Consider the following 56,492-nt stretch of genomic DNA (forward strand, 5'->3'; position numbering starts at 1 on the left):
GTAAGCATCCGCTGAACCCCATACCTATTTTTTAATTTTGGTCGGGTTGCCACCGGTGTGGCAGTAATTCTTCAATTTGGGTCACTTTGTGTGTCGGTAGCCTTTTCAGCACATCACTTAAATAGGCATACGGATCCAAGCCATTGAGCTTTGCTGACTGGATTAAAGTCATGATATTGGCAGCTCGTTGGCCACTGCGCAGCGAGCCAGCAAACAGCCAGTTCTTGCGTCCTAAGGCCCAAGGTCGCATCTGATTCTCTACCCAATTATTGCAAATCGGTAGATTGCCATCATCCAGATAGCGGCTTAAAGCTGGCCAACGCTTCAGCGTGTAATTGATGGCCTTGGCGGTGGGAGAACTCGATGGCACCGTCAGTTGATGTTGGTTGAGCCATTCATACAGTTGTTGCATCACCGGTTGACTATGCTGTTGTCGGTATTCGCGGCGCTGTTCTGCTGTACCATCGGTCTTTTTTCTGAGTTCTGCTTCTATGGCATACAGTTTCTGAATCAGCACTAATGCCTGTTCAGCGACCTGACTTTTTTTGGTCACATGCAGTTCATGGAATTTACGACGCGCATGCGCCATACAGCCCACCTCAACGACCTGGCCTGATTTAAAGCGTGCTTTATAACCACTGTAATCATCACAAACCAGATGACCCTGCCAGTTTTTCAGGAACGCTTCAGCATGCTGACCTGAACGACTATCCTGAAAGTCATAGATCACGGCTTGAACCGGATTGTACTGTGTGGTGGCATAGGCCCAGACATAACCTTTCTTCGGTTTTTTCTCATCATCACCCATCCGCATGATGGTGACTGGTGTTTCATCTGCATGCAGCACCCGCTGTTGCAGCACCACCTGTTTTAAGGCATTGGCCAGAGGTTCCAGTTCTACACCGCAGCGACCTATCCAGTCAGATAAAGTGGATCTGGACAGATCAATGCCAGCCCGCTGATAGATCAGGCGCTGACGGTACAGCGGTAAATGATCGGCATACTTCGATACCAGCACATGGCTGAGCAGTTCAGGACTGGCAATACCTTTATCAATCACATAGGCGGGCATCGCTTGCTGAGTCAGGGTATCACACTGATCACAGACCCATTTGCCACGGACATGCTGTTCCTTGTAGAACTGTGCCGGTCTGAAATGCAGTTTTTCACTGATATCTTCGCCGATACGACGTAACTGGCAGCCACAACTGCATTGGGTTGATGCAGGTTCATGCTCAATACGGATGGTGTGTAGATGATCTGGCAGCAGTCGACGTTTAGGTTTGTTGACTGTGGCTTTCTGTGTCGCTGCATCGGTTTTATCTGCATTTAATCGTTCTAATTCCAGATCAACGGCTGCGATATCTTCTTCGACCGCTTCGTCCCATAGATGGATTTGTTTTGCGGTGAGATGTTCGTTTTTACTGCCGAATTTATGCTTTTTAAACAGCGCCAGTTCATGCTCGTATTTTTGATTGAGAATAGAAAGATGCTGAACTTTGGCATCCAATTGCTGGTTTGATTTTTCTAATTCTTGATTTGATTGTGCCAGAGACTGATGCTGCATTGCCAACTGCTGGGTAAATTCCAGCAGTTGTTCATGGGTCAGTTGGCTTAAGTCAGGCAGCGTATTCATGATCGCAGTATGCCTGAGGTCATGACGCAGAGGAAATAGAACGTTTGGAGAATAGCAGAATAACCGAGCTTGGTTTAGAGCATTGTGACCACTTGCTGTCGTCCAATGCGCTGCCAGGGCAAACCCTGGATTAATGCCTGTAACTGTTCCGGGTTGAGGGCCACGGTTTCACCTTGGTGAACTTGAGCCCAGTGGAATTTTCCCTGTTCCAGCCGCCTGGCACACAGCCAGATGCCCAGTCCATCATGTACCAGCACTTTCATACGATGGCCACGTTTATTACAGAACAGGTAAGCACAATGCGGTTTAATGTAGCCAAAGGCTCTCACCACCTGAGCCATGACAGTATCCATCCCTGCTCGCATATCCAGAGGTTGGGTAGAAAGCCAGATTTCATCAATGCGGATCATGTTGCCAGTGCCTTGAGTAATTCTGCTAAAGCAGATATTTCTGATACTTGCCATTTCAAGCCAATTTCTGCTTTTGAGTGGGGTAAAGTAATTTGAACCTTTAACATGTCAGTAGGAGTAGGATCTAATGGTGCAGAGCAAGATAAGGCAATAAATGCAGGTTTATTCGGTAGTGGTGAGCGATCACTCCCTGGCTTAGCATCAATTAAGCGAATCCATTTGGATACAAGATTTGTATTCAATCCATGTTGCAAAGCGACCGAAGCAATTGAAACGTCCGGTGCTTTACAAGCCTGAACGATCTGCTGTTTAAATTCAGCACTGTATGTTCTTCGTTTTTTCGCAAGAGATGCGATGGATGTCTGGTGATTTGTAGTCATAAATTTTAGTCCCCACTTGTTTTTAAGTGGGGACTAAATTAAGGCTTATAGGATGAATTCATAAGGTGTGTTCAGCGGACGCTTACGATTTAGACAATACTAAGAGTATTGTTTTGAGTTAAAAAATCCCGCTTTAAAGCAGGATTCTTTTCAATTTTTAACAGAAGGTTTAAATAATTGCCAAAGACTTAACAGCGTAAGTACGGCAAAAAAGAGTAAAGACCACACAGGCAAAGATTGTCCCAAGAAAGTCCAATCAATCGTGGCACACTCACCTGAACCAGATAACACTTGCTGTAACACGCTTTTTAGCGGCAGTGCCTCAACCAAGTAATCTAGACCTGGGCCACAGCTAGGCACTTGATCTGGTGGTAAATTTTGCAACCACACATGCCGCGCAGCAACGCCTAACGACCATACAATACCAACGCTGGCCAAGAAGCTATAGATACGTTTGGTCAGCGTACTTCGCGGATTATGCAAAAAGCCCAACAATGAAAAAAAGCCCAAGGCAATTAAACCCACACGCTGAAAAACACAGAGCGGGCATGGGTTTAAACCTTGAACATGCTCAAGATATAGCGCAAAACTCATGCCAATCACACTGGCTAAAAACAATATGCCACTGAACATGCGGTAACTATAGCGCATGGGTTATTCCTCTTATCGGTAAGCGGCTAAATAGTCGCTAAAACTAGTACTGTTGTCTTGTTCAAGTTGCTGCTGTTGTTGTAATGATTGGGTTGCCAAAGTGGTAAAATAACGTTGTGTGTCGTCACTCATTGGATATTGGCTAAATAACTCTTCATGATCTTGTAGTAGTGAATAGCCTAACTGCCACATACCGCCTGCATCACGGGTATCCCCTACAATCATGGCGGATAAGGTGTCATTCACTTCATCAATACGTTGTTGCATCACTGCCATCGCATCAGTGTAAACCGCATTATTATAGGTTTTATCCAAGAGTTGACTAATAGGCTGCATGGCATCTAAATACTCTTGAGCCCATTCTTCAATCAATACCGCTTGTCCATTGACCATAATCACCGCATTTTCCGCCCGACCACGATTAACCACTTCAGCTTGGTTTTTCTCAATCACTGCCAATTCAGCATCAAATAATTCTGGGCTGTCTTGTAATAAACAATAGGTAGCTAAAGTTTCTAAGAAACCTGCGGTATTTTCATCAATCCCAATGGGGCTATACGGGTTGATGTCTACAGCACGTAGTTCAACATAACCAATACCACGATTGGCGAGCGCTTGGGATGGTGTTTCACCAGCTTCTGGTACCTGTTTAGGACGCACTAAGCTGTAGTATTCATTTTCAATTTGTAAAACATGATCATTAATTTGTAATGGTTCAGCTGCTTGATCATCTAAACCTAAACGCGTAAACGCCGGATAAGGGGTTTTCACTGCTTTTTGTAAACCGGTGAGATAATCTTTTAAATTGTTATATTGAATACCGAGTTGTTTTTGTGCGGAATTTTGATAGCCAAAGTTCCCCATACGTAAGGCCGTTGAATAAGGTACGTATAAAGTACCACGGGTTAACGGCAACATATGATGATCACGGCCTTGCATAAAGCATGGATTCACCGTTGGACTGGCACCCAATAGAAACATCACCAATGGGGTTAAACGAATAAAATTACGAATCAAGCCCAAGTAACGATGGCTACGATAATCTTGTAAGCTTAAATTTTTTAATTCTTCATCTGTTTCTTGTTGCTGCAACGCAGTAAATACAGTATCGGGGAAAGATAAGTTGTAATGCACGCCAGCAATGGTTTGCATACGACGACCATAACGTACCCCTAAACCACGGCGATACAGGGTTTTAAAGCGACCAATATTTGATGACCCGTATTGCGCCAAACGAATCGTCTCTTCATCTGACTCTAACATACATGGCATCGACATCGGCCACATATGCTCACCTTCAGGTAAACCGCGATAAGCGACCGCGTGAATATCCATTAAGTAAGTTAAAGCTTTTTGAATGCTAGTTTGTGGTGGAGTAATAAATTCCAGTAATGCTTCTGAATAGTCAGTTGTAATATGCGGATGAGTCAGGGCTGAACCTAAGGCTTTAGGGTGATCGGTCTGGGCAATAAAGCCATCCGCTTGCATACGTAGGCATTCACGTTCGATGCCACGCAACATACCTTTAAATAAAGAAGCCTCTACCCAAGTCGGAAGTGTAGCTTGAGAGGTCGATTCGGGTTGACTCATTCTTATCTCGCTTATTAGAAAGAAACTACCAAAATAAAATTTTCAGTTTACGCATTATAACCTGAATTCAGGCGCCAACCTTATGCCCTGTTTCAAGCAAAAGCAAACTGTTGTTTTATTTTCGGCAAATTTTTATCACAAACTTACTCTACAAGACATGACTATTTTGTGATTAATATAACTTAATCCATGCTAAGCCTAGGTCAATTAAATGAAATACCAAGATATTTTAGATTTTTGGTTTGCTCACGACACCGAGCCATTTTGGTTTGCCAAGCGCATTGATTTTGACCAAAAGCTGACAAATCTTTTTCAAAATACCCTACAACACGCGAAGCAAAATGAGCTTTTTTCATGGCGCAATAGCGCCCAAGGTCGCCTCGCAGAAGTCATTGTGTTGGACCAATTTTCACGTAATATCTATCGAAATACAGCTGCTGCATTTGCCCAAGATGGACAAGCATTGGCTTTGGCACAAGAGGCGATTCAACAAGGACTCGATCAGCAATTAGATCCCAAACAACGCTGCTTTTTATATCTACCCTTTATGCATAGTGAATCTAAGCTGATTCATGAACAGGCTTTGACATTGTTTAGCGCACTTGGTGATGCCAACAGTTTAAATTATGAATTACAACATAAACAGATCATTGACCATTTTGGCCGTTATCCACACCGTAATGCCATTTTAGGTCGTCCTTCAACGCCTGAAGAACTCAAATTTTTACAACAGCCCAATAGCGGCTTCTAAGTTATTTCCCTAAGCCTTCAATCTAGGAGCTTGGTATGTTACGTCAACTCAGTTTTGCCAGTGTCTTAGTTGCCAGTCTGGTATTTACAGGCTGTGCCACAACACCGCCTAAACCACTCACATTTGATCAACTCGGTCAATTTAGTGCGTATCCATTAAATAAGCAGAGCTATCGCATTAGCTTTCAGGCGCGCAGCAATATCAGCTATGGCACTGCGGAAGAAATTGCTTTACTTAAAGCCGCTCAAACCACTGTGCAACAAGGTTTTCGCTATTTTAAGGTCTTAGATGACCCGAGCAACCGTAGTCAACAAGCACCGCGCCAAGCAGTGGTCTATTCAAGCCCTATGTATTCATATTACCCATACGGCTTTTATAATCGTCATCCTTACTATTGGCGCGATCCATTTTTTGATCAACCTCGCATCGTGAATATAGAGCCAGCTCAAGTGTCCTATACGATTGAATGTTATAAGGATCAATCCAACAAACCAAATGATGCTTTTGATGCCACATTAATCTTACAATCATTAGCAGCAAAATATGGATTAAGCCCGAGTGGTCAGGTTTTAACTCCAGTAGCCACATCTTAATTTGGGATTGTATATGAGTAAACCAACGCCTGTTTCACCGAGTCTAGAACGCAGTAAACGCCTTGCTACCATTGCTTTAGTGGTTGCAGTGCTGATTTGGATTAGCTTGATGATTGTGGCTAAATTATTGCCCGACTATGTTTGGCTCATTCATATTTTAATGCTATCGGCAGAAGCAGGTGTGGTCGGTGGTTTAGCCGATTGGTATGCCATTACCGTGCTATTTCGTAATCCATTTGGGCGCTTACCCATTCCAAATTTTTTACGTGATCACACCGAAATTATTCCCCGTAACAAAGCCCGTATTGCCCAATCTATGGGGCGTTTTGTCCAAGAAAACTTTTTATCTCCACAAGTGGTCGAAAAAAGCTTGGCCAATAGTGACTTAAGTTTAGCTGCGGGTCGATGGTTGGCAAAACCAGAAAATAGTCGCCAAGTGACTCAAGTGATTCAGCAAACCCTGCCTAAAGTTTTTGATTTTGTTGGACAACAACAAATTGCCGGTTTCATTCAAAACAACAGTGTGCAATGGGTTAAAAACACCCAAGTGAATACCTTAGCCAGCGAAATGCTACATGCTGTATTAGATAACGATTTCCATCAAGACGTGTTACAACGCGGTTTAGACTTGGTTCATCATTGGATGCTGACTCATCCTGATGACACGCGTGAAATGATGCGTAAATTGTTTAAAGAATTAGGCGTGTCTAAGTTTGCCAAAGGTGCAAGTTTAATTGGTATTGATGTTAAACAGCGCAGTATTGACTCAATGGTGGAGCGTTTAGAAGCAATGCTGGCTGATCCTGATCATCCTTGGCGCTTAAAAATTGAAGAGAGCGCACGGCGTTATATGCAGGATTTAAGCGACCCTGCATCAAAAGCCAGTTTAAGTCTGAATCATGCCAAGGATGCCTTATTAGATAGTCCACAAGTGCTTAATTTTATGAGCGGCGCGGTGGTGATTTTATTTGATGCCATTAAGAATGATTTGCAGCAAGAAAATTCTGGTATCGCCGAAAACTTACGTCTTGCCATTATTCAAGTGGGAGAAAATATTGCCGAGAACAGCCAAGTGCGCCAGCTTTTAAATACCCGTATTGCCACCATGGCAGTAACTTTGTCGGATCAATACAGCGAAAAAGTGATTCGCTTTATTAGCGAGCGGATTCACGAATGGGATTCGCGCGAGATGATCGACAAGATCGAAAATGAAGTCGGTGGTGATTTACATATGATTCGGGTCAATGGCGTGGTAGTGGGTGCATTTATTGGTTTAGCGCTAGGGATTATTCGTGCCATTGTAGAATATGCAATTTAAGCAAAACCCTGCAACAATGCCTTAAAGCTATGCTATTTTTATCTGCAATTTCCTTCTAATAAGAGCGCGCCATGCTAGAGCTTTACTCTAAATTAGCCAACCAAGGGGTGACTATTTTTAGCACCATGAGTCAATTGGCCCAGCAACTTGGCGCGCTGAATTTATCCCAAGGTTTTCCAGACTTTGCCCCGCCACAACCATTATTAGAAAGCTTAAGCCGTGCCACCTTACAGGGTAGCAACCAATATGCACCGGGTGATGGTTTACTCAGCCTACGAGAACAAGTGGCACAGCTGTTTTTGCAACGTGATCAGATTAAAATTGATCCTGTTACAGAAATCACCATCACCCCAGGGGCAACCATTGGCATTTTTACTGCCATTCAAGCGTTGGTCCATGCGGGCGATGAAGTGATCATATTTGACCCAAGCTACGACAGCTATGCACCTAGCGTGCAATTGGTTGGGGCAAAAGCGGTACATCTTGCGTTACAACAAGCTGATTTTTCTGTTGATTGGAATCAAGTTAAAGCTGCCATTAATTCCAAAACTCGTATGATCATTGTCAATACGCCACATAATCCCACTGGTCATATTTGGTCTAAGCAAGATTGGCGCCAGCTGATTGAGTTAGTCCAAAACACTAATATTGTGGTGTTGTCTGATGAAGTTTATGAACATCTGATTTATGACGGCAAGCGGCATTACTCTGCACTGTCTTTCCCAGAACTACGTGAACGTAGCATTGTGGTTGGTTCTTTTGGTAAGACCTTTCATGTCACAGGTTGGAAAACTGGCTATTGTGTCGCAGCACCGCAGCTGATGCAGCTGTTCCGTCAAGTGTATCAATTTGCCAATTTTTGTGGAGTGACCCCAGTACAAACTGCACTAGCCGAGTTTATGTTGCAGCATCCTGAACATATTCAAAACTTAAGCAGGTTCTATCAGCAAAAACGCGATTTATTTAATGCAGGTTTACAAGCGTCACGTTTTAAATTTACCCCATCTGAAGGTACTTATTTCCAAAATTTAGATTATTCAGCAATTCGTGCTGATTTAGATGATGTAGCAATGTGTCAGTGGTTAGCACATGAACATGGCATTGTGGCCATTCCAATTTCGGTGTTTTATCAAACTGCGCCGCAAGATTTACGTTTAATTCGTTTTTGTTTTGCTAAACAAGATCAAACCTTAGTACGTGCTGCTGAGATTTTAACTCGCTGTTAATGCAAAACTTCTACATACTTTCTCTATCAATCTTGATTAAGCTTGGCATAGATAACTCTGTATAAACACAACAACAGGATGACGTATGCCACAGCAACACACTTTGATGGGCGAACGTAAATTATGGAAGACCTTTTTAATTTTTTTATTGCCGCTAATTGCCACTAATATTTTACAAAACTTATCAGGTACCATTAATACCATCTTTGTTGGACAAATGATGGGGGTGGATGCGATTGCGGCAGTTGCGGTGTTCTTCCCTATTTTATTTTGCTTAATGGCCTTTGTGATTGGTTTGTCGGCGGGTGCCACGGTGCTAGTTGGGCAAGCTTGGGGCGCACAAAACGTCGAAAAAGTACGTTGTGTGGTCGGCTCTACCCTGTTTATGACTTTAATTGGCGGCAGTGTCATTGCGGCCTTAGGGGTAATTTTTGCTGAACAAATTTTATTGTTATTAGGTACAGATCCCAATGTGATGCATCTGTCTTTACCTTATGTACAGTGGATGCTGGCAGGTAGTCCCTTATTATTTGTTTATATTATTTACACCTCTATTTTACGTGGTGTGGGCGATAGCATCACCCCCCTCATTGCCTTAAGCCTCACTAGTGCTATGGGTTTAGTGATTACGCCTGTTTTAATTGCCGGTTATTTTGGTTTTCCAAAGCTTGGCATTATTGCCCCAGCTATTGCCACGATTGTCGGTTATATCGCGGTATTGGGCTTTTTAGCCGTGTATTTAAATAAACGTAATCATCCCTTAAAACCTGATCGCGCGATGCTGAGTCATATTCGCCATCAACCCAATTTAAGTAAAATTATTTTACGTTTGGGGATTCCAACTGGCATTCAAATGGTCACTACATCTGTGGCAGGTTTAGTGATTGTGGGTCTGGTCAATCGTTATGGTTCTGATGCCACTGCAGCTTATGGTGCAGTCAATCAAGTCCTCAATTACATTCAATTTCCAGCACTTTCGATTGCCATTGCTGCTTCTATTTTTGCCGCGCAAGCCATTGGCGCGGGTAAATCTGAGTTACTCAATAAAGTCACACGTACCGCTTTAGTTATGAATTTGGTGATTACAGGTATTTTAGTGAGCTTGGGTTATCTGGGCTCTAAATATTTAATGGCACTATTTATTACTGACCCGCATGTGGTGGAACTGGGTCAGCAGCTGTTATTTATTGTGTTGTGGTCGATTTTATTCTTTGGGGCTAGCGCAATTTTTGCCTCTATTATGCGTGCGAGTGGCACTGTGACGGTCCCAATGATCATTAACATTGTGGCAATTTTGTTGATTGAAGTGCCGTGTGCTTATCTATTTAGTGCATGGTGGGGCTTACAAGGTATTTGGTATGCCTATGCATTGGCTTTTTTTAGCTTATGCATCATGCAAGGGTTGTACTATCAATTTGTATGGAAGAAAAAGACGGTAGAAGCCTTAATTTAACTGCTTATCCTAAAATATGCATAAAGATTGAATTTAATTGTATTTTTCAGATGGCTGATTCCTTGCTATAAATTTTAGCCATTAAAAACAGCAAAAATTTGGATCAGGGCATGGCACAACGACAGATTAAATTAGGTGCATTTATTCCACTGACATCACAACATGCAGCAGGTTGGCGCTTACCCAATGCCCGCCCTGAGCAACATTTAAGTATTGACTATGCCATTGAATTAGCAAAAACTGCTGAGCGCGGTTTGTTTGATGCCTACTTTCTTGCCGATGGTTTATCGGTAAATTGGAGCCATGCTGCCTCAAAAGATCCGAAAAGTTTAGGCTTAAGCGATAAAGCCGTAGGGTTTGAACCCATCACGCTGTTTGCTGCTATTTCAGCAGTCACTCAACATATTGGTTTTATTGCTACTGCATCAACAACTTATGAAGAACCCTACTTATTAGCACGTAAATTTGCCTCTCTTGACCACATTAGTAAAGGTCGTGCGGCATGGAATGTGGTCACCACAGTCGCCAGTGATGCAGCACGTAATTTTGGTACAGTGCATCCGGATGCCAAATTGCGTTATCAACGTGCCGATGAGTTTATTCAAGTCACACAAAAACTGTGGGATTCTTGGCAAGATGATGCTTTTATTTACGACAAGCACAGTGGTCGTTTCTTTGAAGCCAGCAAACAGCATGAACCACTGCATCATGGTGAATTTTTCCATGTTGAAGGCGCGCTGAATGTACCACGCCCACCGCAAGGCTACCCAGTGATTGTGCAAGCGGGACAATCTGAAGATGGCCGTGAATTGGCTGCTAAATATGCAGAAGTCATTTTTACTGCACAGCAAGATTTACAAGATGCTCAAGCCTTTTATCGTGATGTAAAGCGCCGCTTAACCAAGTATGGTCGTCAAGCTGAAGATTTAAAAATTATGCCAGGTGTTTCCGTTTTTGTTGCCAAAACGGAACAAGAAGCCCAAGAAAAGTATGCGCTGCTTAATCGCTTAATTCATCCACAAGTGGGCTTAGGACTACTTTCAGGCTTAGCGGGTAGTACTGATTTAAGCCAATATGATTTAGATGCACCTTTCCCTGATCTTGATCCAAGTTTAATCAGCAGCAGTCGTCAACAGATGATGGTTGATATTGCGCGTAAGCATAAATTTAGTATTCGTCAACTTTATGAGCATATTGCTGCTGCACGTGGCCACTGGACTTTAATTGGTACAGCTGAGCAAGTAGTTGACCAACTGCAACACTGGTTTGAGAATGAAGCTGCTGATGGCTTTAACGTCTTACCTCCGAGCACACCTGAAGGTTTAGATGATTTTGTCAATTTTATTGTGCCTGAATTACAACGCCGTGGCTTATTCCGAACCCAATATGAAGGTACCACTTTACGTGATAACTTGGGTTTAGCACGACCTGAAAATCAATATGTCAAAGCCAAAGCAGCACAGGCTTCATAAAAAAAGCCCGCAACCGCGGGCGGTTTTATTTGAATTTATCGCGTAATTGACTGCCAATTTGCATTAGGCGTTGATAAGCACTGGGCAGTAAGCGCTGTATCAAATCTAAAGCTTTAGCATCATTACCAATTAAGACACGGCGTTTATTCTGAAGTACTGCCTCTAAAATCTTTTCTGCTGCTTTTTCAGGTGGATAACGTAAAAAGTCATTAAAAGAACGGCTGGCGTCATCTACATGTATACCCAATGTGGCCAGGCTTGCATTCATGCGTGCTGCATTGGCAATATTGGTTTTAATTCCACCAGGATGGACACATAAGGCACTGACACCACAATCTTGTAAATCCAATTCTTGGCGTAAAGCTTCGGTAAAACCACGTACCGCAAATTTACTCGCGTTGTAGCCTGCTTGGGTGGGCTGCGCGGTTAAACCAAATACACTCGACAGATTAATCACATGTCCATCATGCGTTTTTTTAATTAATGGTAAAAAACTTTTGGTGCCATACACTACTCCCCAAAAATTAATCCCCATAATCCATTCGAGTTCTTCGTAGCTGGCACCTTCAATCGTTGAACCGAGTGCCACACCAGCATTATTAAAAATCAGGTTCACTTTGCCATGCTGCTTTTCTACCTGATCTGCCCAAGCTGCCACTTCACTTTGTTGTGAAACATCTACCTGCGCTAGAGTAACTTTGACTTTGGCTTCAATCTGCTGACGTGTTGCCTCTAAAGCTGATAAATGAATATCGCTTAAGGCCAAATGACAGCCTTGCTTGGCCAATAGAATGGCCAGTTGCTGACCGATCCCAGAACCCGCTCCTGTAATGGCTGCTACTTTATTATGAAATGTTTTCATGTAATGTGCCGTAAATAAGTCTCATCTTATAAGAAATCGCATTTTTCTTACAATTGCTTACTGCAGCTTGTAAACTTCAATGACACACTCCATTTACTTCTAGTCACACAGTTCACTATGCCAAGCAGTCAATTTAAAGGCTTATCTCTTCTTGAACGTAAAGCCTTACGTCGCCAAAAACTGATTCAAGCCGGCATTGATTGTTATGGTCAATCTGGTTTTTTTGCAGTCACAGTCAAAGATATTTGCGTGGCCGCTGGCCTGAGCGAACGTTATTTTTATGAGTCTTTTAAAAAAAGTGATGCTTTGTTTCAAGCCATCTTTGTGCAACTCATTTCTGAATTGCAAAACAATGTGATCCAAGCCATTGAGCAAGAAGTTGAAGCGGAAAAAATGCTACGTGCCGGGTTACTGGCCTTTTTATCTTGTTTAAAACAACGTCCTACTATGGCACGTATTATTTATATTGATGCCATGTTGGTACAAGAGCTCCATCAACAAGCCAATATCCGCCAAACCATGCAACGTTTTGAAACTATCGTGCAACGCTTGTTACGTGTATTACAGCCAGATTACAATTTTAATGAACAAGAATTCTCATGGATTGCCACGGGGATTAACGGTTACGTTACCCATATTGCTATTCGTTGGGTAATGACTGATTTTAAAGCAACTTTAGATGATGTACTTAGCAGCTGCGAACTGGGCTTTCGACAATTTAGCCGTCCGATGCAGACCCTTTAGGGCGCGTAAAATAACTCTATTGTATTCAAAAAGCGTCAAAAAACTGTCACATTTTTTTACTAAAAACATGGCAGCCTATCTTTTTGCAATGATACTGTCATAATTAGTCTTTGTAATAAGCCTGTCATAAACCGTGATTAAAAAATAGGATATTGCGCTGTGAAAGATGACTACATTTTAATTGTCGACGATGAATTGCCGATTCGCGAAATGCTCCACACGGCTTTAGATATGGCAGGCTTCCAGTGCTTACAAGCAGAAGATGCCAAACAAGCTCATCAAATGATTGTCGATCAACGTCCCGCGCTCATCCTATTAGATTGGATGATGCCAGGTGGTGTCAGCGGTGTAGACCTATGTCGTCGTTTAAAACGTGATGAAAGCTTGGCAGAAATTCCTGTCATTATGCTCACCGCACGTGGTGAAGAAGATCATAAAGTGCAAGGTTTAGATGCTGGCGCTGATGACTATATGACCAAACCTTTTTCTACCCGAGAATTGGTATCACGCATTAAAGCCGTACTACGCCGTGCCAATGCCTTAAGCGGTGAAAAGCCAATTGATGCCAATGGTTTAGTCCTTGATCCGGTGAGCCAACGTGTGAGCTTTGGTGACGCGATTTTGGAGATGGGGCCAACAGAATATCGTTTATTGGCCTTCTTTATGACGCACCCAGAGCGTGCTTACACACGTGCTCAGCTCCTTGATCAAGTATGGGGCGGTAACGTCTATATCGAAGACCGTACCATTGATGTGCATATCCGTCGTTTGCGTAAAATTTTAGAGCCATTCGCTGCCGATCGTTATGTACAAACTGTACGCGGCACAGGCTATCGCTTTTCTACTCGTGCAGATGCTGCTGCAGGTTAATTATGTACGAACCCTATCCTGTCCCTGAGATTGCGCGCGAACATAGAAAATTCCGCTATAGCAGCTTATGGGCATTTGCCAAACAAGATTTACGTTTGTTGGCATTTTTCTTAATTATTGCCGCATTTATTGGCTTTGGTACGGGATATTTAGGTCCGTGTTTATTGGTCGCATTTGGGCTATTTTTTGCCTTACAAATGCGCTCACTGTATTTGGTCAATGATTGGATTTCCAATCATCCTTATGATGTACCACCAAACCTAGATGGAATTTGGGGTGCATTATTATTTAATGTCTACCGTGCCCAGCGCCAAGAGCGTATTGTACAAGCTGAAATGGTAGGTTTAATTGATCGTGCTCAATCCTCACTGGTTGCTCTACAAGAAGCGGTGGTGTTAATTGATGAAAGTCATCAGATTGAATGGTGGAACCCTGCTGCAGAAAAATTATTAGGGATTCAAAGTCTAGATCGTGGACGTAATATTTTAACGATTTTGCGCCAACCGGTATTTATTGAATATTTTCATCATATTGACGATGCACCTGATGGTCTAAAAATGAAATCATCAGTATTTGAAGATCATTATGTTCAAGTCAAAATGACCCGTTTTGGTGGTGAAAGTCGTTTATTGGTGGCCTATGATGTGACGCGAATGCATAATCTTGAGCAAATGCGTAAAGACTTTGTCGATAATATTTCACATGAATTACGCACCCCTTTAACAGTGCTCAGTGGCTATATCGAAACCTTTACCGACCAAGAAGATATTAATCCGCGTTGGAAACGTGCCTTTGAGCAAATGCAATCACAAACACGACGAATGAATGCTCTAGTCAATGATTTGTTGTTATTATCACGTTTAGAAAATGATAAAAATATTGTGAAAAATCAAATTATTGATATGCCTAATTTAATGAATCAATTGTTTGATGATGCTCAAGCTTACAATGTAGATTATGGACATACTCTAAATTTAGACATCGACAGTCATTGCGACTTATTAGGCTCAGATATGGAGCTGGCCAGCGCTTTTACCAACCTTATTACCAATGCCATTAAATACACACCTAAAGGTGGCACGGTGACTATTGGTTGGCATGATGATGGCGAAAATGGCTACTTTAGCGTGCAAGATACCGGTATTGGTATTGACCCTAAACATTTACCACGCCTAACGGAACGTTTCTATCGCGTGGATAGTGCTCGTAGCCGCCAAACAGGTGGTACAGGTTTAGGTCTAGCGATTGTTAAACATGTACTGATGCAACATAACGCGCATTTAGAAATTGAATCTAAAGAGAATAAAGGCTCATTATTTAAAGTGGTTTTCCCTAAAGATCGTCTTTATAAAATGCTTTAAAAAAATCCCTCACATTGAGGGATTTTTAGTTCTTTAGAGGCGATGCCCTAAAGGCTTGCCCATTTCTACCGCAGAGTTTGCAGTAAATGCTGCATCCCACTGCATCTTATCTTTTTCAAATAATACTACAGCGGTTGAACCTAAATAAAAACGCCCCAATTCCGCGCCTTTATCTAAGAATAAATTATGCTGATTGAGCTCGAGGCGACCTGTTGGTTTCACTTTACCGGTAGCGACAGTTTCAATACCTGCCACAATCATGGCCCCAACTAACACCACTGCCATACGACCAAGCTCAGTATCAAACAAACACACCATACGTTCATTACGCGCAAATAAGCCCGGAATGTTCTCTGCAGTGGTTTGATTGACAGAGAATAACTCGCCCGGCACGTACAAGGTCTCAGTTAAAGTCCCCGCAAATGGCATATGTACACGGTGATAATCTTTAGGCGATAAGTATACGGTGGCAAATTGACCGTTTTTAAAGGGTTCAGCCAACTGTGGATCAGCAATCAGTTTTTCAACTGAGAAACTTTGCCCCTTAGCTTGGAAGACTTCGCCTTCAACAATAGTACCAATTTGTGAAATCGCGCCATCGGCAGGTGAAACAATACTACGAGGATCTTGATCGACTTCACGCACACCATCTTTTAATGCACGAGTAAAGAATTCATTAAATGATTTATATTTTAAAGCATTGCTTTGTTCAGCAATCGACATATCAATACCGTATTGGGCTTTAAAAGCACTAATCACGGCATTTTTTACCAACGGATGCTCAGCAGCAGCCAATTTCCCAACAATACGAGACAATTGATGCTGTGGTACAACGTTTTGCGCTTTAATAAAAATCTGTTGTTTTAAACGTGATGTGAGGCTCAAGACGGCAACTCTCCAGTAATAATCGGACTGTCGAGGCGATTGCCCCATTCACTCCATGCACCATCATAGGCGCGAATATTCCAACCTAACAAACGCCCTAAAATATAAGCCAACCCAGAACGATGATGCGACTGACAATACACCACCACAGGCTCATTGAGATTAAAACCCAAATGTTCTAAGCGTTGTTGGGTGCGTTCTAAAGGATGCAATTTTAGATGATTTTGCCGATTAAGGGCAGTACTCCATTCAAAATGCAATGCACCCGGAATATGTCCACCGCGACGCGCAGCTAAACGTAGTCCAGTATATTCATCTTCAGTACGGCAATCCCAGATTTGGGTTTGATTATTTTGCACCAATTGTAACAACTCAGCGTAATTGACTTGATACTGCAAATTACTTTCTACACAAACTAAGTTTTCAACAGGTATAATTTGTGTGCTTTCAGAAGAGGTCGGTAAGTCAGCTGCGAGCCAAGCATGAATGCCGCCATTGATTAGGCTGGTATTTTCAAATCCTAAGCAATGCAAATTCCAAATGAAGCGCCCTGCCCATGCGCCACCTTCATCATCATAAACCACAACATGATGCTCAGGCGAAATCTGTAAAAATTCAACCAATTGTTGCAATTGCTCAGCTTCGGGTAAAAAACCTGAAGCATATTCTTCCTGGCGCACCAATAACTTAGGTGCTAGATGTACCGCACCTGGAATATGAAGTTGCTCATAGACCGAACGACGGCTTAGGTCGACAATACGCAGTTGGGGATGCGCTAAAAATGGCACTAAATCTTCAGCTTCTATGAGTAAATCAAAATTTAAATTTGTCATCGTTATGGTCGTTATTACAGCAGTACTGTCAAAATCTTAGCATAGCTGTTTATTATGATAATGCTGATTTTTTGCCAGAACTTAGCAAAAAATCAGCTATAGCAGTCTGTTATTCGTCAGGTTCTTGAATATCAAAGACTTGACGTAAATAAGCCAAGAAAGTGTCATTATCGGTCATGGTTTTACCCGGACTATCGGAAATTTTAGCCACTGACTGACGATTACACTCAACTAACTTTAAAACAATATTCAGCGGCGTTTGTCCCATGTCATTGGTCAAGTTGGTACCAATACCAAAGCTGACTTGGAAACGGTCTTTAAAGTATTGATGCAATTTCCATGCTTTTTCGACATTTAAGCCATCACTAAAAGTGAGCATCTTGGTTTTGCTGTCAATTTTGAGCTTTTTATAATGTTCATAGGCTTTATCACCCCATTCATAAGGGTCACCACTATCATGACGTAAACCATCAAACAATTTGGCAAAGTACAAATCAAAGTCACGCAAGAAGGCATCCATCCCCACCACGTCCGTTAAAGCAATCCCTAAATCACCACGGTATTCTTGTACCCACGTTTCTAAGGCAGACTTTTGGAAATCACGTAGACGTACATCAAGTGCTTGAAAGGCTTGTAAGAACTCATGAGCCATGGTGCCAATTGGAATAATATTAAGCTCTTTGGCTAAGAGCACATTGCTGGTACCACGGAAAATATCCGGTACGGCTTTATGAAATTCTTGTACCACATGCTTTTGCCATTCAAAGCTATAACGACGACGCGTACCAAAATCAGACACCAAAAATGGTGGGTCTTCTGGATCTTGTTGACGCTGATACTCTTGCATGAGGGCAATTTTGGCTTTTAGACGACGCTCGCCTTCTTCAAGGACAGCTTCAGAACGGATTTTGCTAAAGTACAGTTCATTAACAATGGCAAGCACAAAGATTTCAAACATCATCGCTTGCACCATTGGACCTTCCACCCAAATGTCCAAACGACCTTCACTATCAACGCCTGCTTTAATAAAGCGACGTTTTAATTGGAATAATTCTAAATAGTCAACAAAGTCACTTTTAATAAAACGTAAGCTACGTAAATAAGTGAGCTCATCTTCTTTAAATTTTAACTCACATAAGTAATCGAGTTGCTGTTGCAGTTCCGGTAAAATATCAACCAATGGATATTCAGTCTGTTCCAAATTACGGCAGCGGAAATGGTACACACTATGCGTTTGTGGAAATTTGTGTAATACCACCTGCAGCATGGTGAATTTATACAGGTCGGTATCCAACAATGATCGAATTATCGGTTGCATGTTCTGCTCATGAAAAAGTCCTTCTCTCACTATAAAAACTTAATTTTGAGTTGCAAATGAAAAAAAACGATTTTGCGCTATTTTTTTGGCTTTTTATACGCCAGATGCGTAATTTGGTGTAAAAAGCCATTTTGCTTAAGCCGATATAGGTTTAACTTAAGTTCGGCTTAAGGATGGTATAATTGGATTTATGCTAACCACATCACAAAATATTAACATATTATGGTAATTTAATAATTATTAAATATTTTTTTATGATATTTGATTGCAATCATTTTTCTTTTTATTTAGCATGGCTTTAAGCAAAAAAATGATCATTTTTTTTGCAATATTTTCATCATTTATTCTTTGTAATACCTAGGGGAATCCACATGGCTAAACTTACATTAGACGACTTGGCAGAAATTGACGGTTTCGTAGCTGCTGCGCTGGTAGACAGCTCAAGTGGTCTTGCACTAGCAACTTTAGGTAGTGGCATCGATTTAGAATTAGCAGCTGCGGGTAATACTGAAGTAATTCGCGCTAAAGTAAAAACAGCACGAGCATTGCAATTAAACGACAAGATTGAAGATATTTTAATCACGTTAGGTAAGCAATACCACTTAATGCGTCCTCTTGATCGCAATGACGAATTGTTCTTGTACTTGGTGCTTGATCGTCAAAAATCTAACCTTGCAATGGCACGTCACGAATTACGTAGCTTTGAAAAAGGTTTAGATTTCGCTTAAGTCTAAATCAGCTAAAAAAAATCTGTCTTTTAAGACAGATTTTTTTAGCCTACTTGGCATTAAGCATCTTTAGCTTCGTGCTGTGTACTGCCCTGCATTTGCGTTGCATAGTCAACACCATGCTGTTTTAAGTATTCACGAATGAGTTGGCGTACCACTTGTGAAGGTTTAAGATCCTGACGTGCACACAACTCTTCAAAAGCATGTTTTTTTACAGGATCAATGAGCACTGTTAATCTTGCTGTCTTATTTTCCATATTTATAAACACTAAAAAGTAATAATTAAATTATAATAAGATTAACATTTAACTTTCTCAAGTACTTCTTATAGATTTTTTAATTTAAATTAAAAAAGGCCGAATTTTCATCGACCTGATTTGTAGTATATTCACTGTTTAATCTAGCAATTGTTTAAGCTTTTGATCTTGGCCTATCACTTTGGCAAATTCAGCTACAGTTTTTTGTCCTGTTTGTTTGGCATTGACATCACAATCTACACTTTTCAACTGTTTGGCAATTGACCACTCTAATTTAAAAATCGCGCCCATTAAGGCTGTATTGCCTTTGTTGTCACGTAAGCAACGATCTGCACCTTGATTTAATAAACTGGTGACAATGTCTTGATGACCATAATAGGTGGCCATCATCAGCGCGGTATAACCATCTTTATTTCTAACATCAACAGGAAAACCATGCTTTAAAAATTCATGAATGACTTCATGATTCCCCGTACGCGCCGCAGCAAAGAATAAATCAATCACTTCTTGTTGCGCTGCTGGTGAAGCAGGTTGAGAGGTTTGTGCTAGCGTTTGTCCTACAGCCAAGCCTAAAGCTACAGTCAGCAGCATGCTTTTTAAAAATTTCATGATCGTTCCTATAGATAACTTGAGTGATAAAACAAAAACAAGTGCCTGTAAAACTCCCCTAGGGTGCAGGAAAGGAATTGAGTTTTACAGGACTTTTCGGAGGTGATTGCCTATGTGGCGCCCCAATCACCAATCTTTAGACCAATCGAAATTAGTCTTTTAAAGCCGCAGCTTTTGCTTTAACTGTAGCGAGGTTACCGTTGACTGCTTTAGTCATACGTGTACCGTAGTCTGCATCTGCTTTGTAGAAGTAAGACAACATAATGTGTTTGGTTTCTGAATCCTTCACGTTACTAAGGTCAGCTGCCAAGTTCATGATTAAGTCGTCTTTCTCTTTAGCAGAGTATGAACGATACAATTCACCTGCTTGTTTGAAGTTTTGCTCCTTCACACCACGTTGTTGCACTGTGCCTGACAGTGGCGTTTCAACCGCACGCGCTTTTGGCGTAGATGGTTTTGGCTCAATACGGCTTGGTTCGTAGTTCACGTTAGATGAAGTCGCACCCACATTCATGTAGCCATCTTGGTTATTGTTATTCACATTCACCAATGGACGGTTCACTGGAATTTGCTGGTGGTTGGCACCTAAACGGTACATTTGTGTATCTGAGTAAGAGAAGATACGGCCTTGAAGTAGACGGTCTTCTGATGGCTCGATACCTGGAACCAAGTTACCTGGAGCCAATGCCACTTGTTCGGTTTCTTGGAAGAAGTTTTTCGGCATACGGTTAAGCGTTAACGTACCGACTTTGGTTTCTGGAACTAGGTTCGTTGGCCAGATTTTTGTTGGATCTAGTGGATCAAACTCAAACTTGCCTAGATCTTTAGGATCTAACACTTGGATATAAAGATCCCATTTCGGGAAATTACCCGCGTTGATGTTTTTGTAAAGATCGTTAGTTAAGTGGTTGAAGTCTTTACCTTGTAACTCAGCCGCTTCTTTTACGTTTAGACCTTTCACGCCTTGTTTCGAGCGGAAGTTGAACTTCACGTATTTGTATTCACCTTTGGCGTTATACAATTTGAATGCATGCACACCAAAACCATCTTGTTCGCGGTAGCTGGTTGGCACACCTTGGTTACCATACACATAAGTCAACATGTTAGTTGCCCATGGCTGGCTCGACAAGAAATCAAATACGCGGTTGGCGTCTTGAACGTTGTCAATTGGACTTGGTTTCATTGCATGGATGAAATCTGGGAATTTGATGGCATCACGGATAAAGAAGACAGGCGTTTGGTTACCAACTAAGTCCCAGTTACCTTCTTGGGTATAGAACTTGATGGCAAAACCATGTGGGTCACGTAAAGTTTCAGGCGAGTGTTTACCATGAATCACTGTAGAGAAGCGCAAGAATACAGGTGTTTTTGTCCCTGCTTTAAATAGTGAAGCGATGGTTAAATCAGATAAGTCTTTTGTTGCGACAAACTCACCATATGCACCAGTACCGCGTGCGTGTACAACACGCTCAGGAATACGCTCACGGCCAAAACGTTGAAGTTTTTGGATTAATTGTACGTCTTGAAGTAATACAGAACCATTTGGACCTGCGGTGATTGAATTTTGGTTATCACCAACTGGCGCACCATTATCTTTAGTTAATGGCGCAGCTTGTGTGCCAGCAGTCACTGCTGCAAGCATCGCGACGAGCAAAGAACGCTTAAACATGAATGTCATCTCTCAATAAATACCTTTCCTGCACGGCATAAGGTACTAAAATTTAAGTTAGAGGTAAAAATGATAATTTTTATCAGCTTCATCGTTTTCTTAAATGCAAAATAAATTGCGAAATCAAGTTTTTATCAAAATTTTAAAGACTAATATTTTTTATCATTAGGGGCGATTATGAGCTTTTGCTACAATGATGCTCAAGTTGAGAAGTATATGATTTTGGTTGAATTATGCGCGCATTATTACAGCGAGTTTTAGAAGCAAAAGTCGTGGTAGACGGTGAAATCACCGGCCAAATTGAACATGGGATTGTGGTTTTTTTAGGCTTAGGTAAAGATGATAATTTAGATAAAGGCAAAAAGCTGATTGATAAAATTCTAAAGTATCGTTTTTTTGATGACGAACAAGGCAAAATGGGCTGGAATGTGAGTCAAGCGGGTGGCGGTTTATTGTTGGTGTCACAATTTACCTTAATGGCACACACCCAAAAAGGCTTACGACCAGACTTTGGCCCTGCAATGCCACCAAACGACGCTAAAGCGCTTTATGAACAATTGGTGGCTTATGCACAAAGCCAATTCACAAATGTACAAACCGGTATTTTTGCTGCCGATATGAAAGTACATTTGGTTAATGATGGGCCAGTGACCTTTAATCTAGAAATCGAATAAATTTAAACATCAAGCCCGCAATTGCGGGCTATTGTTTAACGACCAATTTTTTCTTTAATCAAACGACGGACGTGTTTGTATTTACTTTTGAACTGTTTAGGAACAACTAACTGCGCTGCGCGATTTAGCCAAACCAATAAACTAAAATCACCTTCCATTTTAATCGAGCCATTTTGTACCCCAGTCATAATCGCCGACGTATCACCTTTAAGTAAGGTTTTTACTGCTTGTTCACTGCTTTCAAATTGCAAGACAAAATCTGCTGCTTCTGCACGTCCTGAAACGGTAGAAATCTCACCATGATTCACCACAATTTGACGTGCCATGCCATTGTCTGTCGCAATCTCTAAACGAAATTGGCGTTCTTGAATCAGCTCAATAAACTTTGGATTACCACGTGACATTTGCTTCATACGTAGTACTAATCCAGCAACAAGCAGATCTAATGGATCGGTACTGACATCAACAAGCGGTAACTTCACCACAGGAAGGGTTGGAAATTTCATCTAAGCAGCCTATTTTTAATTGTTTATAAATTACGCATGCTAGCACAATTGTAAAAAAGTTCTGTATAACAAGCGCTAATCTCATATTTTTCGTGTTTAAAAGATGCCTTAACTGGAAGCATCTTTTAAATCTTGCGCAAAATAGCCCTGCTGTTGGTCCTCGTAAACAGGGGTATGTTCCTTATAAATCGGACTGGGCTTAACCTGCTGCTGTACTTTGCGATCTTCACGCCACAGCAAAGCCACTATAGCAACTGCCAACATTGCTATACCTAAGATATAACCCAGTGTACTTGGCAGATTCAACCACCACATTAAGCATAAAGTCAGCGCCTCAATACACAATGCCACCAAGACCAACAATAAGTAACGTCGATCTGTGGTGCAAAAATACAGTACTACAGCGCTTGCCAATAACAGCATAATTATCATCATGACCTCCTCGACCAAGGTTGACACGTTGGTCTGGGGTCATTATGCGTAATTCAACGCTAAAAAAAATCTAAAAAAAGCATTGCTACGACACAATCTGTCGTCAAAAAAAATGCAACCAGAAGGCTGCATTTTTTACTCATTGTATCTAACTTAAAGGGCATGAATTTCTTGAGCATGAATGCCGAGTAAGTAAAGCACACCATCTAAGCCAACATTAGAAATGGCCTGTTGTGCAGTTTGGCGCACCAAAGGTTTCGCATGGTAAGCCACGCCTAAGCCTGCTAAGCCGAGCATTGGCAAGTCGTTGGCACCATCACCTACAGCCACAGTCTGCTCAAGGCTAAGGCCCATTTGTTCAGCAATTTTACCTAAGAATAATGCTTTACGTGCACCATCCATAATATCGCCTGTGACTTCACCAGTCACTCGGCCATCTTGAATATCTAAAACATTGGCATGTACTTCATCTAGGCCTAACTTGGCTTGTAGGTATTCAGCAAAATACTGGAAACCACCGGATAAGATTGCGGTACGATAACCCTTGGCTTTTAAAGTTGAAATTAAGTGTGCTGCGCCTTCATTAATAGTCAGGCGCTCAGCAATACTGGCCAGTACAGAAGCATCCATACCTTTTAATAATGCCACGCGCGCACGGAAGCTAGCTTGGAAATCAAGCTCGCCTTGCATAGCACGTTCTGTAATTTCAGCAACTTTTTCGCCTACATCTGCTTCTTTTGCCAATTCATCAATGACTTCTTGACCAATTAAGGTTGAATCCATATCAAAACAGATTAAACCACGGGGTTGGCAATACACTGCGCTGGTTTGCAAGGCAATATCAATCTGACGTTGCTGTGACAAAGCTAAGATGGCTTGACGGGTGAGTTGTGCATCTGCCAATTGACCAGTTAATGTCAATTGTACACACGCGCGTGCTGCTAGATTTTCTTGGGCTACAGATACAGGAAGACCCGTCAAACGGGCCTTATTTTTAATCGTTAAACCTTGTTCAGCAAGCAATTGAGAAACAGCGTCTACATCAGCAGTAGTTACTTCTGGTGCTAATACGGTGACAATATAGTGTGCGTTTTGTACTTCACTTAGCCACTGTTCAGAGGGGATTAGAGACATGGTTTTAAAGCTCACAGTTAGGTCTATTTCATGTGCTAGATTAGAATTTCTCATCACCAAGTGCTTGGTCATTCGATTTTCTAGAGCGACTATAATGCTTAAATTCAGTGATTTGTAAATAACAGTTTATCGAAGAGTAAGAATTTGTCAGTAATGAGCGGACAATCACTATCTGAATCGAGTAAACTGAGGCAGTTGGACGGACCCTAACAATGATAAAAGAATGATTTCTCGCATGAATTACTCGGGTCTAACAGACAACTGTTGTTACAATCATCATCGAAATTGAATCGAATTGCCTTGGAAGTTTACCTTGAATGCGCCTAGACAAGGGCTATTTGCTAGCCTACTCATTGTAAGTTTTGCCCTACACACCTTTCTATTGGTGTTAGCCACAACTCATCAGCTCAATGAAAACCGTGCCAATCAGGGTCAGCTGATGACCAGTCAATTGGTCACAGACAGCTTAACTGAGCTTGAACCTGCCAATACCGTATCATTGGCCTTGCTTGCTAATCGCTATGCAACCAATCCAAGTGTTGCTTCGATTCGTATTTTAGATGCTAATCAACAAGTTCTAGCCACAGGTGGTTTATCCAAAACCCGTGATGGTCAGGTTTTTGTACGCGATGCGCTACAAAATGAGAAGAAGGTCGGCAGCATTGAAATCACTTTAATTCAGCCAAGTATGGGCGAAATTTTACGTAATCAGTGGCTGGCGATTTTAGCTTCACTGCTGGTACATGCGCTGTTGTGGTTTATTTATCGTGCGATTGCGCGTCCAAGCCGCAAAGAGTATTTAGAGCGCATTAATAATGAAGCGCGCTTAAAACACGAATTGCAAAGCTTAAGCCAAGCCTTAGAGCAGGAAAAACATAATACAGCTTTAGCCCTAGCCCAAGTGAACAGCCAAACACCTAATAAAGCCAAATCCAAAGAAGTGCGTTCTTTAGCCCTAGATCATTCTGCTGTAGCGTTGAGTATTCAATTTTATGATCCAAAACAATTACTCAATTCGGTGAGCCCGACTGTTGCTGTACCCTATTTTAATTTATGCCAATTGTTTTTAAATAAAAGTATTGATTTGTGTTTACAACACTACAAGCTCAATAGCCCTGATATCACGCTTTTACAAAGTTTTAATGAACACGGCGCTGTGCTGAGTGTTTCTTCTGAGAAAATAGATGCAGTTAAATGCTTGGTGATGATTAGTAACGTGTTCCAGTTATTATCAGAAGTATTGTATAAGCGCTACCGTGAAGATAAACGCTTTGTGTTACAAACCCGTACTGCTTTGTCGACGGCAGTGGCATCTATGCATCTGTCAGCCCCACAAGCCGCAGAACGTTTGGTACAGCAATTGGTTGCCAAAGAAAGCGCCTTACAGTTGGCCAATGAATTACTAAAAGAATTGAGTGACCATTATGAATTAGTGGCACTGCCTAATCCAAGTAATGCCCTGACTCGTCATGCCTTTATGATTAGCGGCATGGATGCAGAAACTGCTCAAATTGCCCAAGATATTCGCAGCGAAATCTTAAAGAGCAAGCAGTCGAGTGGTGCTTAAATAAAAGGGATGCACTGCATCCCTTTTTTATATTCATGATTTAGTTGTGTTTGCGACTAGCCCAATAGGTGGCCAATGCCGGACCCGAAATATTGTGCCATAAGCTAAAAATAGCACTAGGTAGCGCAGTCATAGGGGAAGCAGCAAAATGTACAGCAGCCAGGGCTACACCCAAACCTGAATTTTGCATACCCACTTCAATTGCCACAGCTTTACTGTCAGCATAAGGTAGTTTTAATACACGACTGATCCAAAAACCAATTAAATAGCCCAAACCATTATGTAATATCACCACGCCTAAAATCAGTAAACCTGATTCCAAAATCTGTCCTTTACTCCCAGCAATAATCGCCGCCACAATTGCCACAATCGCCACTACAGAAATCAGCGGCATGGCGGGCATATAGTATTGAATCTTTTGTTTTAAAATTGCCCGCACCACCAATCCTAAAATAATCGGCAATAACACTACTTGTAAAATCGAAGTCAGCATTGACAGTGCGTTAATTTCAATCCACTGGCTTGCCAACAGATAAAAAATTGCAGGTGTGAGTAGTGGTGCTAATAAGGTCGAAACCGAAGTACAAGCCACCGACAGCGCAGTATTACCCTTGGCCATATAAGTAATCACATTTGAGGCTGTCCCGCCTGGACAACACCCTACCAAGATCACGCCAATGGCAATTTCTGGCGGCAAGCTAAAGAGCTTACAGAGAAGGAATGCCAAACCTGGCATGATTATAAATTGAGCAGCCACTCCAATTGCCACCGCTTTGGGATTTTGCAACACGCTTTTAAAGTCATCTAGCGTCATGGTCATGCCCATACCAAACATAATGATACCGAGCATCCATGGAATATAGCTTTTGAGCCAGATAAAGCTATTGGGACTGAGCATGGCTAGCCCCGCAAATAACAACACCCAAAGTGCAAAGCTTTTTTGCACTATATTAGAAAATCTTAAAAATCCATTCATAGCTGTTGACCTAGGCTCAATTGACTCGCCACGTCAGCAGCTTGAATACGCTTTACTCCAGCGTGCTGCATCGCTTGCCATGCCTGTTGTAATGAACCGTTTAAATCAATCGCTTGGCAAGCATCTTCAATCACATATGTGTTAAAACCTAACTCCGCACTATCTATAGCGCTCCAAGCTACACAAAAATCTGTGGCAATTCCAACTACAAATACCTGCTCAATTCCTCGCTCTTTTAAGTAACTGGCAAGGCCCGTTTTAGTTTGACGATCTGCCTCTTGAAAAGCAGAGTAGCTATCAATCTGCGCATTAAATCCTTTACGGATAATCAACTGAGCATGTTGAATATTGAGATCGGGATGCAACTCTGCATCGTGTGTGCCTTGTACGCAGTGACTCGGCCATAACACTTGAGTGCCATAATCTAACTCAATGTGTTGATAGGCTTGCTTACCCGCATGATTTTCGGCAAAAGAGATATGATTGTGCGGATGCCAATCTTGGGTCAGCACCACATTGCTAAATTGCTGGGCCAGTTGATTAATGATCGGAATAATGTGATCGGCTTGCGCCACAGCTAAGTTGCCACCCGGAGTAAAGCCATTTTGTACATCGACAACCAACAATACGCTGTTGTGGTTCATGTCAGATCCCTTGCAATTGATGTTTGCCAAAATGTAGCTGATCTAAGGGTAAACACGCTATCAATTTTTTAGGCAAAAAAATAGCCCACATCGCTGTGAGCTATATCAAGGTTGAAAGCTTTTAAACTTTTGCTGAAACCTGTTGCGGTTGCATGCGTTTAACTAAGATCAACATAAAGATCGCTGAAATCACGATACATGGAATAGCGGCTGAGATAACACCCGCTGCACCAAAACCTGCTACCAATAATTGCCCCGCAATTGCAGGCCCAAGCATTGCGCCAACACGACCTACTGCAGAAGCTACACCCACACCTGTAGCACGTACTTCAGTTGGGTAAACGATACCACCAAAAGCGTACAATACACCTTGGCAACCAATCACAAACGCGCCAACCAAGGCAGAAGCTAAATACATTTGCGTTAAAGCATTGGCTGCATTTAGCGCAAATAAACCCGCTAAAATACCGCCGTACATCAGTAAAATTACGTAGGCTTTTTTCCAACGATCAGTCAGCATACCTAAGATAATAGTACCAATCGTTGCACTAACCATGAAGTAGAACTGTGCTGTAGCACCTTCTTGACGAGTAAAGCCAAGCTCAGTAAACAGTGATGGCAACCAGCTTAGCATGATGTAAACCACCATCAGGGTAAAGAAGTAGCTCACCCAAATTAAGCAGGTACGTAAACGGTTTTCAGTATTAAATAAATCTTTAAAAGATGCTTGTGGCTGCGCTTGAGTGGCAGTTTTGTCTTGCGCTTTTAAGAATTCTTTAGATTCAGGTAATAACCACATCATGATTGGAATCACAATAATCGGTAATAAACCACCCAAATAGAAAATGTTTTTCCAGTCTGAACCAAACTCTGTAGTTGCAATTAGAGACAAGATGGCTGCACCTACTGGCATACCGCAGTACATCAAACCTACCGCACGACCACGATTTTGTGGCGTTACCGCTTCAGATGCTAGCGTAATCAGAATTGGCATTGCTGCACCTAAACCTGCACCCGCTAAGAAACGCACGGCCAATAAGCTGTTAAAGCTATTTACCCACACTGTGCAGAGCGTAAATACAGCAAAGATTGCAGTCGATAGAATTAAAACCTTTTTACGTCCAATCCGATCTGCAAGTCGACCACCGACTAGTGCGCCGGGCAGTAGACCCAAAATCCCTGCACTAAAAAATACACCGAGTTGAGAGCTATTCAAGCCAAAGCTTTCGCGAATTCCTGCTGCAGCAATACCTGCAGCCTGAATATCTAGCCCTTCAATTACGGCAATAAGGAAACAAATCGCCACGGTAATCACCGCATGTTTGTTATCTGATCTTTGCATTGGATACTCCTTAATTGCAATCAGTGGCCAACTTACGTGCGCCATCATGGCGAAGACTGCAAGCGGATACGAGCTATCAATAAGTGTAAGATCCCAGCAAATTTATCTTGTATATTCACTCATTTATTGGAAATTTATCGTTTTTATGAATTTCTTATATAGTCTTAAAAGCAATTAATCTGGGCAAAAAATTAAGCAGCGATTCCAAGCAATTTAGTCTGTTTTGTTTAAGACAGCGCTATAGCTAGCTTAAATCTAAAAAAAGTTTAAGAGTTAAAATCAATTATTAAGAAAGATTAAACAGCGATTTAGGGTTTATTGATAAAGATCAATATATATATTTTTAATATCTATATTGATCTTTATTTCGTCTTAAAAACAGATTAAAATTGCCGCTACGCTGCTCCTAGCAAGCGTTACAGCTATTTTTGCCGTTATCATCAAGTAATAAATATTGTGAAAATCCCTAGTTTTTCCACAAAATTTGCTTTAATTTGATGGGGTCAAACAAGCACACTCTTTTAATTTGTAGAAAAACTCGTTTTTTCTTTCGCTTTAGACATTGTTTTTATCACCGATGAAAAAAGTATATTGTTCTTATGCGTTTCATCAGTCATAATTTAGCTAAGTAAGCCACTCGTTCAAAAAAGAACGTTGATTTACTTAGAAATCACAAATAAATCCATCCAAATTCATGTTTTTCTAACCGTACTCGGATGGACAAATAGGATATTTTTGCAAATGACTCAGCAAGCACAGACCATTCAGGGTTCAATTGTCGCAATCGTCACCCCTATGTTTGAAGATGGCAGCGTAGATTGGAAGGGTCTTGAGAAGCTCGTTGAGTGGCACATTGAACAAGGTACCAATAGTATCGTTGCAGTGGGTACAACGGGCGAAGCCTCTACGCTTAGCATGGCGGAACACACACAAGTGATCAAAGAAATCATTCGTGTTGCCAATAAACGCATTCCTATTATTGCCGGCACTGGCGCCAATTCAACACACGAAGCGATTCAACTGACCAAAGAAGCCAAAGAGCTTGGTGCAGATGCCGCTTTACTGGTAACACCTTATTATAACAAACCAACCCAAGAAGGTTTATATCAACACTATAAGGCAGTTGCTGAAGCAGTTGACCTACCCCAAATTCTGTATAACGTGCCAGGTCGTACTGGAGTAGATATGCAGAATGACACAGTGATTCGTCTTGCTGATCTACCACAAATTGTGGGGATTAAAGACGCCACAGGTGATGTCGCTCGCGGTGCAGAATTAATCGCTGGTTTACAAGGTAAAAATATGACCGTGTACTCAGGTGATGATGCAACAGCGTATCAACTGTTTGAAAAAGGCGCTCGTGGTAATATTTCAGTGACTGCCAATATTGCCCCTCAAGCCATGAGTGAAATCTGCGCAGCAGCTTTAAATGGTGAACATGCACAGGCTGCAGCTTTAAATGCTAAAATTGCAAATCTTCACAATATTTTATTTTGTGAATCGAACCCAATTCCTGTGAAATGGGCACTTCATGAAATGGGTCTAGTAGAAGCAGGTATCCGTTTACCTCTTACACCACTAGCTCAAGCATATCGCGCACCACTTCGTGAAGCACTTAAAGAAGTGGGCCTCATTTAATAAGAGCAAATTATGATGCAATTACGTTTTGGTTTTATTCTTGCACTTTCTGCGATCAGCTTAACAGGCTGTAGTTCAGTTGCGATTAAAAATGGTTCATTAGACTATAAAGAAGCGACAGAGCTCAATGCCTTGCAATATCCTGAAGGTTCAATGGTACGACCTGCAACGCCGTTGTATCCTGCTCCAGCGGTAGACCCTTTAGCATTAGAGCATGCACCTGTACTGACCAATGCTAAAGGCAATCGCTTTGCCCTTCCTCGCCCACAGTCAGCGCAGCCTACCAACACAACAGTAACTGCAACTACACCACGCCCAAGCCCACTTGTTGATGGAAATCAAAATCCATTGCTTAAAATGGAAGGCGAAGCAAGCGAGATTTGGCAATATACCCTTGCCACTTTAAGCAGCCTTAACTATAGCGTGGTCAATCAAAGCAAAGACCGTTATGAAGTGAGTATTAAAGTCGATGGACAAACTTTGTTACTTAAACTCAGCTCTCTTGGTTCAACGCAAACACTGGCTGTGTTCAATGCCGATAGCAGTTTTGCCGATAAAGACGTTGCGGCTCAGTTGTTAACTCAAATTTACCAAAATTGGCCAGCCTAGTCGGATTGTCTAGGCTTTTTTTTTGCAAGTAAAAGGTTCCCCCTCATGTTAAAACAAACCTTGCTCTATACTGGTAAAGCTAAATCTGTTTATGAAACAGATAGTGCAGATCATTTAGTATTAGTCTTCCGCGATGATGCTTCGGCATTCAATGGTGAAAAGATTGAACAGCTCGCGCGTAAAGGTAAGGTGAACAACCGTTTTAACGCCTTTATCATGGAAAAACTTGCTGCTGCCGGCATTGAAACTCACTTTGAAAAACTTCTAACTCCAACTGAAGTTTTAGTGAAAAAGTTAGACATGATCCCTGTGGAATGTGTAATTCGTAACTATGCAGCAGGTTCTCTATGCCGTCGTTTAGGCGTAGAAGAAGGTAAAGAGTTAACTCCACCAACTTTCGAATTGTTCTTTAAAGACGATGCGCTTGGCGATCCAATGGTGAATGAATCACAAGCCATTGCATTGGGTTGGGCAACTGCAGAACAACTTGCACGCATGAAAGAACTGACTTATCAAGTCAATGAAGTACTTAAAGCATTATTTGCTGAAGGCAATATGCTACTTGTAGACTTTAAACTTGAATTTGGTGTGTTCCACGACCGTATTGTTCTTGGTGATGAATTCTCTCCAGACGGCTGCCGTTTATGGGACAAAGACACCAAGAAAAAATTAGATAAAGACCGTTTCCGTCAAGGCCTAGGCGGTGTGGTTGAAGCTTATGAAGAAGTTGCAACTCGTATTGGTATCGACTTATCTGACATCTAATTATTAAGTTTTACTAAAAAAACCGAAGCTTTGGCTTCGGTTTTTTTGATTATAAAAACACCGTTCCTGGCTGATAACCAACATACTTACCATATAAAATCGCAATCCATAAACAGATCACAAAAAGTAAAATTAAACGCGTTATCACACTAAAACAGGACATACCTGTGCGGTTCTTGGACATCCGTGTCACCTAAGTTTTCTATTGTTGTTGTTCTTCGCTCCAGCGGCGCTGTTGCAAACGCTCTGCTTCTACTTCACGTTTATTACGTGCTGATTGATATAACTTAGTGCCTTTTAACTCAGGCGGCAAATAGTCCTGTGTGACAAAATGTTCAGGGTAGTCATGCGGATATAAATAATTGATGCCATAACCTTCATCTTGCATCAGTTTGGTTGGTGCATTGCGCAAATGCAACGGCACAGCTAAGTTTGCAGTTTTTTCAGCTAACTCCATCGCACGATTAATCGCTAAATAGGTACTATTACTTTTCGCACTGGTGGCTAAATAGACCACAGTTTGGCCTAAAATAATTCTGGCTTCAGGCATACCAATGACCTGCACCGAACGGAAACACTCACCGGCCAATAACAATGCATTTGGATTAGAGTTACCAATATCTTCGGATGCGGCAATCAACATACGACGGGCAATAAACACAGGGTCTTCACCGCCTTTTAACATACGCGCAAGCCAATACAGACTCGCATCAGGATCACTCCCCCGAATCGACTTAATTAAGGCGGACACCAAATCGTAATGCTGCTCACCCGACTTATCATAACGGGCAATATTTTGCTGGGCGACGCGAATCACTACAGCATTATCAATTATATTTTCAACATCAGGCTCAAAAGTGCTAGCAATCAAATCCAGTAAATTTAATGCCTTACGTGCATCACCTGCAGCAAATTGAATCAGGGCATCCAATTCCCCGATTTTAATCAAACGCTGTTTTAGAAACTCATCACAACGAATGGCATGACGTAACAAGTTTTCAATAGCTGTGTCATCTAAACTATTTAACCGGTATACCTGACAGCGCGACAATAATGCATTATTCACTTCAAAAGACGGATTTTCGGTAGTTGCACCAATTAAGGTAATCTTACCTTTTTCAACCGCGCCCAAAAGTGCATCTTGTTGTGACTTATTAAAACGATGAATCTCATCAATAAACACCACAGGAGTGCTTAAATCATTACTATCAGCAATGACTTCTCTTAATTCTTTAACCCCAGTATTTAGAGCAGATAAACTAATAAAAGGACGATCTACTGCTTGAGCCAACAACAAAGCAATGGTGGTTTTACCCACTCCGGGTGGGCCCCAAAAAATAATTGAAGGTAAATGCCCCTGATCAATCATTTGTCTTAGTGGCGCATGCTCAGCGAGTAAATGATCCTGTCCAATAATTTGCGACAAATCACGTGGTCTTAAGCGTTCAGGTAAAGGAATAATATGGTCAGACATAGCAATATTGTTGTAGTAGACTTAAGCTAAAGTCTACTATGTTAGCTCAATACATAGCTATAAATTACATTGCGCATAAATCAGATAAACACTTTAATTTTATGATCATAAAATAAGATTTTTTTTGTTAGCTATACGTAAAAAAGCAGCATACCAATATTTAGAATTTAACCATTTATTGTTATACTTTGGTCCATATTGTGATCAAATTTTTGCCATTTTTTAAGAGTGTAACCAACAAAAAAATGAAATCCTCGCTCACTAACAAGCGTGCTCTCTCTCCCTCTCAGGATTTCACAGCAAAGCCTCAAGCTTCTTTACATGTGTTACAAAATCAACTGCAGCGTATGTTACAAACCTTAGATTTAGTCCCGCAAATGCTTTGGATAAAAACTAAATCGCAAAAAAACTTTTGTAATCAAACACTTTACCAATATATAGGCCAAGACGTCGATCTGTTGTCTAATGATAATTGGGAAAATTTTGTTCATCCTGAGGATCAGCAAAATTTACGTTGCCTATGGCAGCAATCTCATCTCTTAGATCAAGATTTTGATTGTGAGTGCCGTATTCGCCATATTGAAAACTCTTATCAATGGTTTAAAATTCATGTGAAATTACACCCACATCAGGATTTAGAGTGGATCATTAGTTGTGATAATATTCATGAATATATCGTGCAAAAAGAACAACAACAACAGCAATTAATTGCTCAACAAAAATGCCTAGATAGTAGTGCTGATTGCATTAAGGTGCTTAGCCCAGATGGACGTTTAAATTATATCAATCGCTTTGGGCGTGAAGCTTTACTTATGCCCCATCAAGAAACATCTAATTTATCTTGGTTAAACCTTCTTGATCAAGAGATTCAGCCGCAAGCCAAAAGAGCCCTCTCTCAAGCACAAAAAGGTTATCAGGCACGTTTTTCCACTATAACGCAACGTTTTGGTCGTGCACCTTATTATTGGGATAATTTGCTCACGCCCATGCTCAATGAAGATGGTCAGGTGAAAGAAATATTATGTATTTCTCGTGATATGAGTCAGCAGACCTTGACTGAAAAACGTCTCGAAGATGCCTATACTTTTGATGATCTCACCAAGCTTTATAATCGTAGAGCATTTAATAGTTTATTAGAAAATACACTTAATCAAGCCCATATGAATGCCACTTCTGTGGGACTGATTATGTTGGATTTGGATTATTTTAAAAATTTAAATGACACACTTGGGCATTTGGCAGGTGATCATCTGCTTAAAGTGTTTGCATATCGCCTAAGAAAAGCTTTTCCCAAGCCTTTGATTGTATCTCGCTTTGGTAATGACGAATTTGCTCTGATTATTCCTGAATTGCCGTCTAAACAAGATTTAATTCATTATGCACAGCGCGCTGCAGCACAATTAGATGCCCCTATTTATTATGCAGGGCAATATATTAATGGTGGCATCAGTATTGGCTGTGCCAGCTATCCAGAAGATGCCAGTACTTTATGTCATTTAGTTCGTTGTGCGGATACCGCTTTAAATGATTTAAAGCAAAGTGGCCGTGGTGGTATTTTGCTATTTAATGAACATATGTTACATAGCTTACAACATACCGCACAGCAGCTTAATTTAGCACGTGAGATTTTACGTAATGACGCTATTGTGCCGTATTATCAACCCAAGGTGAATCTACACACAGGTAAAATCATTGGTTTTGAAGCACTCTTGCGCTGGCATGATGACAAACAATCTACGCATACCCCAGCACATATAGAAGAAGCATTTCAAGACTATGAGTTAGCCACACGCTTAAGCGAAACCATGCAGCGCAAAGTGTTTAGCGATGTAAAGCATTGTCTGCGTCATAATATTGCTTTACATCCTGTGGCTATTAATGCCGCGCCTGTTGAATTCTTACGCGATAATTATGCAGAATCACTTTTAAGTCGCCTAGCTGAATATGACATTGATCCACGCCTGATTGAAATTGAAATTACTGAGCAAAGCTTAGAAGTACGTGGCGCAGCTTATGTATTACGTGCTTTAGAACAGCTTAAACAGGTAGGGATTCGCATTGCACTAGATGACTTTGGTACCGGTCATTCATCGCTGACACGCTTAAAAGACTACCCCATTGATATTTTAAAAATTGATCGTAGTTTTATTGAAAAGATGCATGCCGATCCAGCTATTTTAGCCATTGTGAGTGCCATTGCTCAGCTTGGCCCAAAACTTAAAATTGAAATTTTAGCTGAAGGAATTGAAGCGCTTGAACATGTTAGCACCTTACAAGAGTGCCAATGTGCCACCGGACAAGGCTTCTATTTTTATAGACCGATGCCCATTCAAGACATTGAAAAAATAATGCGTGCTCCTTAGCGTACCCAACGCACAATATATTCATCAATCTCATCTTCATCTATATCAAGTTCTGAAATACAACGTCCAGCAACTGATTTACGCGCCTTAATGACATTATCACGCGAACCAGTTTTTAGATAATGCCAGCTAGGTAAAGGCTTATTTTCGTTTAAACGCCGATAAGCACAGCTACTCGGTAACCAATTGATGTGCTGTAATTTTTCAGGTGTTAATTGAATACAATCTGGCACATAGTTCAAACGATCTGCATAATCACTACAATGCCCTGTACTACAGTCGAGTAGTTTACACGCGACTTTGGTGTAGGCCACCTCATTGCTTTCTTCATCTTCTAATTTAATTAAGCAGCATAAACCACAGCCATCACACAGCGCTTCCCATTCAGCAGGATTTAGTTGCTCAAGGCTATAATTTTTCCAAAACTCTGGACGCAGTTGAGTGCTCATAGAAGTAAAAAATGAATAAAGTAGATGCTATTATAACAGTATCCCTTATAAAGTTATTGCTTTACATTGGCAGCAAATAAACTTGAAAAAGCCTGTAAATCGAACATTTAATCAACAAAAGCCTAACAATGCAGCCGGGTTTGCCTCTCTATACTAAATATCTGATAACAACAACATGAGGGAAAAAGATATGTTTCGTTGGGCGATTATTTTTGCCGTCATCGCTTTAATTGCCAGCTTGCTTGGCTTTGGTGGTGTTGCCGGTTTATCTAAAGATTTTGCCGTGATTCTATTGGTAGTAGCTGTAATTTTGGCTATTGTTGGTTTCTTTTCCCGCAAGGTCTAAGCAACAAAATCAGTATAAAAAAGAAGAAGCCTGCTTCTTCTTTTTTTTTGTGTAATGTTGTACAACTAAAGTTAAAGATATAGAAAAAAGGAAAACTTTCATGGCTTTAACGATCAAGACACGTGAGATTAACTATACTGCGCCAGATGGTAGCCAATTAATTGGTTATTTTGCCGCTCCAGAAAATGCGCAAAATGTTGCCGGTGTGTTAGTGGCACCAGAGTGGTGGGGACGCGATAGTTATACCGAACAACGCGCACGTGAATTGGCCGAGCAAGGTTATGCTGCTTTAGCCATTGATATGTATGGCGATAAAAAATCAACTACAGCAGCAAATCAAGCCAATGAATGGATGACACAAACCTTTGCTCAACCTAACACCATTGTGCAACGTGCAACTGCGGCACTCGACACTTTAGCCGCACAAGCTGAAGTCAATGCCGATAAAATTGGCGCAATTGGCTTTTGTTATGGCGGTAAAGTGGTGCTTGATTTAGCTCGCTCAGGTGCACCTGTACATGCTGTTGCTACGTTCCATGCTGCACTTGGTGCACAAAGCCCTGCCGAAGAAGGTCAAGTTCAAGCGGAAATTTTAGTCTTGCACGGCGAACTCGATAGCATGGTGACTTTAGATGATGTGGCAAAATTTAGAGCAGAAATGCACAATGCTAAAGTTGAGCATGAAGTGATTGTGTTTGAAGATGCCAAACATGGCTTTAGCAATCCGCAAGCAGATGAACGCGCCAAAGCCAATGGTGTCGATTTAGGCTATAACGCACAAGCTGAAGCTGAAAGTTTAGCTGCCATGTACGCTTTACTCGCTCGTCGTTTAGCTTAAAACCAACACCAATATAAGGAGAATCACCATGACAGATTGTATCTATTGCGACTTCGATGATTATGATGTGATTGCAAAAAATGACTTTGGGGTTGTTTTACCCGAGCCGAAACCTCTTTCACCAGGTCATTGTGTGATTATTCCATTACGCCATGTGTCATCCTTTTTTGAAGTAACAGACAAAGAGCGAAAGAGCTTAATGTCATTGTTAGAACTAGCGCGTAATGAATTGGTGTTACGTCATCAACCGGCTGGTTTTCATGTGGGTTTTAATGATGGTGCGGTCTTTGGGCAACAAGCTGAACATTTACATGTACATATTATTCCACGCTATCAAGGTAAACCTTTACAGCTTGATGAGCGATGGGGTATGAGTGCTTAAAGCAAACGTCTTAATCTGACGCAAACCAGATGATGCTTCGGCATCATCTTTTTTTATGCGATATACTTAGCGGCTATTTTTTAACTTGAGCCAGTATGAGTCAATTTAGTTTTTCTGATGCCTTATTAGCATGGTTTGATGTGCATGGCCGGCACGATTTGCCGTGGCAAGTGGCAGATGATCCCTACAAAGTTTGGGTATCAGAAATTATGTTGCAACAAACTCAAGTCAAAACAGTGTTGCAATATTTTGATCGCTTTATGAACCGCTTTCCAACTGTGCAAGACTTAGGCAGCGCCAGTTGGGATGATGTGGCACCCTACTGGGCAGGTTTAGGCTATTACGCACGGGCGCGTAATTTACATAAAGCTGCGGGCATTGTGGCCAGCCAAGGGCATTTCCCAAACAGTTTAGAAGAATGGATTGCTCTACCGGGTATTGGTCGTTCTACTGCTGGGGCGTTAATGTCACTCGGTTTACGTCAATATGGCGTGATTATGGATGGTAATGTAAAACGCGTTCTAGCTCGCTTTTTTGCCATTGAAGATGATTTATCCAAGCCGGTGCATGAACGTCAGATGTGGCAACTTGCTGAACAATTGTGCCCAACCACAAGAAATCATGATTATACTCAAGCAATTATGGATCTAGGTGCCACTGTATGTACACCTAAAAAACCGCTTTGTTTATATTGTCCAATGCAAGCGCATTGTCAGGCACATCAACAAGGCTTGGAACAACAGTTGCCATTTAAAAAAGCCAAGAAGCCAGTACCAGTTAAAGCAGCACAAGTCTTATTACTCAAAAATCAGCACCAGTGGTTATGGCAGCAACGTCCCAATACTGGTTTATGGGGTGGTTTATGGTGCTTGCCGATTATTGAACAGCCAGAGCAGTTTCAGCAGTTATGCCAATCTCTGGGTCTAAAAAAAGTCCTCAAGCGTACCGAAATTAGCCATAGCTTTACGCATTTCACTTGGCAACTTGAAGCAATATGTTTTGAAGTGGATGCTGATCAACACGAACATCTTTCTATTGAGTTAGGTGGTGATTGGTTTAAGCCGGAAACAGCCACTGAAATGGGTATTCCAACTGCAATGAAGAAATTGATTAATGCAGTAAATCTATGACATATTCAGAATAGACAAAATAATAATCAGGGAAGCGCTGTGCTATATAAAACCTTAGATATATTGGCTTTAAGTCTTTTATTTGCGGCTTGTAGTACTCGCCCGCCCACTCCTCCTGCAATACCTAATGACCCAGCGGCATACTTAAAAAATACGCCTTTGCCAAAAAAACTCCCTATTCCTGTTATGGGGGTGCAAATTGGGCAGCTACGTGATACATGGGGTGCTGCACGTGGCCAAGGACGTCGCCATGAAGGGATTGATATCATGGCACCTCGTGGCACAAAAGTGTTCAGTGCGACTGAAGGCGTAATTGCCGACTTACGTAATAACAATTTGGGTGGTAAAGTAATTTGGATATTGGGACCAAGTTCGAGTTGGCATTACTATGCTCATTTAGATGGACATCGTCGTGACTTAAAAGTTGGTGATTATGTTCGCCGTGGTGAACACATTGGTTTTGTAGGTAACACAGGCAATGCCAAAGATACTGCCCCACATTTGCATTACGGCATTTATCTAGACGCTAAAGGGCGTGGTGCGGTTAATCCATTTTTGTATTTACGTTAATTTTAGGAAGTTTTCATGTCAGAAGCGTTGATCAATCGTCTGGTAGAGTTTGCTGAGTCAGGCAATCAACAAAAAATTGTATTGCCAGGTCAAAGCTACCAAGGCTGGATCATGGAAATTAGCGACGAAGCATTACAAATTAGTACAGGTTTTGCCGAAAAAACCGGTAAAGATGTTTGGATTGACTTTAATGATTTAAAACATGCTCAGCTATGGTTTTGGGATAATCAACAAGATCAGTGGGTTGAGTTTAAACTCTAGTTGGCTCATTTGGGAGGAGCAACTATGTTAAAACGCTGTTCATGGTGCTCCACCGACCCCTTATATCAACATTATCATGACTTTGAATGGGGACATCCTGTCCATCAAGAACCACTGCTATTTGAAATGCTGTGTCTAGAAGGTCAACAAGCGGGACTTTCATGGCTTACTGTTCTTAAAAAACGTAGCAGCTATCGACAGCATTTTTTTCAATATCCTATTGCTTATATTGCCAATATCTCAGATCAAGAATTAGCGATTAAATCACAAGATCCAAATTTAATTCGTCATTTGGCCAAGCTGACGGCTATTCGTGATAATGCCATTGCATGGCAAGCGATGTCCAAAAAAGGCTTTTTTTTACCTGAGTGGTTATGGCAGTTTTCGGCTGAACACACGACTCATCAGTCAGTCAATCCCAAGCAAGCTGTCGTCACGCAAACGCAAGCCAGCGTTGCAATGTCAAACGCATTAAAGCGCCATGGGTTTAAATTTATTGGCCCGACTATTTGTTATGCTTTTATGCAGGCGGTAGGGATGGTAAATGACCATGACGACGACTGTCACTTTAAATATCCGTCACGGCACCCATCTAGCTAATTGTTTGATTTCAAAATAATATGTATAAAAAATGTGTTTAAATTTCAGAACCTTCTAGCTTATTTAATTTGATCAGCATATATTTAATGCTATTGTTCAATCAGTAAACCTGTTTAGGTTACGTTATAAAAATACGCTGATTAAGGCGTATTGATCTTGAGAATTTTTGAGAAAACTTATGAGTAAAGCCTTACCCATCGCTGTTGCAGTGCTTTTAGGCGGTGCTGCTCTAGTACCTGTTTACTATGCATCACAAAATCCAGCGACTTTAAGCGCTAAAGCCGACCCTAATGCTAAACCGATTGCTAAAATTAGCTACGCTTTAGGTTATGAAGTTGCCCATCAAACTCCACCTGAGTTGGATGTAAATAGCTTTGTTGCAGGTATTCGTGATGGTCATGCCCGTACTCAACCGGCATACACAGAAGAACAATTACAACAAGCCTACGAGCAATTCCAAAAAGAGATGCAAGAACAGCAAGCGGCTGCGTCAACTGAAGCAAAAACATCAAGCGATGCGTTCTTAACTGAAAATAAAACCAAGCCAGGCGTACAAACCACAGCTTCAGGTTTACAGTACAAAATTACCCAAGAAGGTACAGGTAAATCACCTACTGCCAACTCTGTGGTGAAGGTACATTACACGGGTAAATTGGTCGACGGTACAGTATTTGACAGCTCAGTTGAACGTGGCGAGCCGATTGAATTCCCGCTTAATCAAGTGATTGCAGGCTGGACTGAAGGTCTACAATTAATGAAAGAAGGTTCTAAAGCCACGCTTTATATTCCAAGTAACTTAGGTTATGGCGAGCAAGGTGCTTCAGGCATGATTCCGCCAAACAGTACCCTAATTTTTGATGTTGAACTGATTGAAGTGAAATAGTTCAATTGAACATCTTAAGGAGAGCCTAGCGCTCTCCTTAATTTATTTAGAGATAAAACAATGAAAAAAATCTTATCCATAGCTTTGCTCAGCGCTGTTGTGAGCATCCCTAGCTTTGCCGCTGATATTAGTCCTAAAAGTAGCTTAGAAAAACAAGTTGGTTATAGTCTTGGCTATAACATGGCCAGCAATAATGGCGACGTATTTAAAGACGTTGATATTGACGCCTTTTTAAATGGTTTTAAAGCTGCCATTGCCGGTAAAAAACCAAGTTTAACCCCAGCCGAAATGGGAACAGCATTAAGCCAATATCGCCAGCAAACAGAAAGTAAAGCTTTGGTCGAATTCCAACAGCAAGCTGCCAAAAATTTACAAGCGGGACAAAACTTCCTTGCGCAAAATGCCAAAGCAGCCCATGTGAAAGTCACCCAATCCGGTTTACAGTATCAAGTCCTGAAAAGTGCTCAGGGTCAAAAGCCTAAAGCATCATCGACTGTACGCGTACATTATGAAGGTCGCTTACTCGATAACACCATTTTTGACAGCTCTATTGCCCGTCAACAGCCAGCCGAGTTTAAGCTTTCACAGGTCATTCCTGGTTGGACTGAAGGCGTACAACTCATGCCAGTGGGCAGTCAATATCGCTTCTTTATTCCGGCCAAACTTGCCTATGGCGATATTGGTTCAGGCGATGTGATTGGACCCAACAGTACTTTAATTTTTGATATTGAATTACTGGAAATTTTAGATTAAAAAAAAGACCGCCTCAGCGGTCTTTTTAGTTTATGGACGTAAGTGGCGTGGACGTACCCCACTGATCAATAAGCCTGCAGCATAGGCTATAGCACCTACTGCACATAGAATAATCACTTGCACAACACGCAGCCATTCCGATACATCACCGTTATACCAAGTTAGGGCATAGCTCAGCGCTAAAATCATCGCGATATTGGCAATCACAAATTGCAGGGTTAATTTTTTCCAATGTGCACCAAAGCGGAAAATATCGCGCTTATGTAAAAAGAAATACAATAAACCGGCATTGACTAAAGCCGAACCTGAAGAAGCTAAGGCTAAAGCCATATGCTCTTCTTGCCAGCCCATAAACTTAAATAAGCCAATAAATACCACGTTTAATACCGCGTTGGTAGCCACCGTAATTAGACCTACACGTACTGGCGTTTTGGTATCTTGCTGCGCATAAAAACCTGGTGCAAAAACTTTAATTAACATAAATGACAGTACACCTGCGCTCATACATTGCAGCGCCAAAGCAGTCATTTGGGTATCTTGTAAAGTAAATTGCCCGCGCTGGAATAAGGTTTGAATAATTGGCGTTGACAGCATAAATAAAGCAATACTGGCCGGTACACCAGCAAGCACAATAATTTTCGCAGCCCAATCCATCATGTTGCGGTATTTGGTTTGGTCTTGCTCGGCATGACGCGCAGATAAAGCCGGTAAAATCACCGTACCAATCGCAACACCAATTAAACCTAGGGGTAACTCCGTCATACGCTCAGCACTATATAACCAAGACACTGAACCATCTTGCATAAATGATGCCCAAATCGAATTCAGCAACAAGTTAATTTGGGTGACAGATACACCAAACAATGCTGGCAGCATGAGTTTTAAAATGCGTTCAACACCTTCATGTTTAAAGTCAATTTTAGGTGGAATAAGTAATTTTTTACGCCATAGTTCCGGAATTTGTAGCGCAAGTTGCAAAAAGCCCGCCACAATCACGGCCCAACCGAGTGCCATAATTGGGGTTGCCATATAGGGGGTGAGCCAAAGCGCGCCGGCAATCATAGACAAATTCAGCAGCACCGGTGCAAAAGCAGGCGTGGTAAATGAGCCATAACTATTTAAGATACTGCTGGCAAATGCGGTTAATGACATAAACAGTAAATAGGGAATCGTCAGGCGGAACATATCCGTCGCTAGCGCAAATTTAGCAGGATCGTCATGGAAACCCGGTGCATAGACATACATAATCGCAGGTGCTGCCACCATGGCAAAAATCGTCAGCAAACTCATGACCGAGGCTAAGCAACCAAACACTCGGCTAATTAAAATTTGTACTTCGGCATGGGTACGCGTAGTTTTATATTCAGTTAAAACCGGAATAAAGGCCTGTGAAAATGCCCCTTCGGCAAATAAACGTCGAAAAAAGTTAGGAATTCGAAAGGCAATAACAAAGGTGTCAAAATCTTTGCCTGCACCAAATACACCCAGCAATACCACATCACGGACTAGACCCATCACCCGCGACAACATGGTCATTGCACTAACAATAAAGGTCGATCGCCACAGCGCCATCGGAACCACCTAGTGATAAAATTGAAAGGCTATTGTAAAGAAACTCATGCTCAAATTGCATGGTTAAAATCAGTCATTCACAGCCAATTCATTGGTTACTTGATTGGCTAATAACTCGCGAAACTTATGCCACTCAAAATATGGTCCTGGATCGGTTTTACGTTTTGGGGCAATATCTGAATGTCCTGCGATATGCGGGCCAATTTTTGGGTAGGCTAACCGAATAGCATGGCTGACTTGAGCTAAGATCTGATATTGCGCCTCAGTAAAGGCTTGATCATCCGAACCTTCAAGCTCAATGCCAATTGAATAATCATTACATTCTGCTTTGGCCAAATAACTAGAACGCCCTGCATGCCACGCACGATCATTAAAATTAACAAATTGTAGTACTTCACCTGTACGCAAAATCAATAAATGCGCTGAAACCTGCATACCTTCAATGCTTTGAAAATAGGGATGCACTGACCAATCTAATTTGTTTTGGAAGAATTGTTCAATATAGCCCCCACCAAATTGGGAGGGCGGCAAGCTAATATTATGAATCACCAACAACTGAATTTCAGTGCCTTCAGGGCGTTGATTATAATTCGGTGAAGGAACTTGCCGTGCGCCTACGAGCTGACCATGTTGCACAGCAAAACTGACAGCTTGTGACATATAAAGTCCTTTAAAGCCAAATCAAGAAAAGAAAATCTGTGCTCATGCTAAAACTTTCTGACTTAAATCTCAAACATGACAAAGAAATTGTACAAAAAATCATTCATTTTCAGTGAAGAGTGCTAATATAAGCCGCAATTTTTGATAGACGTTATAAGATACGGAACTTCGCATGAGCATCTCTCAATCTTTGTTACGACAAGCGATTCAAGTCAACATTCAGCAAGCCTTACAAGAAGATATTGGTGGTGGCGATATTACTGCGCTTCTAACGCCTGAAGCTGAACAAGCTACAGCAACAATTATTAGCCGTGAAGACATGATTCTTGCTGGTCGCCCTTGGGTAGATGCTTTAATCCAAGCCTACGATGCCAATGTACAAGTGACATGGCTGAAACAAGAAGGCGAAAAAGTTGCAGCCAATGAGGTATTTTTAACCTTAGCCGGCTCTGCGCGTAGCTTACTCACGGTTGAACGCCCTGCGCTGAATTTTGTACAAACCTTATCTGCTGTAGCGACCAAAACTGCGCATTATGTCAAACAGCTCGATGGCTTAAATACTAAATTACTCGATACCCGCAAAACCTTACCAGGTTTACGAATTGCGCAAAAATATGCTGTGGCGATTGGCGGTGGTCAAAACCACCGTTTAGGTTTATTTGATGCCTTTTTGATTAAAGAAAATCACATTATGGCAGCCGGTGGTATTACAGAGGCGATTGCTCAAGCGCATCAAATTGCACCAGGCAAATTAGTAGAAGTCGAAGTTGAAACTTGGGACGAACTCAATCAAGCCCTTGCTGCGCAAGCAGATATTGTCATGTTAGACAACTTTAGTCAGCAACAAATGATTGATGCCGTTAAACATGTTAATGGTCGTTGTAAGCTAGAAGCTTCGGGCAATATCACCATTGAAAATTTACGTGAAGTTGCCAGTACAGGCGTAGATTATATTTCGATGGGTGTACTGACCAAAGATGTCAAAGCCATTGATCTATCTATGCGTTTTAATGCATAAAAACGTATTGTAATCAAAAGGGTGCTCTCAGCACCCTTTTTTTAATCGTCATCGTCGTCATCACGATCTCGATCTTTCCGATCACCATCACGGCGATCGTCATCATCGTCATCATCACGGTCGTGGTCCTGACGATCATTTAAGCTACTGGTGCGCTCATCATCGCGATCCTCACTGCGATCCATGCAAGCAGTCATACTAAATGCCAAAGCTATGGCCATTAAAGCAATTAAAATGGTTTTCATATGCGTGACTATTTATTGTGATTTAACTTTATTAGAGCAGATTTTTTAAAAATGCTAAGCATAAATATGTAAAAAAACGCATCCGAAGATGCGTTTTAAAAGATTTAAGCTATCGGCTTAACTTACCAGCCTAAAGCCTGCTGTTGTTTTTTCACTAGCTCTTGAATACCTTTTTCAGCCATTTCTAACATGGCATTCGATTGAGCACGTGTAAAGGGTTTTTCTTCTGCTGTACCTTGAATTTCAATAAATTCACCAGCTTGCGTCATGACTACGTTTAAATCTGTTTGACAGTTTGAATCTTCTTCATAGCAAAGATCAAGCAACACTTCATCTTGGTAAATACCGACAGAAATTGCCGCAACTAAACCTTTTAGTGGATCTTGTTTAATGCGTTTTTTCTCAAGCAAGACATTCATTGCATCAATTAAAGCCACTGCAGCACCGGTAATTGATGCCGTACGTGTACCACCATCAGCCTGAATTACGTCACAATCGATGGTAATCGTATGTTCACCTAGCTTTTTAAGATCAACCATGGCGCGTAAGCTACGACCAATCAGACGTTGAATCTCTTGAGTACGACCACTTTGTTTACCACGTGCTGCTTCACGGTCACTACGCGTGTGGGTTGAACGTGGCAACATACCGTATTCAGCTGTTACCCAGCCTTGTCCCTGACCTTTTAAGAAGCGTGGTACTGAATTATCAATACTTGCAGTACACAGGACTTTTGTATGACCAAATTCAACCAATACTGAACCTTCCGCGTAACGTGTATAGTTACGGGTAATTTTAACGTCACGTAATTGATCTGCTGTTCGTTGGTCGATACGCATCATAGAAGCTGTCCTAAGGATAAAAATTTAGCGCTTAAGTATAACAGATTAAAACTGCCGGTTTGTGATGCAAAATATTTCCAGTTTTTTGCTAGACTAAGCTTAAATTTTGTAGAGTTAAGTGGATGCCTATTCGTGACGAGCAAAAACAACAAACGCATCAAGCTTTAATTAATGCCGTTTTGAGCTTGAGCGAACGCGGTCGTACTTTCAGTAGTATGAGCTTGCGCGAAATCACAGGTGAGGTGAATTTAGCACCCGCCACTTTTTATCGTCATTTTCAAAATATGGATCAACTGGGTCTAGAGCTAATCGATCATTTGGCGATTTACTTGAAGGGAAGTTTTAGTCAGATCTATAAGCTGGCTTTACAAAATCCACATGAGCATCAAGCACGTCTCGACTTATTATTAGAAACAGTGAAACAGCGTCCTGCCTATTGGTCTTTTTTTATTCATGAACGTAGTAGTGGCTCTGTGGTTATTCGTAAAGCACTGCAACGTGAAGTGGTATTTTTAGTTGAATACACCGCAAGTACTATGCAACAAATGCAAGATTTCAAACATATTCAGGACAGTAAAAATTTAAACATCTTTGCTGAAATGTTTATTCATTTGAGTTTTTGCTGGGCCATGCAATGGCTTGATCTTAGTTATGAAGAAGATACCCCCGAGCGAGACCTTGCCGAACAAGCCTTTAGAGAAAAAGCCTTATTACAGCTTCAATTGCTTTATAGTGGTATTCAAAATTGGCAATAAAAAGCTACCTTAAGGTAGCTTTTTTTAGCGCTTGGCTTTATTTGGCTTTACGTTCTTTTTCAATTAAGTAATTCACCACTTGAACTACTTTACCATCATCACCTTGGACAATGTATTTACCATTCACCACTACCGCTGGTACACCAGTTAACTGGTAATGTTTGGCCAATTGATTGGCTTTGCTCACCTTAGCAGTAATTGGGAATGAGTTATACAAGCTGTTAAACTTCGCTTCAGGCACGCCATATTTAACAAAGAATTGTGCTTGAGACTTTTGGTCAAAAATCTGTTGACCTTTATCATGAATCGCATGGAATAAAGGCAAATGAATTTTACGACGAATTTGCAGTGCTTCTGCGACATAATAACCGCGCGCATTTTGCTCCCATACTGGGTTCATGGCTGCTGGTGTACGCACAAAGTTCACATCTTTGGGTAATTTACGTAACCAAGCTTGCATATGTGGTTCTAAGGTAAAGCAGTGACCACAGCCATACCAGAAGAATTCACGAACTTCGATTTTACCTTTTACATCGACTACGCCCGGATTTGGCACGACTGTATAGTCTTTCCCCGCGACAAAATTAGCAGCCATTGCACTGCCTGAAATGGCAAACATTGCTGTAGCAATACTGCCTAAAATAAATTTTTTCATTGAGTTATTTATCCTCGAAATAATTCTGCTTAGTTTATGCAAATACTATAAAACAATTATGCAAATTTAGTTTTGATTGTGTGAAGTTTTTTAGTGCTTTTATCGCTTTTTTCCAAATAGTCGCTACACTAGATTGTTTAAATTATAAAGACTTAAATTGAGGTGGCACCCATGTCGCAACTGAATGTTGACCCGCAAGAAATTGCTAAATTTGAAGCATTCGCAGCTATATGGTGGGATCAGCATTCTGAGTTCCGCCCGCTGCATATGATTAACCCATTACGTCTCAATTGGATTGATGAACACTCAGGCGGTTTAAGTGGCAAAAAAGTGCTCGATGTTGGCTGTGGTGGCGGTATTTTGGCGGAAAGCATGGCGCGTCGTGGCGCTAATGTATTAGGTATTGATATGGGTGAAGCACCACTAAATGTGGCGCGTTTACATGCCGAACAGGAAAATGTCAGCAATATTGAATATCGCCAAGTACCGGTAGAACAACTGGCTGAAGAGCAAGCTGGTCAATATGACGTGGTTACATGTATGGAAATGCTAGAACATGTTCCAGATCCAGCATCCATTATTTTAGCTTGTCAAAAATTGGTTAAGCCGGGCGGTCATGTGTTCTTCTCAACCATCAACCGTAATCCAAAATCGTATTTATTTGCCATTATTGGTGCTGAATATATTTTACGTATGCTGGCGAAAGGCACACATGATTACAGTAAATTTATTAAGCCCTCAGAACTGGCACGTGACATTCGAGCTGCCAATTTGAAACTTAAAGATATGACTGGTTTGCATTATAACCCACTGACCAAAAACTATTGGTTAGCATCGAATGTAGATGTGAACTATATGGTGTATACGGTAAAAGAAGAAGCCTAAATGAAAGCGGTTTTATTTGATTTAGACGGTACTTTGATTGATACCGCAGCCGACTTTATTCGTATTATTCAAGCGATGTGCCGTGAAAAAGGCTGCGAGATTGTCGCTGGCGATTTAATTCGCACTCAAGTTTCTGAAGGCGCACGCGCGATGGTGAAGTTGGTTTATCCAGAGCTTGACGTGACTGATGAAGTATTTTTGGCACATCGGCAGCGTTTTTTAGACATTTATGGCGCTGATATTGCTATAGATACTGACCTATTTGAGGGCATGTATCCGCTGTTAGAGGAGTTAGAAGCGGCACAAATTCCTTGGGGGATTGTCACCAATAAACCTCGTTGGTTAAGTGAAGCTCTACTCAAAGCCTTAAATCTGACTGCGCGTTGCAGTGTATTGGTCTGTCCTGAAGATGTAAGCAATACCAAACCTGATCCGGAACCGATGTATTTAGCTGCCAAGCAGATTGCGATTGCGCCTGAAGAGTGTATCTATGTCGGTGATCATCCGCGTGATATTGATGCAGGACGTGCGGCCCAGATGTACACCATTTTAGCAGCTTATGGCTATTTACCATTGGCGCACAAAGATGACTTAACAGCTTGGCAAGCAGACTGTATAGTGAACAATGTTGCTGAATTACAGCAACAGATCCGCCAATTGGTGTTAACAACGCATACTTAATAATAGATTGATAATAAATAGCTCGGAGGTGTTGCCATGAAATATTCAGAGTATCAGCCGCGTCCAGATTTACTCAAAGACCGCATTATTTTAATTACCGGTGCGGGTGATGGAATTGGCCGCGCGGCAGCTTTAAGTTATGCCTTACACGGCGCAACGGTGGTATTACATGGTCGCACCCTCAATAAATTAGAAGTCATTTATGATGAAATTGAAAGCTTAGGTGCACCGCAGCCAGCGATTTTACCTTTGCAATTATCAAGTGCTTCACCGCGAGATTACGAACTGCTTTACGATACACTCGAACAACAGTTTGGGCGCTTAGATGGTATTTTGCATAATGCAGGTATTTTAGGTGAACGTACTGAACTTGCTAACTACCCAATTGAAGCATGGGATGATGTGATGGCAGTCAATTTACGTGCGCCATTTTTACTGACCCAAGAACTTTTGCCATTACTAGAACGTTCGAATAATGCTTCGGTGGTATTTGCCAGTTCTGGTGTAGGGCGTGAAGCACGTGAGCGTTGGGGTGCGTACTCAGTATCAAAAATTGCCATTGAAGCCGTCAATCAACTGTTTGCTAAAGAAAATAGCTATCCAAATGTGCGCTTTAACTGTATTAATCCGGGCGCAACGCGTACAGCTATGCGTGCCAAAGCCTATCCAGATGAAGACCCAAAAACTTTAGCCACCCCTGAATCGATTATGCCCGCTTATTTGTATTTAATGGGTGAAGATAGTCTGCATTTAAATGGCGCCAGTATTGATGCACAGGACTAAGTATCAGATAAAATTTAAACAAATCTATGTCTTATGCATTGTATTTCAGACAATTTACACCATACTTAAAGGCTAAATTTACACGTTGAGATCGATATGTCTGACTTTAGTAATATTACAGTCACTCCCTTAGATGACGGTATGGTGTCTCTTTTAATTGATGGCCAGCCTATTTCAGAAAAATATGGCATTAAGTTTGAAGCCAGCATTGTCGATGAATTACACGCTTTAGAAAATGGACAAAATATGAAACTGTTCGATCAGTTTATATTTTCACATACTGATTTAAACTTTGAGCATATCTATAAATATATTACCCATATTGTGAAGCAAGATGAGGCTTATAACGTTGCTAAAAACTTTACTTATATCATTAAAATTGACGGTCAACCTGAGATTGAACATGTGATTACTAAGCAAGGTCAACCCATGACTGAAGCTGATGTATCTGAATTTATCAACGCGCATATTCAAAAATCACTGACTGAATATACTGACCTCAAATATGCTTACTAAGCAAATTTGCTTTTAAAAGACCGTACGCGGTCTTTTTTTAACACCCATTAATCGTTTTATTAAATAGTTTTTATAAAAATATTCGGTTTTTCAAATTAAAACTTACATTCTATAGTGCATGGCATTGCAAGACATAAACAACAGATAGGACATTCACATGGCTGATCTAAAACGTAAAATCGAAACAATTCGTTCAATTGAAAATTTACAATTATCTCAGCACCTAATTTCTGCCTTAGATGACCAAATTCAAGCAGAAGATGTATTTAGCGCGGTTTATTCATTGCAATCGCTTAGTGAGCACTGGAACTAAGCTCAGCTTCTAATGGCCTCCACTGTGAGGCCATTTTTTATGTAAGTTTTGCAATCGACTACTAAAACAACAATTTTTACCGCATAATATCCTGAGTTTCTCTATTTTATTTAACTAACTCATCTGTATTCTTCACAGTTTCTCTGCATTTTTTGCGTAGAGTAAGCAGCATTGAAAAAGATTTTAAATGAGGGTTCAAAACATGAAAAAGATATTGGCTGGTATCGCCATCTCTTTCAGTGCATTGATGGCAAGCAGTGCACTCACTGCTGCTCCTCAATTTGACACCGAATCCTATGCTGAAACACCTCAAACACAAATGAAAAAAATGCGTGAAAAGCGTGATGTTCATGAGCCTGAACATCGTTCCCGCGAACAACGCGGTATGAAACGTTTACAACATATGAAATGGCAAACAGGTTATGTCATGCCACAACATTATCGTAGTGATGGTTATAAGGTTGAATATAAAGATAATAATCTACCTAAACCCGCACGTAATCAGCAGTGGTACAAAATTAATAATCACTATATTTTGCTCAATGCAGACACCAATAGTATTGTCAAAATTCAGTAAAATTGCGCTTAAATAGCATCAGCCTAAATTGTACATTTAGGCTTTTTTTATGCGTGTTTTTATTACACTGTTACAGTTCTTCTTTTTTTCTCCACATATTTCACATTTCACCTAAATTTCCCACATCGTTTATCTAGTTTTTTGCTCTAAATTGAACTCATCGGAATACAACCTCATAGATTTTTGGTGAAAGCAATGAAAAAACTTCTAACAACAGTTGCTCTATCATTAGGCGCTTTAATGGCAACTTCAGCAGCAATGGCAGGTCCAAGCCCTGATCATCGTTTTGATCCACGCAAAGCACCACCCCCTGCACATGTGGTAAAACATGGTCCGCAGTTTAAGCATACGCCACCGCCTATGCATGCGAAATACAAAGATGATCGCCGTTTTAATGACAAGCGTCATTTTAATCAGAGCAACTTCCGTGTTGGTCAAACCCTACCACGTGCTTATGACTCAAAACGCTTTGAAGTGAGCTCCCGTGATGCGCGTGGCTTAGCCAAAGCTGGCAGAAATCAGCAATGGTACAAGGTAAATGGTGACTACTTATTAGTCAATGAAAAGAATAATCGTATTCTGCGCGTAATCTAAACTAGATCTCATCTCTCAAGCCTGAACTCAACACCTGAGCCCCCTACTCAGGTGTTTTTTGTTGTGTGAATCCATTAAAATAATTCATTGCGATTTTTACGAGCTCATTATGTCGAACCCTGCGTCTGATCCAACACCAAGTACCACATTGCAATATGTGCATTGGTTTCGTCATTCGGCGCCGTATATTAATGCGCACCGTGGCAAAACATTTGTTTTAATGTTTGATGGCGAAGCCGTTCAGCATGATAATTTTCAGCATATTATTCATGATATTGCCCTATTGCATTCCCTAGGTATTCGCTTAATTTTGGTGTATGGCGCACGTCCACAAATCAATCATCAGTTAAATTTAGCCAATATTGAAACCCCCTTTTATAAACAACGTCGTATTACCACACGTGACTCTTTAAATGCAGTTATGGGTGCAGTCGGTTCGATTCGTTTGCAAATTGAAGCTTTACTTTCTATGGGCTTGGCTAACTCGCCAATGTATGGTGCGCGAATTGATGTGGTATCGGGTAATTTCGTGACCGCTAAACCTTATGGTATTCATGACGGTATTGATTTTCAGCTCACGGGTGAAGTGCGTAGTATTGACAATGACGCCATTCAGCGCCATTTAGATAATCATAATATTGTTTTACTTGGCCCAACCGGTTATTCCACTACAGGTGAAGTGTTTAATTTGCTTGCGGAAGAAGTCGCCACAAAAACCGCGATTCATTTAAAAGCTGACAAGCTAATTTTCTTGGGTAAACAACACGGTTTAATTAATCCATCAGGTCAGCTACAACGCGAAATTAATACCACTCAGCTCGATCAATATATTGAGCAATATCAGCAATCGCAGCCAGAGCTCGCTTTACATTTACGTGGCGCCAAAACCGCTTCCACACAGGGTGTACATCGTGTGCATCTTATTTCTTATGCTTATGACGGTGCTTTGGTGGAAGAATTATTCACTCGTGATGGTTCTGGCACCATGCTGACCGATGCACATTATGAAGAAGTGCGTACTGCTAATATTCAAGACGTAGGCGGTTTAATTAGCTTGTTACGTCCTTTAGAGCAGCAAGGTATTTTGGTCTATCGTTCGCGTGAACGTTTAGAAAATGAGATCGATCAATTTGCGGTAATTGAACGTGATGGCACCATTTTGGCCTGTGCAGCTTTATACCCTATTCCCACTCAAGACAGTGAGATTCCATCGGCAGAGATTGCCTGTGTTGCAGTCCACCCAAGCTATCGTAAATCTAATCGTGGTAGCCAAATTCTAGAATACCTCGAACAAAAAGCACGTAGCATGGGGATTCGCCAGTTGTTTATTTTAACCACGCGCACCGCGCACTGGTTCTTAGAACAAGGTTTTGAAAATGCCAGTGTAGATGATTTACCAAATGCACGCCAAGCTTTATATAACTATCAGCGCAATTCTATTGTTTGTAAAAAGCCACTTTAAATGTGGCTTTTTTTAATTTTTCTATAGCTAAATTTGAGATATCTATATCTTAAAAAACCCAAAAATTAGCTCACTTTGGTTATCTCGCTACCATATATACTTAGCTTATTATCTGCATATCCATTTTTTATTATATTTTTCATATAGATAAAATTTTAAGGATCTATTATTTGTTTTTTAATTCAGCAGTTTTTTGCATAAGTTTTGCACTTTTTTATTTATCTTTTTTCTTCATGTTGAATTCCTGAATAGTTATTTTTTTCGAAAAGTACTTTTGTTTAGTTTATGCGCTTAAGCCCAAGTTCATTATCTAAATTCAGGAGCACTTTATGTCACGCCGTATTGCGAAAAGCTTAGTTCTTAGTTCAGCTGTAGCAACAGCCATGATGTTAAGTGCCTGTGGTTCTCAACAAGACGATGTCACCTTAAATATTGGCTTTCAAAAATATGGTGTCTTACCCATTGTGAAAGCGCAAGGTGTATTAGAAGACGCCTTAAAAGCACAAGGTGTAAAGGTTAAATGGGTTGAGTTTCCAGCTGGTCCACAATTATTAGAAGGCTTAAATGTGGGCAGTGTTGTGTTTGGCGAAGCAGGTGAAGCACCTCCCATTTTTGCCCAAGCTGCCAATTCAGATTTAGTTTATGTTGCCAATCAACCTGCCTCACCGTTGGGTGAAGCGCTCATTGTGCAAAAAGATTCTGATATTCAAAGTGTGCAAGATTTAAAAGGTAAACGTATTGCCTTGAATAAAGGTTCCAACGTTCATTATTTACTGCTTAAAATTTTAGAAAAAAATAATCTCAACCTACAAGACATCGATGTTGTTTACTTACCTCCATCTGATGCACGTGCCGCTTTTGAGCGTGGCTCAGTCGATGCATGGGTGATTTGGGATCCCTTCTTAGCCGCAGCGGAGCATCAAATTGGCGCACGTACTTTAGTCTCAGGTGAAAACCTAGTCAGCAATCATCAATTCTATTTAGCTGATCGTGAATTTGCCCAACAACATCCTGACGTTTTGAAAACTGTGGTGAATACCTTAAATACCACCACACAATGGGTCAAAGATCATCAAGCCGATGCCGCTAAATTGCTAGAAAAACCTACAGGACTTGAGTTTGAAGTACTCAACACTTCCATTGGGCGTATGGGCTTTGGGGTAAGCCCAATCTCGCCAGAAGTGGCACAAGAACAACAATATGTTGCTGATGCATTTTATCAGCAAAAATTAATTCCAAATAAACTCAATATTCAAGCCGCGATTTTAAATCAAGGTCAATAAAAATTAGGACATGATCATGGGTGTATTTAAAAAATTAGCCATTGTGGGGATGGGGATCGCAAGTCTGGGTTTAACTGCTTGCCAAAAAGCTGATCAGCAACACACAGCAACTGCAGCAACCGACCTTGAAGTGAAGACCATTAGTGTGGGTTATCAAAAAGCGTCCGTTAATTTAGTGATTGCCCAGCAACAAAAATTACTTGAGCAGCAATTTCCTAATGCAACCATTAAATGGAATGAATTTCCAGGTGGACCACAGATTTTAGAAGCATTGGCGGTTGGCTCGATTGATATTGGTGCAACAGGTGATACACCACCCGTTTACGCACAAGCAGGTGGCAAGCCATTACATTATGTGGCCTATAAAGCTGCTAAACCAGAATCTTCGGCAATATTGGTGCCTAAGGATTCTAAAATTAATGCGTTAACAGAATTAAAAGGCAAACGTGTTGCGGTACACCGTGGCTCAAGCTCACATTATTTGTTGGTACAAGCCATCACCAAGGCTGGACTTAACTGGAATGATATTAATGTGGTATGGCTCAGCCCTGCTGATGCACGTGCTGCCTTCCAAAAAGGTGCTGTTGATGCCTGGGCAATTTGGGATCCTTACTACGCAGCAGCAGAAGTAGAAGACCACGCTAAGGTACTGAGTTCAGGTACAGGCTTAAGCCCCAACTATACCTTTTATTTAGCTTCAGGTGAGTTCCTTAAAAATCACCCGAGTGCGATTAGCGGCATTATTCAACAAGTCAATGCTGCCGATGCATGGGTGCAAAAACATATTCCTGAAACAGCAGAGATTTTTGCTAAAACGACAGGACTTGCGCCCGAGGTAAGTCTGCAATTTATTCAACGTCGTCCGAATCCATCAGGTGCCGAGCCTCTCAATCAACAGGTGATTCGTGATCAACAGGAGCTCGCTGACCGTTTTAGCGCGCTGAATATCATCCCTAAACCGATCAGTATTCAAGACGCTGTTTGGACAAATCAATAATTAAGGATCAACATTATGAAAATCTTCTGGTTTATTCCAACACATGGTGACAGTCGTTATTTAGGTACCAGTAAAGGTGCTCGTCAAGTGGATCATGCCTACATGAAGCAGATTGCAGTTGCAGTCGATAATCTAGGTTATGAAGGTGTTTTGATTCCAACTGGTCGTTCATGTGAAGATCCTTGGATTACCGCTGCAAGTTTGATTGATGCCACTAAAAATCTTAAGTTTTTAGTCGCATTACGTCCGGGCGTGACGACACCCGCATTAACTGCCCGTATGGCTGCCACCATGGACCGTTTATCAGGTGGTCGTGTGTTGCTTAATCTGGTCACAGGTGGTGATGAGCAAGAATTAAAAGGCGATGGCGTATATGAAGACCATAAAACACGTTACAAAACTGCCGCTGAATATACCACCATTTGGCGTGAAATTTTAAGCCGTTCGCATACTGGCGAAAGCTTTAGTTTTAAGGGTGAACGTTTACACGTTGAAGATGCCAAACTGCTGTATCCACCTGTACAAAAACCATATCCACCCCTTTGGTTTGGTGGCTCATCGGATGATGCAGTCGAGCTTGCTGCAGAACAAGTGGACACTTACCTAACTTGGGGCGAGCCACCTGCTGCAGTGAAAGAAAAATTAGAAGTGGTACGTCAAAAAGCTGCGGCACGTGGTCGTACGTTAACTTATGGTATTCGT

The 56,492-nt window shown here is 41.3% G+C and carries 62 protein-coding genes and 1 pseudogene (1 of these 63 running past the window's edge); 38 read left to right on the forward strand and 25 right to left on the reverse strand.

Annotated elements, in window-relative coordinates:
* Positions 1-31: 31 nt before the first annotated feature.
* From tnpC to gshA, 5 genes are all read right to left on the reverse strand, one after another.
* Complete coding sequence (gene tnpC / locus AC5YCD_RS11500) at positions 32-1,636, reverse strand: IS66 family transposase (RefSeq protein ID WP_496128784.1); 1,605 nt, start codon at positions 1,634-1,636, stop codon at positions 32-34.
* 74 nt (positions 1,637-1,710) lie between these two features.
* Complete coding sequence (tnpB, locus tag AC5YCD_RS11505) at positions 1,711-2,046, reverse strand: IS66 family insertion sequence element accessory protein TnpB (protein WP_164709242.1); 336 nt, start codon at positions 2,044-2,046, stop codon at positions 1,711-1,713.
* Positions 2,043-2,426 carry an IS66-like element accessory protein TnpA gene (tnpA, locus tag AC5YCD_RS11510; protein ID WP_218999213.1) on the reverse strand — a complete coding sequence of 128 codons (384 nt, stop codon included), beginning with the start codon at positions 2,424-2,426 and terminating at the stop codon, positions 2,043-2,045. The genes tnpB and tnpA overlap by 4 nt, the downstream gene beginning before the upstream one ends.
* 150 nt (positions 2,427-2,576) lie before the next feature.
* Positions 2,577-3,077, reverse strand: a complete 501-nt coding sequence (locus AC5YCD_RS11515) for a disulfide bond formation protein B (RefSeq protein WP_496130161.1) — start codon at positions 3,075-3,077, stop codon at positions 2,577-2,579.
* A 12-nt stretch (positions 3,078-3,089) separates the two neighbouring features.
* A complete protein-coding gene (gshA, locus tag AC5YCD_RS11520; protein ID WP_496130162.1) occupies positions 3,090-4,667 on the reverse strand; it encodes a glutamate--cysteine ligase in 1,578 nt (525 codons plus the stop codon).
* A 211-nt stretch (positions 4,668-4,878) separates the two neighbouring features.
* Between gshA and AC5YCD_RS11525 the strand changes: the two genes are divergently transcribed.
* From AC5YCD_RS11525 to AC5YCD_RS11550, 6 genes are all read left to right on the forward strand, one after another.
* Positions 4,879-5,418: a DUF924 family protein gene (locus tag AC5YCD_RS11525; RefSeq protein ID WP_496130163.1), complete on the forward strand. Its 540-nt coding sequence runs from the start codon at positions 4,879-4,881 to the stop codon at positions 5,416-5,418.
* Positions 5,419-5,453: 35 nt separating this feature from the next.
* Entirely contained in the window at positions 5,454-6,011 is a 558-nt protein-coding gene (locus AC5YCD_RS11530) for a CC0125/CC1285 family lipoprotein (RefSeq protein WP_496130164.1), read from the forward strand.
* A 13-nt stretch (positions 6,012-6,024) separates the two neighbouring features.
* Positions 6,025-7,329, forward strand: a complete 1,305-nt coding sequence (locus AC5YCD_RS11535) for a DUF445 domain-containing protein (protein WP_496130165.1) — start codon at positions 6,025-6,027, stop codon at positions 7,327-7,329.
* A 71-nt stretch (positions 7,330-7,400) separates the two neighbouring features.
* The gene (locus AC5YCD_RS11540; RefSeq protein WP_496130166.1) at positions 7,401-8,555 is read left to right on the forward strand and encodes a methionine aminotransferase; all 1,155 of its coding nucleotides are present in this window, start codon (positions 7,401-7,403) and stop codon (positions 8,553-8,555) included.
* 85 nt (positions 8,556-8,640) lie between these two features.
* Complete coding sequence (locus AC5YCD_RS11545) at positions 8,641-10,008, forward strand: MATE family efflux transporter (protein ID WP_496130167.1); 1,368 nt, start codon at positions 8,641-8,643, stop codon at positions 10,006-10,008.
* Between the two features lie 110 nt (positions 10,009-10,118).
* Positions 10,119-11,480, forward strand: a complete 1,362-nt coding sequence (locus AC5YCD_RS11550) for an LLM class flavin-dependent oxidoreductase (protein ID WP_496130168.1) — start codon at positions 10,119-10,121, stop codon at positions 11,478-11,480.
* Positions 11,481-11,505: 25 nt separating this feature from the next.
* Here the strand turns inward: AC5YCD_RS11550 and AC5YCD_RS11555 are convergent, their stop codons facing one another.
* Positions 11,506-12,342 carry an SDR family NAD(P)-dependent oxidoreductase gene (locus AC5YCD_RS11555; protein WP_496130169.1) on the reverse strand — a complete coding sequence of 279 codons (837 nt, stop codon included), beginning with the start codon at positions 12,340-12,342 and terminating at the stop codon, positions 11,506-11,508.
* A 117-nt stretch (positions 12,343-12,459) separates the two neighbouring features.
* Here AC5YCD_RS11555 and AC5YCD_RS11560 point away from each other — a divergent pair, with 117 nt between their 5' ends.
* From AC5YCD_RS11560 to phoR, 3 genes are all read left to right on the forward strand, one after another.
* Entirely contained in the window at positions 12,460-13,086 is a 627-nt protein-coding gene (locus tag AC5YCD_RS11560; protein WP_496130170.1) for a TetR/AcrR family transcriptional regulator, read from the forward strand.
* Between the two features lie 159 nt (positions 13,087-13,245).
* Positions 13,246-13,956 (forward strand): phosphate regulon transcriptional regulator PhoB, encoded by a 711-nt coding sequence (gene phoB / locus AC5YCD_RS11565; protein WP_496130171.1) that lies wholly within the window; start codon positions 13,246-13,248, stop codon positions 13,954-13,956.
* A gap of 2 nt (positions 13,957-13,958) precedes the next feature.
* Positions 13,959-15,317: a phosphate regulon sensor histidine kinase PhoR gene (gene phoR, locus AC5YCD_RS11570; protein WP_496130172.1), complete on the forward strand. Its 1,359-nt coding sequence runs from the start codon at positions 13,959-13,961 to the stop codon at positions 15,315-15,317.
* Between the two features lie 33 nt (positions 15,318-15,350).
* Here phoR and asd read toward each other — a convergent pair whose 3' ends face one another.
* The 3 genes from asd to pncB all read right to left on the reverse strand — a co-directional run bounded on the left by asd (position 15,351) and on the right by pncB (position 18,353).
* Complete coding sequence (asd, locus tag AC5YCD_RS11575; protein WP_496130173.1) at positions 15,351-16,202, reverse strand: archaetidylserine decarboxylase; 852 nt, start codon at positions 16,200-16,202, stop codon at positions 15,351-15,353.
* Positions 16,199-17,035 (reverse strand): sulfurtransferase, encoded by an 837-nt coding sequence (locus tag AC5YCD_RS11580; RefSeq protein ID WP_496130174.1) that lies wholly within the window; start codon positions 17,033-17,035, stop codon positions 16,199-16,201. Before AC5YCD_RS11580 ends, asd begins: the two co-directional genes overlap by 4 nt.
* A 109-nt stretch (positions 17,036-17,144) precedes the next feature.
* Positions 17,145-18,353 (reverse strand): nicotinate phosphoribosyltransferase, encoded by a 1,209-nt coding sequence (gene pncB / locus AC5YCD_RS11585; RefSeq protein WP_496130175.1) that lies wholly within the window; start codon positions 18,351-18,353, stop codon positions 17,145-17,147.
* Between the two features lie 371 nt (positions 18,354-18,724).
* Between pncB and AC5YCD_RS11590 the strand changes: the two genes are divergently transcribed.
* Positions 18,725-19,081: a roadblock/LC7 domain-containing protein gene (locus AC5YCD_RS11590; protein ID WP_496130176.1), complete on the forward strand. Its 357-nt coding sequence runs from the start codon at positions 18,725-18,727 to the stop codon at positions 19,079-19,081.
* Between the two features lie 59 nt (positions 19,082-19,140).
* Here AC5YCD_RS11590 and AC5YCD_RS11595 read toward each other — a convergent pair whose 3' ends face one another.
* The 3 genes from AC5YCD_RS11595 to AC5YCD_RS11605 all read right to left on the reverse strand — a co-directional run bounded on the left by AC5YCD_RS11595 (position 19,141) and on the right by AC5YCD_RS11605 (position 21,616).
* Positions 19,141-19,338, reverse strand: coding sequence for a ribbon-helix-helix protein (locus AC5YCD_RS11595; protein ID WP_496130177.1), 198 nt, complete (start codon positions 19,336-19,338; stop codon positions 19,141-19,143).
* A 138-nt stretch (positions 19,339-19,476) separates the two neighbouring features.
* A complete protein-coding gene (locus AC5YCD_RS11600) occupies positions 19,477-19,947 on the reverse strand; it encodes an ankyrin repeat domain-containing protein (RefSeq protein WP_496130178.1) in 471 nt (156 codons plus the stop codon).
* 151 nt (positions 19,948-20,098) lie between these two features.
* Positions 20,099-21,616, reverse strand: a complete 1,518-nt coding sequence (locus AC5YCD_RS11605; RefSeq protein WP_496130179.1) for a catalase — start codon at positions 21,614-21,616, stop codon at positions 20,099-20,101.
* A 233-nt stretch (positions 21,617-21,849) separates the two neighbouring features.
* On the opposite strand from AC5YCD_RS11605, the gene dtd reads away from it, so the two are divergent.
* On the forward strand, positions 21,850-22,290 hold the full coding sequence (gene dtd, locus AC5YCD_RS11610) for a D-aminoacyl-tRNA deacylase (protein ID WP_496130180.1): 441 nt from the start codon (positions 21,850-21,852) through the stop codon (positions 22,288-22,290).
* A 35-nt stretch (positions 22,291-22,325) separates the two neighbouring features.
* Here dtd and AC5YCD_RS11615 read toward each other — a convergent pair whose 3' ends face one another.
* The 3 genes and pseudogenes from AC5YCD_RS11615 to serB all read right to left on the reverse strand — a co-directional run bounded on the left by AC5YCD_RS11615 (position 22,326) and on the right by serB (position 24,599).
* Positions 22,326-22,796 carry an SCP-2 sterol transfer family protein gene (locus AC5YCD_RS11615; protein WP_496130181.1) on the reverse strand — a complete coding sequence of 157 codons (471 nt, stop codon included), beginning with the start codon at positions 22,794-22,796 and terminating at the stop codon, positions 22,326-22,328.
* Positions 22,797-22,904: 108 nt separating this feature from the next.
* Positions 22,905-23,231, reverse strand: coding sequence for a hypothetical protein (locus AC5YCD_RS11620; RefSeq protein WP_496130182.1), 327 nt, complete (start codon positions 23,229-23,231; stop codon positions 22,905-22,907).
* A gap of 150 nt (positions 23,232-23,381) precedes the next feature.
* Positions 23,382-24,599 (reverse strand): annotated as a pseudogene (gene serB / locus AC5YCD_RS11625) (phosphoserine phosphatase SerB).
* Positions 24,600-24,657: 58 nt separating this feature from the next.
* On the opposite strand from serB, the gene AC5YCD_RS11630 reads away from it, so the two are divergent.
* The gene (locus AC5YCD_RS11630) at positions 24,658-25,929 is read left to right on the forward strand and encodes a hypothetical protein (RefSeq protein WP_496130183.1); all 1,272 of its coding nucleotides are present in this window, start codon (positions 24,658-24,660) and stop codon (positions 25,927-25,929) included.
* 40 nt (positions 25,930-25,969) lie between these two features.
* Here AC5YCD_RS11630 and AC5YCD_RS11635 read toward each other — a convergent pair whose 3' ends face one another.
* From AC5YCD_RS11635 to mhpT, 3 genes are all read right to left on the reverse strand, one after another.
* Positions 25,970-26,905: a bile acid:sodium symporter family protein gene (locus tag AC5YCD_RS11635; protein ID WP_496130184.1), complete on the reverse strand. Its 936-nt coding sequence runs from the start codon at positions 26,903-26,905 to the stop codon at positions 25,970-25,972.
* Complete coding sequence (pncA, locus tag AC5YCD_RS11640; protein ID WP_496130185.1) at positions 26,902-27,549, reverse strand: bifunctional nicotinamidase/pyrazinamidase; 648 nt, start codon at positions 27,547-27,549, stop codon at positions 26,902-26,904. Before pncA ends, AC5YCD_RS11635 begins: the two co-directional genes overlap by 4 nt.
* A gap of 121 nt (positions 27,550-27,670) precedes the next feature.
* Positions 27,671-28,936: a 3-(3-hydroxy-phenyl)propionate transporter MhpT gene (gene mhpT / locus AC5YCD_RS11645; protein WP_496130225.1), complete on the reverse strand. Its 1,266-nt coding sequence runs from the start codon at positions 28,934-28,936 to the stop codon at positions 27,671-27,673.
* A 696-nt stretch (positions 28,937-29,632) separates the two neighbouring features.
* Here mhpT and dapA point away from each other — a divergent pair.
* Genes dapA through purC form a run of 3 tightly spaced genes read left to right on the forward strand, consistent with a single transcriptional unit; the run spans position 29,633 to position 31,903 of the window.
* Positions 29,633-30,529: a 4-hydroxy-tetrahydrodipicolinate synthase gene (gene dapA, locus AC5YCD_RS11650; protein WP_496130186.1), complete on the forward strand. Its 897-nt coding sequence runs from the start codon at positions 29,633-29,635 to the stop codon at positions 30,527-30,529.
* A 15-nt stretch (positions 30,530-30,544) separates the two neighbouring features.
* Positions 30,545-31,138, forward strand: coding sequence for a lipoprotein-34 precursor (NlpB) (locus tag AC5YCD_RS11655; RefSeq protein ID WP_496130226.1), 594 nt, complete (start codon positions 30,545-30,547; stop codon positions 31,136-31,138).
* Positions 31,139-31,183: 45 nt separating this feature from the next.
* Positions 31,184-31,903 carry a phosphoribosylaminoimidazolesuccinocarboxamide synthase gene (purC, locus tag AC5YCD_RS11660; protein ID WP_496130187.1) on the forward strand — a complete coding sequence of 240 codons (720 nt, stop codon included), beginning with the start codon at positions 31,184-31,186 and terminating at the stop codon, positions 31,901-31,903.
* A gap of 202 nt (positions 31,904-32,105) precedes the next feature.
* Here purC and AC5YCD_RS11665 read toward each other — a convergent pair whose 3' ends face one another.
* Positions 32,106-33,377: a replication-associated recombination protein A gene (locus AC5YCD_RS11665; RefSeq protein ID WP_496130188.1), complete on the reverse strand. Its 1,272-nt coding sequence runs from the start codon at positions 33,375-33,377 to the stop codon at positions 32,106-32,108.
* A 323-nt stretch (positions 33,378-33,700) separates the two neighbouring features.
* Between AC5YCD_RS11665 and AC5YCD_RS11670 the strand changes: the two genes are divergently transcribed.
* A complete protein-coding gene (locus AC5YCD_RS11670; RefSeq protein WP_496130189.1) occupies positions 33,701-35,740 on the forward strand; it encodes a sensor domain-containing protein in 2,040 nt (679 codons plus the stop codon).
* On the opposite strand, the gene AC5YCD_RS11675 is transcribed toward AC5YCD_RS11670, so the two are convergent.
* Entirely contained in the window at positions 35,737-36,189 is a 453-nt protein-coding gene (locus AC5YCD_RS11675; RefSeq protein WP_496130190.1) for a YcgN family cysteine cluster protein, read from the reverse strand. The two genes, AC5YCD_RS11670 and AC5YCD_RS11675, sit on opposite strands and share 4 nt — an antisense overlap.
* Positions 36,190-36,379: 190 nt before the next feature.
* Here AC5YCD_RS11675 and AC5YCD_RS11680 point away from each other — a divergent pair, with 190 nt between their 5' ends.
* From AC5YCD_RS11680 to AC5YCD_RS11720, 9 genes are all read left to right on the forward strand, one after another.
* Complete coding sequence (locus AC5YCD_RS11680; RefSeq protein ID WP_122900757.1) at positions 36,380-36,535, forward strand: DUF1328 domain-containing protein; 156 nt, start codon at positions 36,380-36,382, stop codon at positions 36,533-36,535.
* Between the two features lie 100 nt (positions 36,536-36,635).
* The gene (locus tag AC5YCD_RS11685; protein WP_496130191.1) at positions 36,636-37,373 is read left to right on the forward strand and encodes a dienelactone hydrolase family protein; all 738 of its coding nucleotides are present in this window, start codon (positions 36,636-36,638) and stop codon (positions 37,371-37,373) included.
* A gap of 28 nt (positions 37,374-37,401) precedes the next feature.
* The gene (locus AC5YCD_RS11690; RefSeq protein WP_496130192.1) at positions 37,402-37,755 is read left to right on the forward strand and encodes an HIT family protein; all 354 of its coding nucleotides are present in this window, start codon (positions 37,402-37,404) and stop codon (positions 37,753-37,755) included.
* Between the two features lie 95 nt (positions 37,756-37,850).
* Positions 37,851-38,885 carry an A/G-specific adenine glycosylase gene (gene mutY / locus AC5YCD_RS11695; RefSeq protein ID WP_496130193.1) on the forward strand — a complete coding sequence of 345 codons (1,035 nt, stop codon included), beginning with the start codon at positions 37,851-37,853 and terminating at the stop codon, positions 38,883-38,885.
* A 39-nt stretch (positions 38,886-38,924) separates the two neighbouring features.
* Positions 38,925-39,455: a M23 family metallopeptidase gene (locus tag AC5YCD_RS11700; protein WP_496130194.1), complete on the forward strand. Its 531-nt coding sequence runs from the start codon at positions 38,925-38,927 to the stop codon at positions 39,453-39,455.
* A gap of 15 nt (positions 39,456-39,470) precedes the next feature.
* Positions 39,471-39,716 (forward strand): hypothetical protein, encoded by a 246-nt coding sequence (locus AC5YCD_RS11705; protein WP_496130195.1) that lies wholly within the window; start codon positions 39,471-39,473, stop codon positions 39,714-39,716.
* A 24-nt stretch (positions 39,717-39,740) separates the two neighbouring features.
* Complete coding sequence (locus AC5YCD_RS11710) at positions 39,741-40,316, forward strand: DNA-3-methyladenine glycosylase I (protein WP_496130196.1); 576 nt, start codon at positions 39,741-39,743, stop codon at positions 40,314-40,316.
* Positions 40,317-40,494: 178 nt separating this feature from the next.
* A complete protein-coding gene (bamJ, locus tag AC5YCD_RS11715; protein WP_496130197.1) occupies positions 40,495-41,199 on the forward strand; it encodes a BamJ family beta-barrel-assembly machinery protein in 705 nt (234 codons plus the stop codon).
* Between the two features lie 60 nt (positions 41,200-41,259).
* Positions 41,260-41,952, forward strand: coding sequence for an FKBP-type peptidyl-prolyl cis-trans isomerase (locus tag AC5YCD_RS11720; protein WP_496130198.1), 693 nt, complete (start codon positions 41,260-41,262; stop codon positions 41,950-41,952).
* 30 nt (positions 41,953-41,982) lie between these two features.
* On the opposite strand, the gene murJ is transcribed toward AC5YCD_RS11720, so the two are convergent.
* Together murJ and ampD are read right to left on the reverse strand one after the other, a co-directional pair.
* A complete protein-coding gene (murJ, locus tag AC5YCD_RS11725; RefSeq protein WP_496130199.1) occupies positions 41,983-43,524 on the reverse strand; it encodes a murein biosynthesis integral membrane protein MurJ in 1,542 nt (513 codons plus the stop codon).
* Positions 43,525-43,593: 69 nt separating this feature from the next.
* Positions 43,594-44,184, reverse strand: a complete 591-nt coding sequence (gene ampD, locus AC5YCD_RS11730) for a 1,6-anhydro-N-acetylmuramyl-L-alanine amidase AmpD (protein ID WP_496130200.1) — start codon at positions 44,182-44,184, stop codon at positions 43,594-43,596.
* Between the two features lie 172 nt (positions 44,185-44,356).
* On the opposite strand from ampD, the gene nadC reads away from it, so the two are divergent.
* Complete coding sequence (gene nadC / locus AC5YCD_RS11735) at positions 44,357-45,202, forward strand: carboxylating nicotinate-nucleotide diphosphorylase (protein ID WP_496130201.1); 846 nt, start codon at positions 44,357-44,359, stop codon at positions 45,200-45,202.
* Between the two features lie 41 nt (positions 45,203-45,243).
* Here the strand turns inward: nadC and AC5YCD_RS11740 are convergent, their stop codons facing one another.
* A complete protein-coding gene (locus tag AC5YCD_RS11740) occupies positions 45,244-45,447 on the reverse strand; it encodes a hypothetical protein (RefSeq protein ID WP_496130202.1) in 204 nt (67 codons plus the stop codon).
* 122 nt (positions 45,448-45,569) lie between these two features.
* Positions 45,570-46,286, reverse strand: a complete 717-nt coding sequence (rph, locus tag AC5YCD_RS11745) for a ribonuclease PH (RefSeq protein ID WP_496130227.1) — start codon at positions 46,284-46,286, stop codon at positions 45,570-45,572.
* Positions 46,287-46,411: 125 nt separating this feature from the next.
* Here rph and AC5YCD_RS11750 point away from each other — a divergent pair, with 125 nt between their 5' ends.
* On the forward strand, positions 46,412-47,044 hold the full coding sequence (locus tag AC5YCD_RS11750) for a TetR family transcriptional regulator (RefSeq protein ID WP_496130203.1): 633 nt from the start codon (positions 46,412-46,414) through the stop codon (positions 47,042-47,044).
* Between the two features lie 37 nt (positions 47,045-47,081).
* Here the strand turns inward: AC5YCD_RS11750 and AC5YCD_RS11755 are convergent, their stop codons facing one another.
* On the reverse strand, positions 47,082-47,699 hold the full coding sequence (locus AC5YCD_RS11755; RefSeq protein WP_122900782.1) for a thiol:disulfide interchange protein DsbA/DsbL: 618 nt from the start codon (positions 47,697-47,699) through the stop codon (positions 47,082-47,084).
* A gap of 171 nt (positions 47,700-47,870) precedes the next feature.
* Here AC5YCD_RS11755 and ubiG point away from each other — a divergent pair, with 171 nt between their 5' ends.
* The 11 genes from ubiG to ssuD all read left to right on the forward strand — a co-directional run.
* Positions 47,871-48,584, forward strand: a complete 714-nt coding sequence (ubiG, locus tag AC5YCD_RS11760) for a bifunctional 2-polyprenyl-6-hydroxyphenol methylase/3-demethylubiquinol 3-O-methyltransferase UbiG (protein ID WP_496130204.1) — start codon at positions 47,871-47,873, stop codon at positions 48,582-48,584.
* Positions 48,585-49,265, forward strand: coding sequence for an HAD family hydrolase (locus tag AC5YCD_RS11765; RefSeq protein ID WP_496130205.1), 681 nt, complete (start codon positions 48,585-48,587; stop codon positions 49,263-49,265).
* Between the two features lie 36 nt (positions 49,266-49,301).
* Positions 49,302-50,048 carry a YciK family oxidoreductase gene (locus AC5YCD_RS11770; RefSeq protein ID WP_496130206.1) on the forward strand — a complete coding sequence of 249 codons (747 nt, stop codon included), beginning with the start codon at positions 49,302-49,304 and terminating at the stop codon, positions 50,046-50,048.
* 96 nt (positions 50,049-50,144) lie between these two features.
* Positions 50,145-50,564, forward strand: coding sequence for a hypothetical protein (locus tag AC5YCD_RS11775; RefSeq protein ID WP_496130207.1), 420 nt, complete (start codon positions 50,145-50,147; stop codon positions 50,562-50,564).
* Between the two features lie 157 nt (positions 50,565-50,721).
* Complete coding sequence (locus AC5YCD_RS11780; RefSeq protein WP_496130208.1) at positions 50,722-50,877, forward strand: hypothetical protein; 156 nt, start codon at positions 50,722-50,724, stop codon at positions 50,875-50,877.
* A gap of 202 nt (positions 50,878-51,079) precedes the next feature.
* On the forward strand, positions 51,080-51,454 hold the full coding sequence (locus AC5YCD_RS11785) for an RcnB family protein (protein WP_496130209.1): 375 nt from the start codon (positions 51,080-51,082) through the stop codon (positions 51,452-51,454).
* Between the two features lie 195 nt (positions 51,455-51,649).
* Positions 51,650-52,048 carry an RcnB family protein gene (locus AC5YCD_RS11790; protein WP_496130210.1) on the forward strand — a complete coding sequence of 133 codons (399 nt, stop codon included), beginning with the start codon at positions 51,650-51,652 and terminating at the stop codon, positions 52,046-52,048.
* 109 nt (positions 52,049-52,157) lie between these two features.
* Positions 52,158-53,510, forward strand: coding sequence for an amino-acid N-acetyltransferase (argA, locus tag AC5YCD_RS11795; RefSeq protein WP_496130211.1), 1,353 nt, complete (start codon positions 52,158-52,160; stop codon positions 53,508-53,510).
* 329 nt (positions 53,511-53,839) lie between these two features.
* Positions 53,840-54,793: a sulfonate ABC transporter substrate-binding protein gene (locus AC5YCD_RS11800; protein ID WP_496130212.1), complete on the forward strand. Its 954-nt coding sequence runs from the start codon at positions 53,840-53,842 to the stop codon at positions 54,791-54,793.
* 49 nt (positions 54,794-54,842) lie between these two features.
* Positions 54,843-55,790, forward strand: a complete 948-nt coding sequence (locus AC5YCD_RS11805; protein WP_496130228.1) for a sulfonate ABC transporter substrate-binding protein — start codon at positions 54,843-54,845, stop codon at positions 55,788-55,790.
* A gap of 15 nt (positions 55,791-55,805) precedes the next feature.
* A protein-coding gene (gene ssuD / locus AC5YCD_RS11810; protein WP_496130213.1) for an FMNH2-dependent alkanesulfonate monooxygenase crosses the window boundary here: on the forward strand, positions 55,806-56,492 show its 5' portion. The gene runs 489 nt beyond the window's last position; the window shows 687 of its 1,176 coding nt (coding positions 1-687); the start codon lies at positions 55,806-55,808; its stop codon lies beyond the right edge, outside the window.

It is taken from the genome of Acinetobacter sp. CY05 (assembly GCF_059515805.1).

What these genes read in the sequence shown, in the direction of transcription:
- AC5YCD_RS11805 (WP_496130228.1), top strand. Translation starts at nt 54,843, where the DNA reads ATGGGGATCGCAAGTCTGGGTTTAACTGCTTGCCAAAAAGCTGATCAG.
- AC5YCD_RS11720 (WP_496130198.1), top strand. Translation starts at nt 41,260, where the DNA reads ATGAAAAAAATCTTATCCATAGCTTTGCTCAGCGCTGTTGTGAGCATC.
- AC5YCD_RS11765 (WP_496130205.1), top strand. Translation starts at nt 48,585, where the DNA reads ATGAAAGCGGTTTTATTTGATTTAGACGGTACTTTGATTGATACCGCA.
- AC5YCD_RS11600 (WP_496130178.1), bottom strand. Translation starts at nt 19,947, where the DNA reads ATGAAATTTTTAAAAAGCATGCTGCTGACTGTAGCTTTAGGCTTGGCT.
- AC5YCD_RS11615 (WP_496130181.1), bottom strand. Translation starts at nt 22,796, where the DNA reads ATGAAATTTCCAACCCTTCCTGTGGTGAAGTTACCGCTTGTTGATGTC.
- AC5YCD_RS11605 (WP_496130179.1), bottom strand. Translation starts at nt 21,616, where the DNA reads ATGTTTAAGCGTTCTTTGCTCGTCGCGATGCTTGCAGCAGTGACTGCT.
- phoR (WP_496130172.1), top strand. Translation starts at nt 13,959, where the DNA reads ATGTACGAACCCTATCCTGTCCCTGAGATTGCGCGCGAACATAGAAAA.
- nadC (WP_496130201.1), top strand. Translation starts at nt 44,357, where the DNA reads ATGAGCATCTCTCAATCTTTGTTACGACAAGCGATTCAAGTCAACATT.
- AC5YCD_RS11675 (WP_496130190.1), bottom strand. Translation starts at nt 36,189, where the DNA reads ATGAGCACTCAACTGCGTCCAGAGTTTTGGAAAAATTATAGCCTTGAG.
- AC5YCD_RS11580 (WP_496130174.1), bottom strand. Translation starts at nt 17,035, where the DNA reads ATGACAAATTTAAATTTTGATTTACTCATAGAAGCTGAAGATTTAGTG.
- AC5YCD_RS11590 (WP_496130176.1), top strand. Translation starts at nt 18,725, where the DNA reads ATGGCTAAACTTACATTAGACGACTTGGCAGAAATTGACGGTTTCGTA.
- AC5YCD_RS11560 (WP_496130170.1), top strand. Translation starts at nt 12,460, where the DNA reads ATGCCAAGCAGTCAATTTAAAGGCTTATCTCTTCTTGAACGTAAAGCC.
- AC5YCD_RS11710 (WP_496130196.1), top strand. Translation starts at nt 39,741, where the DNA reads ATGTTAAAACGCTGTTCATGGTGCTCCACCGACCCCTTATATCAACAT.
- ubiG (WP_496130204.1), top strand. Translation starts at nt 47,871, where the DNA reads ATGTCGCAACTGAATGTTGACCCGCAAGAAATTGCTAAATTTGAAGCA.
- AC5YCD_RS11775 (WP_496130207.1), top strand. Translation starts at nt 50,145, where the DNA reads ATGTCTGACTTTAGTAATATTACAGTCACTCCCTTAGATGACGGTATG.
- AC5YCD_RS11755 (WP_122900782.1), bottom strand. Translation starts at nt 47,699, where the DNA reads ATGAAAAAATTTATTTTAGGCAGTATTGCTACAGCAATGTTTGCCATT.
- AC5YCD_RS11680 (WP_122900757.1), top strand. Translation starts at nt 36,380, where the DNA reads ATGTTTCGTTGGGCGATTATTTTTGCCGTCATCGCTTTAATTGCCAGC.
- AC5YCD_RS11665 (WP_496130188.1), bottom strand. Translation starts at nt 33,377, where the DNA reads ATGTCTGACCATATTATTCCTTTACCTGAACGCTTAAGACCACGTGAT.
- tnpB (WP_164709242.1), bottom strand. Translation starts at nt 2,046, where the DNA reads ATGATCCGCATTGATGAAATCTGGCTTTCTACCCAACCTCTGGATATG.
- gshA (WP_496130162.1), bottom strand. Translation starts at nt 4,667, where the DNA reads ATGAGTCAACCCGAATCGACCTCTCAAGCTACACTTCCGACTTGGGTA.
- AC5YCD_RS11595 (WP_496130177.1), bottom strand. Translation starts at nt 19,338, where the DNA reads ATGGAAAATAAGACAGCAAGATTAACAGTGCTCATTGATCCTGTAAAA.
- AC5YCD_RS11545 (WP_496130167.1), top strand. Translation starts at nt 8,641, where the DNA reads ATGCCACAGCAACACACTTTGATGGGCGAACGTAAATTATGGAAGACC.
- AC5YCD_RS11530 (WP_496130164.1), top strand. Translation starts at nt 5,454, where the DNA reads ATGTTACGTCAACTCAGTTTTGCCAGTGTCTTAGTTGCCAGTCTGGTA.
- AC5YCD_RS11800 (WP_496130212.1), top strand. Translation starts at nt 53,840, where the DNA reads ATGTCACGCCGTATTGCGAAAAGCTTAGTTCTTAGTTCAGCTGTAGCA.
- AC5YCD_RS11620 (WP_496130182.1), bottom strand. Translation starts at nt 23,231, where the DNA reads ATGATGATAATTATGCTGTTATTGGCAAGCGCTGTAGTACTGTATTTT.
- rph (WP_496130227.1), bottom strand. Translation starts at nt 46,286, where the DNA reads ATGCGTATCGACCAACGAACAGCAGATCAATTACGTGACGTTAAAATT.
- AC5YCD_RS11740 (WP_496130202.1), bottom strand. Translation starts at nt 45,447, where the DNA reads ATGAAAACCATTTTAATTGCTTTAATGGCCATAGCTTTGGCATTTAGT.
- AC5YCD_RS11655 (WP_496130226.1), top strand. Translation starts at nt 30,545, where the DNA reads ATGCAATTACGTTTTGGTTTTATTCTTGCACTTTCTGCGATCAGCTTA.
- bamJ (WP_496130197.1), top strand. Translation starts at nt 40,495, where the DNA reads ATGAGTAAAGCCTTACCCATCGCTGTTGCAGTGCTTTTAGGCGGTGCT.
- AC5YCD_RS11790 (WP_496130210.1), top strand. Translation starts at nt 51,650, where the DNA reads ATGAAAAAACTTCTAACAACAGTTGCTCTATCATTAGGCGCTTTAATG.
- AC5YCD_RS11555 (WP_496130169.1), bottom strand. Translation starts at nt 12,342, where the DNA reads ATGAAAACATTTCATAATAAAGTAGCAGCCATTACAGGAGCGGGTTCT.
- AC5YCD_RS11785 (WP_496130209.1), top strand. Translation starts at nt 51,080, where the DNA reads ATGAAAAAGATATTGGCTGGTATCGCCATCTCTTTCAGTGCATTGATG.
- AC5YCD_RS11685 (WP_496130191.1), top strand. Translation starts at nt 36,636, where the DNA reads ATGGCTTTAACGATCAAGACACGTGAGATTAACTATACTGCGCCAGAT.
- AC5YCD_RS11750 (WP_496130203.1), top strand. Translation starts at nt 46,412, where the DNA reads ATGCCTATTCGTGACGAGCAAAAACAACAAACGCATCAAGCTTTAATT.
- AC5YCD_RS11525 (WP_496130163.1), top strand. Translation starts at nt 4,879, where the DNA reads ATGAAATACCAAGATATTTTAGATTTTTGGTTTGCTCACGACACCGAG.
- AC5YCD_RS11690 (WP_496130192.1), top strand. Translation starts at nt 37,402, where the DNA reads ATGACAGATTGTATCTATTGCGACTTCGATGATTATGATGTGATTGCA.
- AC5YCD_RS11550 (WP_496130168.1), top strand. Translation starts at nt 10,119, where the DNA reads ATGGCACAACGACAGATTAAATTAGGTGCATTTATTCCACTGACATCA.
- AC5YCD_RS11540 (WP_496130166.1), top strand. Translation starts at nt 7,401, where the DNA reads ATGCTAGAGCTTTACTCTAAATTAGCCAACCAAGGGGTGACTATTTTT.
- mhpT (WP_496130225.1), bottom strand. Translation starts at nt 28,936, where the DNA reads ATGGCGCACGTAAGTTGGCCACTGATTGCAATTAAGGAGTATCCAATG.
- tnpA (WP_218999213.1), bottom strand. Translation starts at nt 2,426, where the DNA reads ATGACTACAAATCACCAGACATCCATCGCATCTCTTGCGAAAAAACGA.
- AC5YCD_RS11780 (WP_496130208.1), top strand. Translation starts at nt 50,722, where the DNA reads ATGGCTGATCTAAAACGTAAAATCGAAACAATTCGTTCAATTGAAAAT.
- dtd (WP_496130180.1), top strand. Translation starts at nt 21,850, where the DNA reads ATGCGCGCATTATTACAGCGAGTTTTAGAAGCAAAAGTCGTGGTAGAC.
- ampD (WP_496130200.1), bottom strand. Translation starts at nt 44,184, where the DNA reads ATGTCACAAGCTGTCAGTTTTGCTGTGCAACATGGTCAGCTCGTAGGC.
- murJ (WP_496130199.1), bottom strand. Translation starts at nt 43,524, where the DNA reads ATGGCGCTGTGGCGATCGACCTTTATTGTTAGTGCAATGACCATGTTG.
- pncB (WP_496130175.1), bottom strand. Translation starts at nt 18,353, where the DNA reads ATGCAACCGATAATTCGATCATTGTTGGATACCGACCTGTATAAATTC.
- AC5YCD_RS11535 (WP_496130165.1), top strand. Translation starts at nt 6,025, where the DNA reads ATGAGTAAACCAACGCCTGTTTCACCGAGTCTAGAACGCAGTAAACGC.
- AC5YCD_RS11515 (WP_496130161.1), bottom strand. Translation starts at nt 3,077, where the DNA reads ATGCGCTATAGTTACCGCATGTTCAGTGGCATATTGTTTTTAGCCAGT.
- AC5YCD_RS11635 (WP_496130184.1), bottom strand. Translation starts at nt 26,905, where the DNA reads ATGAATGGATTTTTAAGATTTTCTAATATAGTGCAAAAAAGCTTTGCA.
- dapA (WP_496130186.1), top strand. Translation starts at nt 29,633, where the DNA reads ATGACTCAGCAAGCACAGACCATTCAGGGTTCAATTGTCGCAATCGTC.
- pncA (WP_496130185.1), bottom strand. Translation starts at nt 27,549, where the DNA reads ATGAACCACAACAGCGTATTGTTGGTTGTCGATGTACAAAATGGCTTT.
- AC5YCD_RS11770 (WP_496130206.1), top strand. Translation starts at nt 49,302, where the DNA reads ATGAAATATTCAGAGTATCAGCCGCGTCCAGATTTACTCAAAGACCGC.
- argA (WP_496130211.1), top strand. Translation starts at nt 52,158, where the DNA reads ATGTCGAACCCTGCGTCTGATCCAACACCAAGTACCACATTGCAATAT.
- mutY (WP_496130193.1), top strand. Translation starts at nt 37,851, where the DNA reads ATGAGTCAATTTAGTTTTTCTGATGCCTTATTAGCATGGTTTGATGTG.
- tnpC (WP_496128784.1), bottom strand. Translation starts at nt 1,636, where the DNA reads ATGAATACGCTGCCTGACTTAAGCCAACTGACCCATGAACAACTGCTG.
- AC5YCD_RS11705 (WP_496130195.1), top strand. Translation starts at nt 39,471, where the DNA reads ATGTCAGAAGCGTTGATCAATCGTCTGGTAGAGTTTGCTGAGTCAGGC.
- purC (WP_496130187.1), top strand. Translation starts at nt 31,184, where the DNA reads ATGTTAAAACAAACCTTGCTCTATACTGGTAAAGCTAAATCTGTTTAT.